Source organism: Intestinibacter sp. (genome assembly GCF_034113885.1).
Classification (GTDB): Bacteria; Bacillota; Clostridia; order Peptostreptococcales; family Peptostreptococcaceae; genus Intestinibacter.
The window spans coordinates 1-57,671 of record NZ_JAXEWM010000131.1 but is presented as its reverse complement, the minus strand read 5'-3'; the positions used below and the strand labels follow the sequence as shown (position 1 = coordinate 57,671).

The window sequence follows — 57,671 nt, the reverse complement described above, 5'->3', positions numbered from 1 at the left end:
TTTATAAAAGACAAAGAAGTAGTTCAAAATGGAATGAGAAAAGAAGTAGACAGATGCCAAGATGCTATCGACATAGCTAAAACTGGCAAAAAAGTTGCTGTAATAAGTAGTGGAGATGCTGGAATCTACGGAATGGCAGGTCTTATACTTGAATTAATAACTAAACAAAATTTAGATATACCAGTTAAAGTAGTACCAGGGGTTACTGCTAGTATAGGAGCAGCTGCTGTATTAGGAGCGCCTATAATGCACGACTTCTGTCATATAAGCTTAAGTGATTTAATGACACCATGGGAAGTAATAGAAAAAAGACTTAGATTAGCTGCAGAAGCTGATTTTGTAATCTGTCTATACAACCCAAGAAGTAAAGGTAGAAGTGAACATCTAGCAAAAGCATTTAAAATAATGGGAGAATTTAAAGATGGTTCAACTCCTGTAGGAATAGTAAAAGATGTAGGAAGAGCAGATCAAGAAAAATTCATATGCACTTTCGATACAATGGATTTTGAAAGAGTTGATATGACTACTATGGTTATAATAGGAAACAAATCTACATACATAAAAGATGATTTAATGATAACTCCTAGAGGATATACTGTATAGAGAGGATACATATCATGATTTTAGTATTAGGTGGAACATCTGATAGCATAAATATTTGCAATAAATTAAACGACATGAATTTAGAGTATATAGTTTCAGTAACAACAGAATACGGCAGAGATATTGCGAAAAAGGCTACAGATAATGTATTTTTAGGAAAGCTTACAATAGAGGATATGGTATCTTTAATAAAAGAAAAGAACATAACTCAAATAATAGACGCAACTCATCCTTATGCGACTGTTGTGTCTAGCAACGCGATAGAATGTTCTAAGATATCAAATGTAGATTATGTGAGATTCGAGAGAGAGTCTCTTATAAAGCAAATAGACTATGAAAATAAATATATAGTTGAGAATATAGAAGAAGCTTGTAAAATTGCCGGAGAAAAAGGCAATAACATATTTATCGGAACAGGAAGCAAGAATTTAGACAAATATATAGAGCTATTAAAAGGCAAAAATTTAATTGCGAGAGTATTGCCCACAAGTGAAGTTCTTACAAGCTGTGAAGCACTAGGACTTAATGCCGATAATATCATCGCTATGAAGGGACCTTTTTCTGAAGAGATGAATATTGCTACTTATAAACAATACAATATAGATTTATTGATTACTAAGGAAAGCGGAGTAGCAGGAGGATTTTTAGAAAAAGTAAACGCATGTAAAGCCTTAAATATACCAGTTGTAATAATAACTAGAAAGCAAATAGATTACCCAAAGGTTATAAATAAAGTAGAAGATATAGAAAGAGTAATATAGTTTTATGGGATATTTAATTTTCAAATTTGAGGAAAAATTAATATTAAGGAGAAATTAAAAATGAAAAAAGCAGTATTAGTAGTGAGTTTTGGTACAAGCTACCATGAAACTAGAAAGAAAACAATAGAGGTTTGTGAGAAAAAAATAAGCGAAAAATTAGAAGGATATGATTTTTACAGAGCATTTACTTCTAATATGATAATAAATAAATTAAAGAAAAGAGATAATATGTTCATAGATAATCCAGTTGAAGCTCTACAAAAATTAGCTGATGCGGGATATGAAGAGGTTGTAGTTCAAACTCTACATATAATCTGTGGAGAAGAATACAACAAATTAAAGGAACAAGTTGAAAGCTTTAAACCTAAATTCAAAAAGATAGCTTTAGGAAGACCACTTTTAACTACAATAGACGATTATAGAGAAACTGTTGAAGCTGTAAAAAAACAATTAGACATAATCCAACCAGATGAAGCAGTAGTATTTATGGGGCACGGAACTACACACGAAAGCCATTCGGCTTATCCAGCATTAGAATACATGTTTAGAGATAACGACATGAACGTATATATAGGTACAGTTGAAGGATATCCTGAATTAGATCAAGTAATCAAAAAATTAAAGTCTGACAACATAAAAACTGTAGACGTAATGCCTTTTATGCTAGTTGCAGGAGACCATGCTACTAATGATATGGCGAGTGACGAAGAGGATTCATGGAAATCTATATTAGAAAAAGAAGGATTTAAAGTAAATATACATTTACAAGGCTTAGGTGAATATCCAGCTATACAAGATAAATTTGTAAACCACGCATTAGATTGTGCAAAGGAATTAGAAGACTAATTAACATAATAAAAAACATACTATTGGAGGAAATATAATGGCGAAATTTTATGGAATAGGGACTGGACCAGGAGATAGCTCATTGGTAACAGTTAAAGCAGTAAATACATTAAAAATATTAGATATATTATATACACCAGAACCAAAAAAAGGAACAGATAGCTTAGCACTATCAATAGTAAAAGAATATATACCTGATACTGTTGAAATAAAACAAAGACACTTCCCAATGAATTCAGACAGCGTCGAAAAAATGGCTGCATGGGATCAAGTAGCTGAAGAAATTGTAACAGATGTAAAAGGCGGAAAAAATGTAGGATTTATAACTTTAGGAGATCCTATGATATACAGTACATACGTATATGTAATGGAGAGATTAATAGATGAAATAGAAGTTGAAACTATTCCTGGAATATCTTCATTTTCAAATATAGCATCAAATCAAAACTTCCCACTAGTTATGGATACAGATCCGCTTATAGTAATACCATGTACTATGGAGGAAGAAAAAATAGATGCAGCATTACAAACATACGATTGTATAGTACTTATGAAGGTGTACAAGAATTTCAAACAAATAATAGAAAAGCTAGAAAAATACGATTTAATAGACAATGCTATTTTAGTAAGTAATTCATCTCAAGACAGAGAAGTAGTCTATAAAGACTTAAGAGATGTTCATCTACAAGAAAAAATATCATATTTTTCTACAATATTAGTAAATAAAAACAACAAAATAAAATAATAATCTTAGAAAGATTTAAGGAGATATATTGATGAAAATAGTAGTAGGAACTAGAGGTAGTAATTTAGCTCTTGTTCAAACTAATTGGGTTGTAGATCAATTAAAAAAGGCAAACCCAGATGTTGAATTTGAGGTAAAAATAATAAAAACTAAAGGCGATTTAATAAAGGATCTACCACTAGATAAAATAGGAGATAAGGGCTTATTTGTAAAAGAAATCGAAAAAAGCCTTTTAAATAAAGAAATAGACATGGCAGTTCACAGCATGAAGGACATGCCATCATACCTTCCAGAAGGGCTTAAATTTGCAAGCTCTCCAAAGAGAGAGGATCCAAGAGATGTTCTTATATTTAAGGAAGGCTATAAAAGCATAGAAGATTTACCTAAGGGTGCAAAAATAGGTACAGGAAGCAAAAGAAGAAAATATCAATTATTAAAAAATAGACCTGACTTAGAAATAGTACCTATAAGAGGAAACATCGAAACAAGAATAAAGAAAATCGAAACAGAAAATCTTGACGGTGTAGTATTAGCAGCATCAGGATTAAAGAGAGCTGGTTTAGAAGGAAAAATAGATTACTATATACCAACTGACATTATGCTACCTGCTCCTGCACAAGGAATATTAGCTCTTGAAATTAGAGAAAATGACGAAGAAACTGAAAGCATAATAAATTCTATAAAGGACGACACTACAAAGGTTCAAATAGATGCAGAAAGAGGTTTCTTGATAGGTGTAAATGGAAGTTGTCATATACCTATGGGCGCTTACTGTGATATAAATGGAGATAAAATTAAATTAACTGGTCTTTACGGAGATGGAGATGGAAAGAAAATTATAATTCAATCTCAAGAAGGAATGATAGAGGATGCACCAAAAATAGGATATGAATTAGCGAAAAGTGTATTAAAGGAGTTTGAAAAATAATGAAGGGGAAAGTTTACTTAGTCGGAGCAGGACCTGGAGATTATAAATTAATAACATTAAAGGGATTAGAATGTATAAGAAAAGCAGATGTTATAGTTTACGACAGACTTGCCAATATAAATTATTTAAAAGAAGCTAAAAAAGGCTGTGAATTTATAAATGTTGGAAAAGCATCAAGCCATCATTTATTACCACAGGATCAAATAAATAGATTAATAGCAGACAAAGCTTTAGAAGGAAAAATAGTAACAAGACTTAAAGGTGGAGACCCTTATGTTTTTGGTAGAGGGGGAGAAGAAGGAGAGCTTCTTCAAGCAGAAAATATAGATTTTGAAGTAGTGCCAGGAGTAACCTCTGCAATAGGTGGACTTTGTTATGCTGGTATTCCGATAACTCATAGAGATCACGCATCATCATTCCATGTTATAACAGGGCATCTTAGAAAAGACGGCAAAGAAAACCCTGATATAAATTGGAATGCCCTTGCCAATATGAAGGGAACACTTGTATTTTTAATGGGAGTATCAAATCTAAAAAATATAAGTGATAATTTAATAAAAGAAGGAATGGCTAAAGACACTCCTGTTGCCTTTGTAAGCTGGGCAACTCGCTACAATCAAAGAGTAGTGACTGCAACTCTTGAAAATGCTTATGAAGTAGCTGTTAGAGAAGAAGTAAAGCCACCTACACTAATAGCAGTGGGAACAGTTGTAAATCTTAGAGAAAAATTAAACTTCTTTGAAAAGAAACCTCTATTTGGTAAAAATATAATGGTTACTAGATCAAGAAGCCAAAATAGTAAGTTAGTAGAGAGAATAATGGATTTAGGTGGAAATCCTATAGAAATACCTACAATAAAAATCGAAAAGGTTGAAAATAATATTGAATTAGAAAATGAAATAAAAAATTTTAAAGAGTACACATACTTAGTTTTAACTAGTAAAAATGGAGTCGATATATTCTTTGATAAACTGGATGAAATGGGATTAGACTGTAGAGCACTTGCAAATACAAAGGTATGTGCAATAGGTTCTGCAACATCAAAGGCTATAGCTAAAAAAGGTATCAAAGCAGATATAGTTCCATCAAAAGCTATAGGAGAATCTCTATACGACGAATTAAAAGATATCGTAACTAAAGAAGACAAAATTTTAATACCTAGAGCTAAAAACGCTAGAGATTTCTTAGTCGATAAATTAAATGAAATATCTAACGTGACAGAAGTAATAACATATGAAAGTGTGATGGACGATAGCAAAAAAGACGAAGCTATAAAAGCTTTAGAAGAAGGTAATTTAGATTATATAACATTTGCTAGCTCATCAACTGTTAAAAACTTTATAAACCTAATTGGAGAAGAAAATAAATCAAAATTATCTAATACAAAAATAATATCAATAGGAAAGATAACTACAAAAACTATATTAGATAATGGTTTAGAAGTATATAAAGAATCAGAAAAAGCATCTATTGAAAGTATGATAGAAGCTATGTGTGATTAATATGCCGATTTAAAAGGAGGGCAATGAAATAAAATGTTAAGAAGACCAAGAAGACTTAGAGCTACAAAGGCTATAAGAAATTTAGTAAGAGAAACAAAATTGCAAAAAGAAGATTTAATTTATCCTCTATTTATAGTAGATGGTGAAAATATAAAAAGAGAAATTCCTTCTATGGAGGGTGTTTATCATTTTTCTGTTGATAAACTAGAAGATGAAATTAAAGAATTAGTTGAATTAGGAATAGAACATGTAATATTATTCGGTGTTCCTGATGACAGCAAAAAAGATTGCTGTGGTAGTGAAGCATTCAACGACAATGGAGCTTTACAACAAGGTATAAGAAAAATAAAAGAAATCGCACCAGAAATGGATGTAATATGTGATGTATGCATGTGCGAATACACAAGCCATGGACACTGTGGAATACTTACAGAGGATGGATATGTAGATAATGACAAGACATTAGAATATTTATCAAAAATAGCAGTAAGCTATGCTAAAGCAGGTGCAGACATGGTAGCTCCTTCTGATATGATGGACGGAAGAATAGGTGCACTTAGAAATGCATTAGACGAAAATGGATTTGAAACTGTAGCTATAATGGCTTATAGTGCAAAATACGCATCAGCATTTTACGGACCATTTAGAGATGCTGCAAATTCAGCACCAGCATTCGGAGACAGAAAAACATATCAAATGGATCCAGCAAACTCTAATGAAGCTATGATAGAAGCAGATTTAGACATAGAAGAAGGTGCAGACATAATAATGGTAAAACCAGCACTTTCTTATCTTGATATAATAAGAAGATTTAAGGATAATTATGATCTACCAATAGCAGCTTACAATGTAAGTGGAGAATATTCTATGCTAAAGGAAGCAGTAAAGAAAGGTTTACTAAGTGAATCTGCTATTTACGAGGCTGTAATGTCTATAAAGAGAGCTGGAGCTACAATTATAATTACTTATTTTGCGAAGGATTTAGCTAAGATAATTGATTAGATAAATAAAATTTTATTTATAAATTTTTTATAAGAAAAAATATAAAAAAATTGATGAAACTCTTCCTGAAAATTTTTTCGAAAAGGAAGAGTTTTTTTATCGGTATTAACTGGCATTACTGGGATTTACAGCGATGAATTGGAAAAAAATTGATATAAAAAATATAAAAAAATTAATTAATTAAAAATTTTGAATAAATTAAAAATACATATATATGGGAAAATTAGAACTTTTTAGTTTGATATGGTAAATAAAGGTGAAATAATGTATAGTATTTGATAGATATGGAGAATGAGTATATAAAATAAGGGTTTTGAAAAGGTTTTCTTCATACTAAATGTGTATAAAAATATGCAAGGGGGATTAAAGGTATATGAAAGGTATTATAGAAAAATGGAATAGCATTAGTTTAGTAAAACGTATTCTTTGTGGTTTAGTAATTGGTGCTATATTAGGTGTAGTTGCTAAGCAAGCTACAGTTATAGGACTTTTAGGGGAATTATTTGTTGGAGCATTAAAGGCTGTAGCTCCAGTATTGGTATTTTTCTTAGTTATGGGATCATTAGCACAACATAAAGATGGTCAAAAAAGTAATATGGGTACAGTTATAGGTTTATATTTAATAGCTACTTTTGCAGCTGCTTTAGTAGCAGTTGTAGGAAGCTTCATATTCCCAGTTACAGTTAATTTAGGAGCAGCTGCAGCAGCAGAAGGAGCAACAGCACCTGGTGGAATAGGTGAAGTATTAAAAACTTTATTATTAAATGTAGTTAGTAACCCAGTTAAATCAATAGTAGAAGCTAACTATATAGGTATATTAGCTTGGGCTTGCATATTTGGTTTAGCTTTAAGAAAAGCTTCAGACAAAACTAAAGCATTATTATCAGATGTTTCAGAAGCAGTAACACAAGCAGTAAGATGGGTTATAAGCTTTGCTCCATTTGGTATAATGGGATTAATGTATACTTCTATATCAACAAGTGGTATGTCAATATTCGTAGACTATGGTAAACTACTTGCTTTATTATTAGGATGTATGGTATTCGTTGCATTAGTAGTAAATCCATTAATAGTATTCTTAAACATAAAACAAAATCCATATCCATTAGTATTTAAATGCTTAAAAGATAGTGGTATAACAGCATTTTGTACTCGTAGTTCAGCAGCAAATATACCAGTTAACATGGAATTATGTAAAAACTTAGGATTAAATGAAGATAACTATTCAGTATCAATTCCTTTAGGAGCTACTATAAACATGGGTGGTGCAGCAGTTACAATATCTGTATTATCTTTAGCAACTGTACATACTTTAGGAATACCAGTAGATATTCCAACAGCTTTAATTCTTAGTTTACTTTCAGCAGTTTCAGCATGCGGTGCTTCTGGGGTAGCTGGTGGATCTTTACTACTTATACCATTAGCTTGTAGTTTATTTGGTATATCAAGTGATGTAGCAATGCAAGTAGTAGGTATAGGATTCATAATAGGAGTTATCCAAGACTCTTGTGAAACAGGACTTAACTCTTCAACAGATGCTTTATTAACTGCAACAGCTGAGTTCAAACAATGGAAAAAAGAAGGAAGAAAACTTCCTATCTAGTAACAATTTAAGCTTGAAAAAAATTATTTAAATTTAGAATACTAAAAAGGCTATTACGAAGTAGATAACTATTTTGTAGTAGCCTTTATTATTTGATATAATATTTCTAAAATAAAAATTAAATTTTTCAAAGAAAGGTATTCAACATGCTTTATCCAATAAATTTAAATATAGATAAAATGAAAATAACAATAATCGGTGGAGGAAAGGTTGCGTATAGAAAGGCGGCTAATTTCTTAAACTTTAATAAAACAGTAACAGTAGTATCAAAAGAATTTATAGAAGAATTTGAAGAAATAAAAGAAAAAATAGATATGATTTATGATAAATACGATAAAAAATACATAGAGGATTCTTTCGTAGTAGTAGCAGCAACTAACGACAAGCAGATAAATCACGAAATTGGAGTTTATTGCAACCAAAAGGGAAAATTAGTCAATGTAGTAGACGACAAAGAGCTTTCTAATTTTACAGTTCCATCATATGTGAAGCGAGGAGAATTGCTTTTAAGTATATCTACAGGAGGTAACAGTCCTTCATTGTCAGCGAAAATAAAACGAGAACTAGAAGAAAAATATGACGAGTCCTATGGAGAGTACATAGAGCTTTTAGGATTAGCACGAAAAAAAATAATCGAAGAAAATAAAGATATAAAGGAAAGAAGAAAGAAAATTAAAGCATTAATCGATTTATCAATAGATGAACTTAAAGAAAAAATTTAATTCATAAAATAAAAATAATTTATTGACATAATTTTAAAAGTTCTATATTATTTTATATATATAACTTAGTAATATAACTATTTAAAATGTAAATAAGATAAATTCGATGATGAAGAGAGTAGCATAAGCTGAATTTATAGAGAGCTTGGGATGGTGGAAGCCAAGTAAGGATACTTATAGTGAAAAGAGCTTTGGAGAATGTCTCCAGAATTTTAGTAGGGAGACAGGTAATCTTGCCTTAAAAGAGTAGAGTGGATAAGTTTCTTATCAATAAGAGTGGTAACGCGGAATATTCGTCTCTTGGTTTTTTAACCAAGGGACTTTTTTAATATACTAAATTTGTGTATTGCTTTATTTTAAGAAATTTATTAATAAGAGTGGTACCGCGGAATTTCGCCTCTTGAATAGATTTCAAGGGGCTTTTTTGATAAAAATAATTTGCAAAAAATGATAAAGGGGATTTGAATAAAATGAGTAAAGTAAAAGTAGGAATAATAGGAGCAACAGGATATGTAGGGGTAGAATTAATAAGATTATTAAATGCACACCCACACGCAGAAGTATCTGCTATAGGATCAAACTCTTTTGTAGATAAAAGTATAACAGAGGTTTATCCAAGTGTAGGTATAGGAAATGATATGAAATGCATGAATAATGAAGATGTAATAAAAAACAGTGATTTTATATTTACAGCTTTACCACATGGAGTTAGCCAAGAATTTGTATTACAAGCAGTTAAAGAAGGAAAAAAAGTTGTAGATTTAGGTGCAGATTTTAGATTAAAGGATGAAGAAATCTATAAAGAATGGTATAATGTATCTTTCATAGATAAAAAATTACATGAAGAGGCTGCCTATGGTCTTTGTGAACATTATAAAGACGAAATAAAAAATGCAAGAGTTGTAGCTAATCCAGGATGCTATGTAACTAGTATATCATTACCTCTTATGCCATTATTAAAATCTAAATTAATAAAAAAAGAAGGTATAGTAGCAGATTCAAAATCAGGAGTAACTGGAGCTGGTAGAGGACTTTCATTACTTAGTCATTATCCAGAAATAAACGAAAATATGGCTCCTTATAAAATAGGAAACCACAGACATACTCCAGAAATAGAACAAAACTTAACTGATGCAGCTGGAGAATCAGTAGAAATAATATTTACTCCAATTCTATCACCAATGAATAGAGGAATATTATCAACTATTTACTGTGAAAAAGCTGAAGGCGTTACAGTAGAAAAGATACAAAGTGAATTGGCTGATTTTTACAAGGATAAACCATTTGTAGATGTGTTACCATTAGGACAAGTAGCAACAGTAAAACACGTTAGATTATCAAATAAATGTGCTATATCTGTGCATGAAAATAAATCAAAAATAATTATTTGTTCAACAATAGATAATATGGTTAAGGGTTCAGCTGGGCAAGCTATACAAAACATGAACTTAATGCTTGGATTCGATGAATGTGAAGGTCTAAGCACAATGGCAACAGCCTTTTAATAAATAAAAATTAAGGAGGAAAGGAACATTGATGGAAATCATTAAAGGTGGAGTTACAGCTGCAAAAGGATTTACAGCATCTGGAATGCATGTAGGTCTTAGAAGAAACGTAGAGAAAAAAGATATAGCACTTGTATATTCAGATACAATGTGTAACGCAGCTGCAGTATTCACACAAAATAAAATAAAGGCAAATCCAATATATGTTACAAGTGAACATATAAAAGACGGAAAGGCTCAAGCGATAATTATAAATAGTGCAAATGCAAATACTTTTAATGGAAAAGAAGGATTAAATCACGCCTTCAGAATGGCAAAGGCAACAGCAGAAGTATTGAACTTAAAGGAAGAGGATGTTTTAGTTGCATCTACAGGAGTTATAGGAGAGCCATTAAAAATAGATTTAATAGAAAATAATGTCGGTGAATTAGCTAGCCAGCTTAGCAAAAGAGGTCATATGGCAGCTAGAGAAGGTATAATGACAACTGACATGATCAAAAAGGAAATTACAGTATCTATTGATATAGATGGTAAAAAAGTTGTCGTAGGAGGAATGGCTAAGGGCTCAGGAATGATACATCCAAATATGGGAACAGTACTTGCCTTTATAACATCAGATATAGATATAGATCAAGGCTTATTACAAGAAGCATTGAGATATGCGACAAACAAAAGCTTCAATAGAATAAGTGTAGATGGTCAAACAAGTACAAACGACATGGCTATAGTTCTAGCAAATGGAAAAGCTGGAAATACTAAAATAACTGAAAAAGACAGAAATTACGATACATTTTTACAAGCACTAGTTTATATATGCACAGAGCTTGCTAAATTAGTCGCTAGAGATGGAGAAGGTGCTACAAAGCTTATAGAATGTGTTGTAGAAGGTGCTCAAACAGAAGAAATTGCAGCGAGATTATCAAAAGCAGTAATAACATCTACTATGGTCAAAGCAGCGGTATTTGGTGCAGATGCAAACTGGGGAAGAATTTTATGTGCTATAGGATGCGAAGGTTCTGAATTTGACCCTAACAAGATAGATATAATATTTGAAAGTAAAAAAGGATATATAGAAGTTTGTAAAGATGGTGAACCATTACAATTTAACGAAAAGAAAGCAAGAAGTATATTGGAAGATGATGAAGTAACTATAATAGTAGATCTTCAAATGGGGGACGAAAGAGCCAACGCTTGGGGATGTGATTTAACTTACGAATATGTTAGAATTAATGGTAGTTATAGAAGTTAGATAACTAAAAATATAAAGTTGAAATTGGGGATGAATAGTTATGAAATTTAATGATGACAAAGCGAAAATGTTAATCGAGATGCTTCCATATATTGAAAAGCATAGTGGTAAAACTATGGTAATAAAATATGGTGGAAATGCAATGAAAAACGAAAGATTAAAAGAATCTGTTATGGAAGATATAATTCTTATGAGTTATGTTGGGATAAACATAGTTGTGGTTCATGGTGGAGGACCAGAAATAAACAAAATGTTAGACAGATTAAAAATACAAAGTGAATTTATAAATGGATTAAGATACACAGACGAAGATACAATGGAAGTTGTACAAATGGTTCTTGCAGGAAAGGTTAACAAAGAACTAGTTTCAAAAATAAACCAAAGAGGTGGAAATGCGATAGGTCTTTGTGGTATAGATGGAAACATGTTAGTTTGTGAACCAACAAAAGAAGACTTAGGATATGTAGGAAAAATAGTTGAAGTAAACCCACAAATAATAAGAGATAACCTTGATGCTGGATATATTTCTATGATAGCTACAATAGGAGCTGATAGAGAAGGTCAAGTTTATAATATAAATGGAGATATAGCAGGTTCTGCAATAGCAGGGGCACTTAAAGCAGAAAAATACATTCTTTTAACAGATGTACCAGGTTTATTAGAAGAGCCTTCAATGGATGATAGCTTAATATCTCATGTATATAAAGAAGACCTACCAATACTATTTGAAAATGGAGTTATAACAGGTGGAATGATTCCAAAGATAAATAGTTGTATAGATGCCTTAAATCAAGGGGTTAAAAAAGTTCATATCTTAGATGGTCGAGTTAGACATTCACTTCTAACTGAATTATTTACAGATGCAGGGGTAGGAACTTTAATAGATTAATTTTTACAGTGTTTAATAGAAAGATATTTTAGAGAATTTAGGGATAATAATTAATATATTGAAAAAAGGGAGATGTTTTAAATGGAATTAACACCAAATACTCAAAAAATACAAGATAAATGGGATGCCAATTTTATGAAAACTTACGCTCAAGTACCTGTTGTTATAGATAAAGGTCAAGGAGCTACTGTAACAGATATAGATGGAAAAGAATATGTAGATTTTACTAGTGGAATAGGTGTTTCTGCTTTAGGATATGGTCATCCAGAGCTAACTAAAGCTATACAAGAACAAGCTGCAAAATTACTTCACAGCTCAAACATATTCTTCAATGAACCACATGTAAATGCAGGGGAAAAAATAATAAAATTAAGTGGATACGATAAAGCATTTTTCTGTAACTCAGGTACAGAAGCAAATGAAGGTGCTATGAAAATAGCTAGAAAATACAGTGATTTAAAATACGGTGGAGATAGAGGTACTGTTTTAAGTTTAAATAAATCTTTCCACGGTAGAACAATGGCATCATTAATGGCTACTGGTAAAGAAGCTTACCACAAATATTTCTATCCGCTACCAACTGGATATAAATATGTAGATAAAAACGATATAGAAGCATTTAAAGAAGCATTAAAAGATGAAACTATATGTGCATTCATATTTGAAGCAGTTCAAGGTGAAGGTGGAGTTTATCCAGTTGATAAAGAGTTCATAGAAGAAGCAGTTAAATTATGCCAAGAAAAAGATATCATAGTAATATGCGACGAAGTACAAGCTGGTATGGGTAGAACTGGTAAATTATTTGGATTCCAAAACTTCGATATAAAACCAGACCTAGTTACAATGGCTAAAGGATTAGCAGGTGGTATTCCAGTTGGTGGAATATTAGCAAATGAAAAAGTGTCAAATGTTTTAGTTCCTGGAGATCATGGTACAACATTTGGTGGAAATGCATTAGCTATGGCAGCTGCAAATGTGGTTTTAGATGAATTAGCTAAACCAGAATTTTTAGATGATGTAGCTAAAAAAGGTCAATATATAATGGATACTATAAAATCTTGGAACTTAGATGAAATAGTTGAAGTCAGAGGAAAAGGTCTAATGATAGGTGTTGAAATAAAAGGAAAATCTGCTGATGTTGAAAAAGCAGCTGCAGAAAAAGGATTATTAGTTTTAACAGCTGGAGAACATGTAGTTAGATTATTACCTCCACTTGTAATATCAATGGACGAAATAAGTAAAGGGTTAGAAGTGTTAAAGGCTTGCTTATAAGATTTTATATAGATAGCGCTGTGAAGTAGGTTAGAATCTATTTTACGCTGATTAATTTTGAAATTAAGATCCTATAAAATTAATATTATGACTTATAGAAACCTTGAGTTTGTACTTGGGGTTTCTATTTTTATATAAATTAATACTTGTTTATAGGTGATTTAAAACATATACTTTAACTAAATAATTGAGGAGGAGTGAGGAAATAGTGGAATATATATGGTTTGAATATGATAAACCAATTAAAAGTCAACTGCCAGAACCTTTTAAAGCAGCGGCTATAATTTTAAGCCCATTCATAAGTATGCCATTAAATTGGACTAAATCTAATAAAAAATATGAATATGAGCATGTATTTCCAACTTTAGATCAAATTAAGCAATATGGAAAGCCTGTTACTTGGCAAGAAATTATGAAAAAAAGTAAATTTAAAGATTACGGTGAACTTGCATGGGGATTAGTCACTTCTATATCTGCTTTAAAAGAAGAATATAGGATAAATACTAAAAAATGGGAAGGTTTTATATATGATGATAATACGAAGATATATTGGTTTTTATAATTAGAAACACAATATAGTTACAATATAAGAAAATAATTTTTCATATAAGGTAGGTGACAAAGTTTGAAATTTACAAGTACTTTAATTGCAGTTTCAGATTTAGAAAAATCTAAGAAATTTTATCACGATGTGTTGGGATTAGACATTATAGCTGATTTTGGAGCAAATGTAACTTTAACTGGTGGAGTTGTGTTACAAACACTTGAAACATGGAAAAAATTTATAAATAAAGATGAAGAACAAATTATTTTTAAAAATAACTCGATGGAACTGTATTTTGAAGAGGATGATATGGATAAATTTATTGAAAAACTAAATAAATTTAAAGATATTGTATTTGTTCATGAGTTGATTGAGCATAGTTGGGGACAGAGAGTTGTGCGTTTTTATGATCTTGATATGCATGTAATTGAAGTTGGAGAAAATATAAAGATGGTCGTAAAAAGATTTATTCAAAGTGGGCTTTCTATAGAAGAAACAGCAGTTAGAATGGATGTATCTGTTGAGTTTATAAATTCATGTTTAGAATAGAGGTATAGATATGTTAAATGTAAATCAATTACAGTATTTTGTAGTAAGTGCAGAGCAAGGTAGTTTGAGTAAGGCAGCAGAGGTATTATATACTTCTCAGCCATATGTAAGTAAAATGATAAAATCTTTAGAATCATATCTAGGTATGGAATTGTTTGAAAGGACTCCGAGGGGAGTTGCACTTTCAAAGGACGGTGAAAGAATATACGCATATGCGAAAAATATATTGAAAAACGTTGAATTAATAAATTACTCTAAGAAAAACAAGGGAGAATCGCTGTTTTCCATAGCAACAAATCCTAGCAGCAAGATGTCTGAGTTATTTTCAAAATTTTATAATGATAAAAAATTTGAAAATATCAAGTTTAAATATATAGAAGGGGGAGTAGAAAAAATTATAAATGCAGTAGATAATGAAGAAGTGCAAATTGGCTTTGTATTTGTTCCTAAGAACAAGACAAAAGCATTTAAACAATTACTAGAAAGAAAAAATCTACAGTTTGTTTTGTTAGCTAAAACAGATATAATTTTATCTGCAGGAAAAAATAGCCCTATATATAATTCAGAATATGTAGAAATAGATCAATTAAAACATCTGAAGTTTATTCAATTAGAGGAAGATTATTTTACCTTAAACGATATATTAAGCAGTTCAATATCTAGTGAAAAAAACAATACATATTTAGATTATCAAGTTATAACGAATAGTGATCATGCTATGATCAAGCTATTAAATTCTTCAGATTTATGCAATATAGGAGGATGTTGGTTTAAGGGATCATATAAAAACGAGGAAATAAGAATGATACCGATTAGAGGGTATGAGAAATATTTAAATTTTGGTTACATAAAGCATAAAAATAGATATTTAAATAAAGAGGGAGAAGAATTTGTTTCATACATAATGAATATCGTAAAAGATAACATATAATTTAATAACATTTTGTTATTGGGTTATATGTTTTTTGTTATACCTTTGACATGAATTTTTGACAATACTTCATATTATATAATAATGATATTCTTTATCTAGAATAAAATTATTAGGTAATATGAGGTGATATACATGCAAGCAAAGTGCGAAATAGATATGACTTGTGGAAATATTTCAAAGCAATTATTAATATTTACTTTACCAATTCTTCTGTCTCAGATTCTGCAACAGTTTTATAATATAGCAGATACATCGATTATAGGACATTATATTGGAACAGATGCATTGGCTGCTATTGGTTCTACTGGACTTTTAATATCTGTTATAGTGAATTTTTTTATAGGATTATCTACAGGTGTAAGTTCAGTTATAGCAAATCAGTTTGGAGCACATACATATGATAAGCTCAAAAAAAGTATATCCACATCTCTTGCAGTTAGCACTATTTTAGGAGTGGTATTTACTATTTTAGGTTTTATATTTATGAAACCTATGATAATTTGGCTTCAAACTCCAAAAAATGTATATTATCTAGCAGTAGATTATTTAAATATATGTTTTTTAGGAATAACATTTCAATTATTGTATAATATAGGAACTGCAATATTGAGGGCACTTGGTAATACGAAGGATCCACTTTACTTTTTAGCGTTTTCGTGTGTGTTGAACCTAGTATTAGATATTTTATTTGTTGTAAGCTTTAGATGGGGCGTAAAGGGTACAGCTATTGCTACCTTGTTCTCTCAAATTTTAGCCACTATTTTGGTTTTATGGAAATTAACTTGTTTAGATCAAAAATTTAAAATGGAATTAAAAGGGCTTAAAATTTATAAAGGATATACAAAAGATATATTTTTGGTAGGAATACCAGCCGGATTACAAGCAATTTTTATGAGTATATCATCTTTGATTATACAATCTAGTATAAATTCTTTCGGAGCTGAAGCTATGGCTGGAATGACTGTATTTGCGAAGATTGAAGGATTTTTATATTTCCCATTGTTTTCTTTAGGATTGGCAGTGACTGGATTTGTAGGACAGAATTTTGGTGCTAAAGAATATGAAAGAGTAAAAGATGGTATAGGTATAAGTTTAAAATTGAGCGTTTTTATATCACTTATCTTTATAATAGTTTTAAATATATTTGCACCGTATATATTGAAGCTATTCACTACAGACAGTGAAGTTATAAAGGTGGGACTTGATAGTATAAGGATAGTTTTTCCTTCATACGTGTTTTATGCTATGAATCAAATTTATATAGGAAGCTTACGTGGCGTCGAAAAAACTTTTGAGCCTATGGTAATATCTTTATTTGCCCATTGTATTTTTAGAATAATTTGGTGTTCTGTATTGCTTAATTATTTTTATGATATGAAGGTTATTTACACTAGCTATTCTGTAAGCATTGTTTTGATGTTATTTTTACTTTATAGATCTTATAAAAAGCATATTTACAATAGATACTTTGTATAAATTTATTTGAAAATAAAACCATAGATATGATTTTTTTATTAATCTATGGTTTTTATAATTCATAGAAAATTATATTTATTTAAAGATTATGAATAAGTCAATATTAATTATGCATTTTTATGAAGTTATCGAACTTATTGTATCGATTGATAAAAAATCGATATTATGAATTTTTATGATAACATTTTCTTTATTTATATTAAAAAAAGGAAATAATGCAGTATAAAAAAAGTATTTATATTACGATACATCATAAACAATCTATATTTCCAAATTAATAATTACATCTAAATTTGATTTTACATAAAACAAAAAGATGAAATATTAAAAAATAAAAATGAAATAATTTTTTAAAAAATTGCATTTTTCTGAAAACTTCATTATAATATATACTACATTATCAAATTGAGAGATAGATTTATTTATATAAATGTATGCAATATACTTAGAGGAGGAGCTATTATGGAAGTAAAACAAAGCGTACCAAATATCGGGTTACCAGAAAAACAGGGATTGTACGATCCAAGATTTGAAAAAGATAATTGTGGTATAGGTTTTATTGCCAGCATAAAGGGCGAAAAATCACACGAGATAGTAGAGAAGGGATTATTAATTTTACAAAATTTATCACATAGAGGAGCAACAGGGTGTGATGAAACTACTGGAGACGGTGCAGGTATAATGATTCAAATACCTCATGAGTTTTTTAATAAAAAATGCAATGAAAACAAGATAGATTTACCAGATGAAGGAAAATATGCAGTAGGTATGGTATTTTTACCTCGTGAATCTGATGAAGATTTAGAGTGTGAAGGTATTTTTGAAACTATATTAGCAAAAGAAGGATTAAAGCTTCTAGGATGGAGAGATGTTGAAGTAGACCGTAATGCCATCGGTGAAATCGCAAAAGGTAGTGAACCTTTGATAAAACAAGTTTTTGTAGATAAGGGAAGCTATACTACAGAGGAATTTGAAAGAAAATTATTTATAGTAAGAAAAAAATCTGAAATAGCAGTAAGAAATTCTACTATGCACAATAAAGGATACTTTTATTTACCGAGTTTATCAAGTAGAACAATAATATACAAAGGATTGCTTTTAGCAAGACAAATAGGAAGCTTTTATAAAGATTTAGGAGATCCAGATTTTAAATCTGCATTAGCTTTAATACATCAACGTTATTCAACAAATACATTCCCAACATGGGACTTAGCACAACCATTTAGATATTTAGCTCACAATGGTGAAATAAATACTATCATGGGTAACAGAAACTGGATGCATGCTAGAGAAGGTGTGTTGAAATCAGATAAATTTAAAGATGGTTTAGAAGAGTTATTCCCAATATTAACTCCGAACTGCTCTGACTCAGCTACTTTAGATAATGCATTTGAGCTTTTAATATCTACAGGAAAATCATTAACTGAAGCTATGACAATGCTTATCCCACAAGCTTGGAAAGGAAATAATTTAATGGATCCAAAGGAAAAGGCATATTATAACTATCATGCTACAATAATGGAGCCTTGGGATGGACCAGCAGCTATAGCATTTACAAATGGAGTTCAGCTTGGAGCTTTATTAGATAGAAATGGATTAAGACCATCAAGATATACAATAACTAAAGACGGATTTGTAATATTAGCATCAGAAACTGGAGTATTAGAAACAGATCCTGCTAACGTTGAATATAGTGGACGTCTAGAACCAGGAAAAATATTCATGCTAGACTTAGAACAAGGAAGAATAATTCCAGATGAAGAGGTTAAAAAGGAATTATTTGAAGCATATGATTATGAAGCTTGGCTTGAAAGAAATAAATTGACTATGGATATGATTCCAAAGCCTTCATATATACCAAAAGGTGATGAAGATACTTTACTACAAAGACAACAAGCATTTGGATATACATATGAAGACATAAAAATAGTTTTAGCACAAATGGCTAAGGATGGAAAAGAACCACAAGGCTCTATGGGTGACGATACACCACTTGCTGTTTTATCTAAGAGACCACAACTGCTTTACAACTATTTTAAACAATTATTTGCCCAAGTAACAAATCCACCGATAGATCCAATAAGAGAAGAATCTATAATGAGTTTAGTTACTATAATTGGACAAAAGGCTAATTTATTAGACAATAACAAGAAGGATTACACATTTATACAATTAGATAATCCAATATTATCTGATGTTGACTTGGAAAAAATAAGTAAAATAAACAATCAAAGCTTAAGAGCTGTTAAAATACCTATGTTATTTAGATCACCAGGTACTGGTAAGGATTTAGTTGAAGCACTTGACTTATTATGTCAAAGAGCTAAAGATGCAATAATGGAGGGATATAATGTAATAATTTTATCTGATAGAAATATAAATAAACAACAAGCTCCAATACCTGCATTATTAGCAACTAGTGCTCTACAACATTATCTAATAAAAAATAAATTGAGAACTAATGTAAATATAATTCTAGAAACAGGGGAAGCGAAGGAAGTAATGCATTTTGCTCTATTAATAGGATATGGTGCTACTGCAATCAACCCTTACTTAGCTTATGAAACTATAGATCAATTAGCTAAAAAGAAATTATATGTAGGCGACAAATCAAAAGAAGATTTAAAAGCAAATTACAATAAAGCAATATGCAAAGGATTATTAAAGATAATATCTAAAATGGGTATATCTACTATACAAAGCTACAGAAGTGCACAAATATTTGAATGTATAGGTATAAACAAGGATGTAATAGAAAAATACTTCACAGGAACTCCTACAAGAATAGAAGGTATAGGTCTTGATGTAATAGCTAAAGAAACTTTAACAAGACATGAAAGAGCTTATAACAAGCTTAGAAATCCAATAGACACACTAGAGCTTGGTGGAAAATACAACTACAGAAGAAATGAAGAAAAACATATGTTTAACCCTTACACAATAACTACTCTACAAAAGAGTGTTAGAGAAAATGACTATAAGCTATTTAAGGATTTCTCAAAAGCTATAGATGATCAAGCAGAGGAATTATGTACTATTCGTGGACTTCTTAAATTTAAGGATTCAGAAAGTATACCAATAGAAGAGGTTGAACCAGTTTCAGAAATAGTAAAAAGATTTGTAAGTGGTGCTATGAGTTTCGGTTCACTTAGTAAAGAAGCTCATGAAACACTAGCAACAGCTATGAATACTCTAGGAGGTCGTTCAAATACTGGTGAAGGTGGAGAAGATTCTAAGAGATTTAAAAATATAACAATGAGTGCAACAAAACAAGTTGCATCAGGTAGATTTGGTGTTACTACTGAATATCTAGTAAATGCCAAAGAACTACAAATAAAAATGGCTCAAGGTGCAAAACCTGGTGAAGGTGGACGTCTTCCAGGACCAAAGGTAAATGAAACTATAGGTAAGGTTCGTCATGCTATACCTGGAATAGACTTAATATCACCACCACCACACCACGATATATACTCAATAGAAGACTTAGAGCAATTAATACACGACTTAAAGAGTGTAAATCCAGAAGCTAATATATCAGTAAAATTAGTTTCAGAAGTAGGTGTCGGTACAGTTGCAGCAGGTGTTGCAAAGGCTAAAGCTGATTTAATATTAATATCAGGATATGATGGAGGTACAGGAGCTGCTCCTCATACTTCAATAAGATATACAGGCGGTCCTTGGGAGCTTGGACTTTCAGAAGCTCACCAAGTTCTATTATTAAACAACTTGAGAAGTAGAGTTACATTGCAAACAGACGGTCAAATGAGAACTGGTAAGGACGTAGTAGTAGCTGCTTTACTTGGAGCTGAAGAATTTGGATTTGCAACTACTCCACTTGTAGTTATGGGATGTATGATGATGAGAAAATGTCACTCTAATACTTGTCCAATGGGTGTTGCTACACAAAATCCAGAGCTTAGAAAGAAATTCAAAGGTAAAGTAGAACACGTTATAAACTACTTCACATTTGTAGCTACAGAAGTAAGAGAATTAATGGCTCAGCTTGGATTTAGAACTATGGATGAAATGATAGGTAGAGTCGATAAATTAGAAATAAATGAACTTCTAAAAAATGAAAAAACTAAAGATCTAGATTTCTCTTCTATACTTTATAGACCAAACCTACCACAAAGAATAGTTGGTAGAAAAATAATGGATCAAGATCATAGTATGGATAAGGCTTATGACTTAAAATTAATAGAATTTGCTAAAGATGCTTTAGAAAACAGAACTAAAGTAACTGGCGACTTCAAGATTAAGAATATAAACCGTACAGTAGGAACTATGCTAAGTGGTGAAGTAGCTAAACGTTATGGAGCAGAAGGATTACCAGACGATACTATAACTTTAAACTTAACAGGTAGTACAGGACAAAGCTTCATGGCATTTGGTATGAAGGGTATAACAATAAACTTAACTGGAGACTGCAACGACTACGTTGGTAAAGGTCTTTCAGGAGCAAAAATAAAAGTGAAATTACCTAAAGAATGTACTATAAAATCTGATGAAAACATAATAGTTGGAAATACAGTTTTATATGGAGCAACTAGTGGAGAGTTCTACGCTAATGGTAAAGCCGGCGAAAGATTTGCAGTTAGAAATTCAGGTGCAACAGCTGTAGTAGAAGGTGTTGGAGACCATGGATGTGAATATATGACTGGTGGAACAGTAGTTATATTAGGAGATACAGGTAGAAACTTTGCAGCAGGTATGAGTGGTGGAACAGTTTACGTATACGATAACAAGAAACAATTAGAGTCAAAATTAAATCCTGGAATAGTTAAAAATGCAGATATAGAAGCATTAATAGATACAGAAGACGAAGCAATAGTAAAAGATTTAATCCAAAAACACTACGAATATACTGAAAGCGAAAAAGCAAAAATGATATTAGATAATTGGAATGAAGAAAAATTAAATATAGTAAGAGTTATACCAAAAATGTACAAAAAACTAATAAGCGAGTATAAAGCAGTGTAAGGGGGGACAAAAATGGGAAAAGAAACTGGTTTTATAGAATATGAACGTGAGAATCAGAGCAAACGTCCTGTAGAAGAACGTATAAAGGACTTTAATCAAATATATATACCTATGGACTATGACAAGGTAAAAATTCAAGCAGCTAGATGCATGGATTGCGGAGTACCATTTTGTACATCTGAATATGGATGTCCGCTTGGAAATGCAGCTCCAGAAATAAATGACTTAGTTTATAGAGGTCAATGGAAGGATGCTTTAGATAGATTACTTCAAACAAATAATTTCCCTGAATTTACAGGGACTGTATGTCCAGGCTTATGTGAAAAGGCATGTGTACTAGGCGCCATAAAGGAACCGGTTGGATGTAAAAATATGGAATTAAGTATAATAAATAAAGCATTTGAAGAAGGTTGGATAACTGCAAAACCACCTCTAGTAAAAGTAGGTAAGACAGTTGCAGTAATAGGTTCTGGACCAGCAGGACTTGCATGTGCAGACCAATTAAATAAAGCAGGCTACGATGTAACTGTATTTGAAAGAGATGATGTAATAGGTGGACTATTAGTCTATGGTATACCAGATTTCAAATTAGAAAAATGGGTTGTAGATAGACGTGTAGATTTATTAAAAGAAGAAGGAATAAAATTCAAGACAAATATATGGGTAGGAAGAGATTACCCAGCAAAAATACTTAAAAAAGAATACGATATAGTAGTTTTAACAGGAGGAGCAACTCAAGCAAGAGATTTACCTATTCCAGGAAGATCTTTAAAAGGACTTAATTTTGCTGTAGATTATCTAAAACAACAAAATAAGAGAAATAGAGGACTTGAAGTTGAAGAGGAAGAAATTTTAGCAACTGACAAGAACGTAATAGTAATAGGTGGTGGAGATACTGCCAACGACTGTGTCGGTACAGCGATTAGACAAGGCGCTAAAAATGTATATCAACTACAAAGATCTTCTGAAAGTGAAAGAGATTCAAAAGGAGCAAGCTTCTGGGGCAAAATATCTGCAATGACTAAAAACCCAGTATTTGAAGAAGGTGGAATCAGAGAGTACTCTGTAAAACCAACTGCATTTAGTGGAGAAGGCGGAGTAGTTAAGAAGCTTCACGCAATTAAATTAGATGAAAATAGACAGGAAATACCTGATTCTGATTTTGAAATAGAATGTGATTTAGCACTATTTGCATTAGGATTTTTACATCCAGAACATGAGACTTTACTTGGAGATTTAGGAGTAGAGCTTGATGAAAGAGGTAATGTAAAAACTGATGAATTCAAGAGAACTTCTGTTGAAGGCATATATGCAGCTGGTGATATGAGATCAGGTCAATCATTAGTATGTAAGGCAATTGCTGATGGAAGAAAAGCAGCTAGAACAATAGACTTGGATGTTATGGGACAAACTAATTTAAGATAGTATTTTTATATAATATAATTGCAACCAACAAAGCAAAGGCTATAGATGACTTAGTTATCTATGGCTTTTGTTTATTTTTTGAAACTTTCTCACAGTATAAAATCTAATACAATATAAATATAGGGAAAAGGGAGGAAATCCGTATAAAAAAATATAAAAATAAGAATATTGGTTATTAAAAACAAAAAAAGTGATATAAATTATAAATACAGTTTTTAAATAAAAGAGGAGGTTGAAAAGTGAGAAATTTTATTATTTCAACAGATTCAACAGGGGATTTACCAAATTCTTATTTAGAAGAGAATAATATATTAATTCATCCATTATATTATATTGTGGATGGAGAAGAATATATACCCGGGGTAAAAGATATGCCTGTTAAAGATTTTTATCAAGCATTAAAAAATGGCAAAATGCCTACAACAAGTGCAGCTAATCCTGAAAATGTAATGGAAAAAATGAAGGAACAAGTAGAAAAAGGCTATGATATACTTCATATAAGCTTTTCATCAAGATTGAGTTCAAGCTATAATACTACTGAAATATGTGCAGAAAGCGTAATGGAAGAATTTCCAGAGTCCAAAATAATAGTAGTTGATTCTCTATCAGGTACAGTTGGGCAAGGATTTCTAGTTATGAAGGCAGTTGAGATGAAAAATCAAGGCAAAACTATAGATGAGATATCTACATGGTTAAATGAAAATAAAAAGCATATAATACATGAATTTATAGTATCAGACTTAAATCATTTATTCCGTGGGGGCAGACTTTCAAAATCTCAAGCTGTTATAGGAACTGTGCTAAATATAAATCCTATACTTCATATGGATGACCAAGGAAAATTAGCTAATATATCAAAGGTAAGAGGGCGTAAGAAGGCATTAAATGTATTAGCTGATAACATAGAGAAAAATGCAGATATAAAAAAATTGAAAGAGGTATTTATATCCCATGGAGATTGTATAGATGATGCTGAATATCTAGCAGATAGAATAAAAAATAAATATGGAATAAAAAATATAATGATTCAAGATATTTGTCCGACTATAGGAGCTCATACTGCACAGGGTACGGTTGTAGTTGCTTATTTTGGAGAAAAAAGATAAAAAAATAAAATTTTTTTAAAAAAAGTACCCAAAATTTATGCTCTAGATGTATTTAATAGTAAAAGAAAACAAAGCAAAAATTTAGGAGGTAAGAAATATGAAAAATATAATAACAATGTTAGGAATAGTAGTAATAGCAGGTATGTGTATGGTAGGTTGTTCTAATTCATCGGCGGATAGTAGTAGTGTAAAAACAGAGACACAAAGTACATCAGTAGCATCTGCATCACAAGAAAATTCAACTAAGGATTATATAGGAGAAGATAAGGCTAAAGAAATAATGCAAAAAGAAGTGCCTGAAGGCGCTGAATTTGTAAATTTCCAACTAGATGAAGATAAAGATGATAATACAGCGGAATATGAAGGAGAATTAGTAAAAGACGACACAGAATACGATATAACTGTAGACGCTGTAACAGGTGAAGTTTTAGAATCAGAACAAGAAAAATATGATGGAAGATATGAAAATAATACTTCTAAAGCAAATGATTCAAGTGAACAATATATAACTAGAGAGAAAGCAAAACAAATAATGAAAAAAGAAGTTCCAGATGCTAAAATAGTAGCACTTGAATTCGATAAAAATGATGATGATAATGAACCAGCAACATACGAAGGCGAATTAGTAAAAGACAACACAGAATACGATGTAACAGTAGATGCTATAACAGGCGAAGTTTTACATGTAGAAAAAGAAGCTATTAAATAAGAAATTATAGAAATGCAAATTTAAGAGGGATATAGGATTAATTTTCTATATCTCTTTTTTTGAGCGAATTTGTATTAGTTATAAAATCATAATATGTCAAAAAAATAATGGAAATGTAACAGTATGTAATTATATATCATATTAAATAATAAGAATGTAATTAAAGGAGTAATACAAGTGGATAGTAAAATTAGAAAATTCAATGTTACAGTATTATCAATTCCGATTGTATATGATTTTTTTGGCGATCATGATCCAAATGGATTAATGTATATATTAAGTGAAGATAAAGAAAAAGTAAAAGAAAAAGCTATGCGTAACTTTAATAATAAGGATGAAAATGAAGACCCACTACCAATACCTACAGATGAAGTTCAGCCTCTTACAATAAGGGTAAATGTTGGAGAAACAATAATAATTGAATTTGAGCACGATGAAGACAGAAGATTATCGATTAATATGCATGGACTCAAATATAAAAATATAAAATCAGACGGAGCTAATGTAGGCTACAATGAAGATTCTACAGTTGGCAAAGGTGAAAAAATAACTTACGAATGGTATGCTGATAGAGAAGGAATATTTTATTTCAGCGATATGGGAGATACACGCTTTAGTGAAGAAGGAACAAATATACACGGGTTATTTGGAGCGCTTATAGTACAAGCATAAGGCTCTACATGGGCAGATCCTGTAGATGGAAGTGAATTGAAAAGCGGTGCATTTGCAGATATACACAATCCAGATAAACCGAGCTTTAGAGAATATGCAGTATATTTTCACGATGAACTTGAAATGAAAAATAGATTTGGAGGACAAATAATTGATCCGCATACTGGTCAACCGATGGGAGTAACTGCAATTAGCTATAGATCAGAGCCGATGGTAAATAGAGCTCATTTTTTACCAGATAAAGATAGAGGTTTTAAATACTGCAATCCTTGTGATGAAAGAGATAGCGGTGGAGTTGTAGATATAATAAAACCAGATCATACTTTAGTAGATGGAGAAGATGTTTCTATGAGTTCATGGACTTATGGTGATCCAGCGACTTTTATACCGAGAGCCTATGTAGGAGATCCATCGAGATTTAGACTTATACATGGTGGGGTTAAAGAAACTCATGTATTTCACCTCCATACACATCAGTGGAAGCTAGAACCTGATGACCCAGATTCGACTATAATAGATTCAATATCTATAGCTCCACAAGAAACATATGATATAGATATACTACATGGTGCAGGAAGCCTTGCCGGATCTATAGGAGATCATATATGGCACTGCCATTTATATCCACATTTTCATGAAGGAATGTGGTCCTTGTGGAGAGTATTCGATAGATTAGAAACTGGAAAAGATACAGTAGTTGAGAATGGCGAAATTATACCTCCATTATACCCAAATGGAACTTATGTAAAGGCTTTAAATCCTCTACCTGATAGAAAAAAACCACCTAAAAAAAGTTTACGTCACCCAGGATTTTACAACTTTATAAATGGAGAATTTAGAGAAAGACCTAAACAACCACCTTTAGGAATTTTAAATCAAATAGTAGAAAGATATTATGCTAATGAAGAATTAAACGCTTGCTTCTTCCATGACCATCTAAATCCAAATTCACATCAACAGCATGGATTGTTTGGAGGACTTATAATAGAACCTAAGGGGTTAACTTATCATGATCCACAAACAGGTAAACGAATAAAATATGGTACAAAAGCTGTTATAAAAACACCTTCAGGTAGAGCATTTAGAGAATTTGGATTATTTGTTCATGATTTTGTATTGTTATTCGATAGACATAAAAAGGCATTAAATCCTCCTCCATTTCCAGGTTCGCATGATGACCCAGGTGTCATGGGTATAAATTATAAATGTGAACCACTTAGAGAACGATTAAATGACAAATACGATGACCCATCAGATGTATTTAATTCAAATATTCATGGAGATCCAGTTACACCAATTCTTGAAACATATCCAGGAGAAGAAATAGTTATAAGATTATTAGACGGTGCACAAGAGGAACAGCATATTTTTAATATACACGGAATGAAGTGGAGAAAAGAAATAACAGACAGAAAATCACCATTAGTTCAAGCTCAAACCCTAGGAATATCAGAAGCATTTAATATAAGAATAACTGACGATTACAAACCAGGCGATTATATATATTATTTCGGAGGTCAAGATGACTTATGGCTAGGATTATGGGGAATAATAAGAGTATACAAAAATAAAAACAATAAATTAATTCCTATTGATGGCTGTAAAAAATGTTCATTTGATAAAGTTAAATCCTATAAAGACGAAATTAAGGATTGTATGATTAAGAGTAAATATTGCCCATATAAAAAGATAAGAGAGTTCCATATTGCCGCTATACAAAAGGACTTAATATACAATAAATACAAAGACCACGATCCGTATGGTCTATTATTTGTACCATATGAAATTAAAGATGATGTAATAAGCGGAAAAATAGAACCTAAGCCTTTAATATTGAGAGCAAATAAAAGTGAATATATAAAAATAACTTTAACTAATTGCTTCAATGAGCAAATACCATTTTTAAAATATCCAGGTGTACCAGTAGATAAAAAAATAATCCCATCTATGAGAGTGGGAATTAGCACACAATTTTTAAGATTCGATCCAGTAAAAGACAGTGGCGTAAATATAGGATATAATGGCGAAGAACAAACTGTAGCACCAGGAGAAAGTAAAACATATCTATGGTATGCAGATGAAGAGTATGGAGCTTGTCTATTGTCATCTTTTACAGATATAAGAAACCATAGATATCACGGGTTATTCGGAGCAATAATAATAGAGCCTGAAGGCGCCAAAATATACAGTTCTTATGACAATGGATATAAAGCCGATTATCAAGAACAGGTATTAGTATCTGCAGGTAAAAATGAGAAGTTTAGAGAATTTGTTTTATTTATGCAAAATGGTATAAGACTTGTGGATGAAAAAGGAAATTTAATACAAACTGCTGTAGAAGAGGAGGAAACTGAAGAACCTGTAGAGCATGGAGAGTCAAAAATCTCTACAGAAAATACTTTGAAGGATGAATTAGCTATTGAACCTGTTGATTTTGAAGATAGAGGAGAAAAAGGATTTAACTATAAATCAGAGAGATTTTTCAATAGATTACAACATAATCCTGATATATCTAAGGTATTTAGCTCTAAAGAACATGAAGACCCATCAACACCTGTATTAGAAGCATATCCAGGTGAAAAAGTTATAATAAGACTTCTAATGCCAGCAGATAAACCTAGAAATACAAGCTTTACAGTTCACGGTCATGAATGGATGGCTCGACCAGAGGATCCGTTCACAAGAATTATATCAACTCAAGGTGCTATCAGTGTAGGAAATGTATTTAATATAGAACTATTAAATGGAGCATCTATGGTATCTGGTGACTATTTATATAGATCGAGCATAATAAAATGGGATATAGAATCAGGAATGTGGGGCATTTTAAGAATTAAAGATGATAAAGATTGTAAATAGTAATAAAGGTAATATAGACGATGTAAATTTGATAAAAAAAGAGCTAGAGCAAGCTCTTTTTTTATCAAAAAATATTCCATTCAAAGTAAATATATTTTTTACAAATCCAATATTTTCTCTCTAAGATAAAATTAATTTAATTCGCAATAATTTTTAAGCCCACATTTAATAAAATTATCAATAGTATTTTGTATTTCACACCATTTTTCATTATTTTTATACATATGTTTGTTTATTGCAAGGCATCCATTTATTTGAAAAATTAGAATGGCCTCAGCTTGTGTATATGAGAGCTTATATAGACTTATAAGATTTGATATATACTCATCTTTTTGTAAAGAAATCATTTTGTCAATTATATAGTTACTTAATGAATCATTAAGTAGCAAATCTGAGTACTTGGGATTTTCTTGTATCATCTTACAAAGTGGATAAGTGCATTGCTTACTTTCTTTATTATTAATAAGATCTAAATGAGAAAAAATACTGCTAGTTTCCTGAAACATTTCATCTAATAAATCATCGAGTACATCATATAAATCACAATAATGTATATAAAAAGTACCTCTATTAATTTCACACATTTTACATATTTCAGTAACCGTTATTTTTTCAAAGGGTTTCTTTTTAACCATTTTTAATAAAGATTTTTTAATTATATCTTTAGTATATTTTGTTCTACGATCTAATTTTTTCTCTTTTTTAAAATTTTCCATTATGTTTCTCCTAATTCAAAAGTTAAATTTAATATGTTATTAATTATAATTAAAATACTAAAAATTCAATAATACTTATATTTATCTTAATTATAACAAATATATAGTTAACTATTTAATGAACAATTTATAAAATGTGTTGATAAACGAACAAATTGGCCAAATGTGATTATTGAATGAAAGCTCTTAAAATAATAATATAATTTATGAACATATGTTTATAAATTAGGAGGGATTTAAATGGCACATGTAGTTGCAGTAGCAGGAAAAGGTGGAGTAGGGAAAACAACTTTAACATCTTTAATAATTAAGTATTTATGTGAGAATAATAAAACACCTATTTTAGCAGTTGATGCAGATGCGAATGCTAATTTAGATGAGGTTCTTGGAGTAAAAAGTGATATTACATTAGGTCAAATTAGAGAAGAAATGGGAAAGACAGGAATAGATACAAATATTCCTAAAAATGTGACAAAAAGAGAATTCTTTGAAATGAAATTAAATGATGCAATTATTGAAGAGGATGATTTTGATTTAATGGTTATGGGTCGTTCTCAAGGTGAAGGATGTTATTGTTTTGTTAATAGTGTTTTACAATCTCAAATAAAAAAATTACAAAATAATTATAAATATATAATAGTGGATAATGAAGCAGGTATGGAGCATATTAGTAGAGGTATTTTACCTAAAATAGATACAATGATTCTTGTTAGTGATTGTTCTAGAAGAGGTGTTCAAGCTACTGGAAGAATATCAGAACTAATTAAAGAGTGTAATATAAACCCAGGTAGAATAGGATTAATAGTAAATAGAGCACCAAATGGAGAACTTTCTGAAGGAACAAAAGAGGAAATTGATAAACAGGGATTAGAATTATTAGGAGTTATTCCTCATGATAATGCAGTTTATGAATATGATTGTGATGGAAAGCCGATGATAAGTTTACCAGAGGATTCACCAGTTAAAAAATCATTACAAAAAATAATATCAGAAATAAATTTATAAAAATATATAGTAAAGTAATGATAGCTATATTTATAAAAGATATCTTTTAAGTGTTAATTAAGAAAGAAACTGGAATATAATTCAGTTTCTTTTTTTGAATATGAATTGTTATTAATAATGAAAGAGTGAATTTTATAGATATATTTATGTCAGATAGAGAACAATAATAAATAATGAAATTAGTGATATTTGTTACATAATATGTAAAAAAATCATGATATAATTAACAATATGTGGTTAAAATAAGTATATACGTTATAATTATCCAAAAGATGGGTAATTATATAAAAAATAAATAATCGTGAAAATAAAAGGAGATAATAAAAGGAGATAATAAATGGATATATTAGATAACTTAAGAGAACAAGGAATAAGAGAATCACTAATCAAGGATATTGAACACTTTAGAAAAGAATACGATGTAAAAGAAGAATTAAAGCAAAGAGTAACAAAATCACCGGCCTTCTTTATAGGAAAAGACATTCTAGAAATGTGTATAAGTGCAATTTTAGAGGAAGAAAATATACTATTATCTGGACCAAAGGCAACAGGTAAGAACCTACTATCTGACAACTTATCAGAAATATTTGGAAGACCACAATGGAATACTTCTTTCCACATAAATACAGACAGTGCATCTTTAATAGGTACAGACACATTTATAGACAATGAAGTAAGACTTAGACGAGGTTCTGTTTACGAATGTGCTGTAAACGGTGGATTTGGTATATTCGATGAAATAAATATGGCAAAAAACGATGCTATAGTAGTACTTCACTCTGCACTTGACTACAGAAGGGTTATCGATGTGCCAGGATACGAAAGAATTAACCTTCATCCAGCGACTAGATTTATAGGTACTATGAACTACGAATACGCAGGTACTAAGGAATTAAATGAAGCATTAGTTTCAAGATTTTTAGTAATAGATATTCCAGCTGTAGATGAAGAAAAATTAATGATGATTTTAAAAAGAGAATTCCCTACAGTAGACAGTGAAAAGCTACTTCAATTCATAGGAATATTCCTAGATTTACAGCTTAAAGCAGAAAACGGTGAAATATCAACAAAAGCAATAGACCTAAGAGGTATGATAGGTGCTTTAAAAACTATAAAAAGAGGTCTAAAACCAACTCTTGCAATTAATATGGGAATTACAGGTAAGACTTTTGATGTTTATGAAAAAGAAATGGTATCAGATATCATAAGAACTAGAATTCCTGAAGGATGGGAAAGCTCTGACATATTCCCAAATGATTAGTTAAAAGGGTGATCGATATGGCGAAAGGTTTAAATTGGATATTTAACGAATATGAGTTTGACAATAGAGTAAACAATTTGGCTTGGACAGTTTCAGGAAAATACGACGAAGAGATAGACTCTGCAGAAAAGGACTACAGCTCAAAGGATGCGTCTATGTATTACGCGATAATTGCAGGTGCTAGAAGAAAATACGTCGATTGGGAGACTGTCAAAAAGTTTTTAGTGAATAGAATAAAATCTGGATACAACAAAGACATATTGCTGACAATAATACAAATTGTACTAAATGATGTCGCTGAAAAAAAGGTAATAGAAGAAAGACCTGGAGTAGTAGACATCAGAAATAAGGCGTATTCAGATATTTTAAAGAGTTATTCAAAAATACATAAAGAAGATATTCTACAGCTTCTAAAATATACCTATGTACTTCAACAAATGGATAGACATCCAGTTATGGATAGATTAGTTAGAAAAATACTTAGAGAAATTAATTCAATCGATTCTAATGACGATATAATGAATATTTTAAAAAGGGTAGATGAAATATATCTTACATATTTTCAGCATATATTAGATAGTCAAAGTGAAAATGTAGAATTTGCAGAAGATGATGTAAAAAATGTCGAAGTAAATTTCGATACATTTTCTGACTTTATGTTAGAGGAATTATACAACGACCAAGAAACACAAACTGTCGAGACAGAAATTAAAAACCTAAACAGCGGAATGTTAGTAGACAGCATAGGTGAAGAAAGAGGTGATATAGATCTAGAATCAACACCAAATAGAGTTATATATGTCGACGAAGAAATGCTTAACAAGATATACAAAAGAGTAGAATATTATTACGGACAATCTTATTTAAATGAAAGTGATAGAAGAAAAATAGAAGCAAGAAACTGTAGAAACGTGCATGAAGGCTGTAGACTTCATTTTACTGATGGAGTTTTAAGATCTCACTGCGAAAATGCGTTTCAATTAAAATATGTAACTAGACAGAAGGACAACAATATATTTGAGTTTCAGTTTAAAATAAAAACATTCAGAAGACAAATAAATAAGCTAAAGGAAAGTTTTTCTAGATTATTAATAGAAGAAAGCTCTTCTGATAGAGTTTATTCTGATTGTGGAACTATATATGCAAACAAAGCATGGCGTATAGGAAGAAGTAGTAACAACAAGGTGTTTTACAAGGATGTTGATAATGGAAAGGGTAGATACGTTATAGATATATTACTCGATTCAAGTGGTTCACAAACTTCGAAACAATTTATGGTAGCTATCCAGGCGTATATACTTTCTGCAGCGCTTACATTAGTTGGTATACCTAATAGAGTTATGGGATTTCAAAGCTTCTTAGACTACACTATTTTGAAAAGATTTAGAGATTACAACGACAATGTAAGAAAATGCGAAGACATATTTGAATATTACTGCGCTGGAAACAATAGAGATGGCTTGGCGATAAAGGCTACATGTGATGGGCTTTTAGAGCGCGACGAAGAAAATAAAATTCTAATCGTACTTAGCGACGGTAAACCAAACGATGTAAAAATAGGTAAGGATACTTCTCGAAGTATAAGAGGCGAAACTGCTTACAAAGGTGTAGTCGGTATTAACGACACTGCTATGGAGGTAAGAAAGGCTAGAAAAAGAGGAATAATGGTATTAGGAGTTTTCACAGGTAAAGAAACTGACTTAGAGGCAGAAAAGAAAATCTACGGGAAGGATTTTATTTATATAAAAGACATACAAAGATTTTCTGATATAGTTTCTACATATTTGAAAAAAGTAATAAGAAATTAAATTCTATATGGTTTAAATCGTTATCGCAGGCTATTTATAGATAACTAAATGGAATTATTAATTCCATAAAAAAATAATTTTAAAATACTATTGCAAAATTATGTAATAGTTATTACAATTAAAGCTAGGTAATAATTTACAGTTTTTGCATATTTAATTACAATGTAATGATAATTTGCACAATGTATAAATTTACCAACGATAACAAAATGGAATTACGAAAAACATCACAATTTGTCTATCTATGCTATAATGTAAATGTATTTAGATACAATATGTGAGTATTAATAATTATAAATAATATATTTTAGGTTCTAATATTTGATTAATAGGGAAAGAGGTGTAATTCCTCTACAGCCCCCGCTACTGTAATGTTGACGAATCTCTCTAAAATAACCACTGTGATATAAAGTATCATGGGAAGGTGAGAGATAGGATGATGCTAAGTCAGGAGACCTGCCTAGGATATAATAGAGAAGTTTCTTCGGGGTTGGAGAGAATATCTTATTAAGAATAATATAAAACTTATTAAGTATATCTACCTAACCTATCAAATGGTTAGGTTTTTTATTTTATTAATACGAATTATTTAAAATATATTATTACTTTAAGGAGCGTAGAGATATGAGATTACAAAAAACAAATATTAAGTGGTGTTTATTAGCAGCATTCATGTTAGTATTAGCACCTACAGTTTCAGGGGCTATGCATATCATGGAAGGCTTCTTGCCTGTTAAATGGGCAGTAATTTGGTATGTATTATTTATACCATTCTTTGTTATAGGTTTAAAAAACATAACAAAAGTAGTAAAAGAACAACCAAAGAAGAAATTATTATTAGCTTTATGTGGTGCTTTTGTGTTTGTTCTTTCTGCACTTAAGATACCTTCAGTAACAGGTAGTTGTTCGCATCCAACAGGTGTAGGACTTGCTTCAATATTATTTGGACCAAGTGTAACAGTTGTTTTAGGAACAATAGTATTATTATTCCAAGCTTTATTATTAGCTCATGGTGGAATAACAACTTTAGGAGCAAATGCATTTTCAATGGCAATATTTGGACCAATAGTATCATATGTCATTTGGAAATTATTAAAAGATAAAGTAAATAGAAATGTAGTTGTATTTTTAGCTGCAGCTATAGGGGATTTAGCTACATATACATTGACTTCACTACAATTAGGGTTAGCGTTCCCTGATCCAGTTGGTGGATTTGCGGTATCTGCTGCTAAATTCTTAGGAATATTCTTTATAACACAAATTCCTATAGCAATAGCAGAAGGATTATTAACAACAATAATCTACAACTTTATAACAGAAAATGAAGATAAGGAGGTACTAGCATAATGGATACTCAAGCAAAAACAAAAAAAGGAAGTAGTGCTAAGTTAACAATCGTATTATTGCTATTAGTTTTAGCTATAGTTATCGTACCTCAAGTTATAAAAAGTGGTGCAGAATTTGGTGGAGCTGACGGTGAAGCTGAGGCTGCTATCACAGAAATTAATCCTGATTACCAACCTTGGTTTAGTAGTATATTTGAACCAGCTAGTGGCGAAATAGAAAGCTTACTATTTGCATCTCAAGCAGCATTAGGTGCTGGAATAGTTGGATACTATATAGGTGCTACTAGAACTAAGAAAAAAATGAAAGAAGATAAATAATTCTAGAAAGAAGATAAAATTAATGATAATAGATGATTATGCTTATAGAAATAAATTATTTAAAGTTAATCCAAATATAAAATTTAGCATAGGTATGTTATTTTTAATAATATCATTAATTAGTCCTTACAATATATTATCTGTATTGATAATATTAGGTATGAGTATCACAATAGTTGGAATTGCAAAGATAGAATTTAAAGACTATGTACATTTTATAAAAATACCATTTTCTTTTTTAGTAATAAGTATTATCATGATTTTGATAAATTTTTCAGGTGATAAATCTGTTTTACTTCATTACATAAAAATAGGAGGTTTATATATAGGAGTTTCTCAAACATCTATAGATACATCTATGCACTTGTTTTTTAGAGCATTGTCGTGTCTAACATGTATATATTTTATAATGTTGACGACACCTTTTAACCAGCTTATATTTATATTTAAGAAATTACATCTACCAGATATAGTGTTGGAATTATCAATGCTTATGTATAGATTTATATTTATATTCATGGAGGAGGTTTCTGATATAAGAACCTCACAGGAGCTTAGATTTGGATATATAAATTTAAAAAATGGATATCACTCATTTGGACTTTTAGTAAATATGCTGTTTAAGAGAATGATGATAAGATATGATGAAATGAGTATAGCTTTAGATATGAAACTATTTGACGGCACATTTCATATAGTAGAGGATAGTAAAGATGTTTAAAATAAATAATTTAACATATCAATATGATAAAACTAGAAAGGCTCTCGATAATGTAAGTATGGACTTTGATAAAGGGGAGGTAATCGGAATCATAGGATCAAATGGTTCTGGGAAGTCTACTTTATTCAATAATCTTATGGGAATTTTGAAATCAACAGAAGGAGAAATACTATACAAGGGAGAACAAATAAAGTATGACAAAAAAAGCTTATACAATCTAAGAAAAGAAGTTGGAATAGTATTCCAAGATCCAGAAAAGCAGATATTCTACTCAATGGTATATGACGATATTGCTTTTGCACTTAGAAATATAGGCATAGATGAAAAAACAATTAAAAAGAGAATCACCAACGCTTTAGAAGCAGTAAATGGTTTAGAATTTATAGATAGACCAGTTCATAATTTGAGCTTTGGTCAGAAAAAAAGAGTCGCAATAGCATCTGTAGTCGCTATGGAAAACAAATTGGTATTATTAGATGAGCCTACAGCAGGCTTAGATCCAATAAGCACTAGAGCTATTGTAGACATAATAAAGGGTCTTAATAAAAGAGGTGTTAAAATCGTAATATCCAGCCACGATATGAATTTAATCTATGAAATATGTGACTATGTATATGTTTTAAATCAAGGACACCTTATAAATGAAGGTACTAGAGAAGAGGTTTTCGTCAATGAAGAAAAAATCGACGAAGCTAGACTTGAGTTACCATGGCTTGTGAAGCTTCACAAACATATGGGATTGCCTTTGTTTACAAAAGAAGAAGACCTATACAGCTACTGGAATCATAGAGAACAGAAGACTGTATAAACGAAATCGCCCTCAACCTATTTTATAATAAAATAGTTTGAAAATAAAATAACCCTTAACCTATAATAGGTACCCCAGGATTACTCCAAAAGTTCTGGGGATTTTTTTTATGCAAAAATTTAAGGCTGTAGACGAAATTATTTGCCTACAGCCTTTAGTATATAGAAAATTTATGAGAATTAAAGTAAACCTACTTTAGTTAATGCTTGTTCAAGATCTCCGATGATATCTTCAACATCTTCTATTCCGACAGAAAATCTGAAAAATCCGTTTGAGAATTCATCAGGATATAAGTATTGTCTTTCGTCGTCTTCACCTAAGAATACGATTAAGCTTTCGTCATGTCCTAGTGAAACAGCAGAAGTAATCACCTTAAGATAGCTTACAAATTTATTATGAGTGTCGTGATCTGCTTTTAATCCAAATGATAATACGCCACCAAATCCGTTTAGCATTTGTTTTTTAGCAACTTCATGGCCTTTGAAGCTTTCAAGTCCAGGATAAGCTACAAAGCTTACACAATCTAAGTCTTCAAGCCATTTAGCGACTGCTAGGGCATTTTCGTTGTGTTGTCTCATTCTAAGAGGTAGAGTAACTGAACCACGCATGATTAACCATGCATTGAAAGGACTTATAGCGCCTCCTAGATTTACTTGAGATTGTGCACGTATAATATCTAAGTATTTAGTTTTTCCTATTATAGCACCACCCATTGAGTCTCCGTGACCGTTTATGTATTTAGTCAAACTTTCTATAGTGAAGTCAGCTCCTAAATCAATAGGTCTTTGGTTGTATGGTGATGCGAATGTATTATCTACTGAAAGCAATGCACCGTTTTCGTGTGCAATTTTGGCGATTTCTTCTATATCTGAAATCATTAAAGTAGGGTTTCCTGGTGTTTCTATGTGGATTAATTTTGTATTAGGGCGAATTGCCTTTCTAACATTTTCTGGGTCAGTAGTATCCACAAGAGTTGTTTCAACACCGAACTTGTTATTTAATAATTCATTTAATAAACGATATACAGCTATATAAGTAACACTAGAGAATATAACGTGATCTCCTTTTTCTAATAAAGCGAAGAATAAACCTGAAAGTGCTGCAACTCCAGATGCTAGAACTACACAGTCTTCACCATTTTATAAGCTCGCTATTTTTTCTTGTAAATATTGTTGGTTGGAACCACCATTTCTTGTATATAAGTTACCACCTGAACTACTCCAGTTTATATCTGAAGGATCGTAAGGTAATTCATAACTATTTGCCATTGTTATAGGTCTTTTGATAGCACCTGTTTCTGCATCTACATCATTTCCTGTGTGTACTGCTCTTGTTTGAAATCCATATTCTTTTCCATAAGTACGTTTTGCCATGTTTTCACCTCTAAAAATAATAGTTTAATTTCATAGTATGCCTATAGGAAATATATGTCAATAATTATTTGATTAATTTTTAAATAACTTGACAAATATAAAAATTGATTGTACTATTGTACTATAGTATTAATACAGTAAAGGAGGTGTTAATATGGAATGGCAGATTGATAATAATAAACCTGTTTATATACAGCTTGTTGAGCAATTGAAGATGAAGATAATTTCAGGGGAAATCGAGTTAGATTCTAAATTAGATTCTGTCAGAAACCTAGCTGCAGAGGCTATGGTAAATCCAAATACTATGCAAAAGGCACTAGCAGAATTAGAGAGACAGGGCTTTGTATATTCTAAGAGAACAAGTGGAAGATTTGTAACAGATGACAAAGCTTTGATAGATAGAGAACGAAAAAATTTAGTAAAGGAAAGCGTGAAATCATCCTTAGAAACTCTGATAAATTTAGGATATACAGATGAAGAAATAATGAGATTAATTGAAGAAATTTTAAAGGAGGGTAAACATGAGTAATATAGTGGAATTTAAAAATGTTTACAAGAAATACGGTAAACTAGAAGCTTTAAAAGGAATCGATATCGAGATTCCTAGGGGAAAAATAGTCGGACTTTTAGGTCCAAATGGAAGCGGAAAGACAACTATGATAAAGATGATGAATGGATTACTTACTGCTACTGAAGGGGAAGTACTTATAAACGGTATGAAGCCTGGAGTAGAAACTAAAAAAATAGTTTCATATCTACCAGAAAAGACTTACTTAAATGAATGGATGAAGGTCAAGGATATAATAGAGTTTTTCAAGGATTTTTATCCTGATTTTGACGAAATGAGAGCTCTTCAAATGCTAAAAAGTCTAGATATCGATGAAAATAGAAAATTAAAAACTCTATCAAAGGGTACAAAAGAAAAGGTTCAGTTGATTTTAGTTATGGCTAGAAATGCTGATTTATATATACTAGACGAACCTATAGGCGGTGTCGATCCAGCGGCCAGAAGCTTTATATTAGACACTATACTTAAAAACTTCAACGAGAATTCTACTTTATTGATTGCAACTCATTTGATAAGTGAGATAGAAAATATATGTGATGAGGTTATATTTTTAGCTTATGGGGAGGTCGTTTTACAAGGGGATGTAGACGAAATAAGAGCTGAAAAACAAAAATCAATAGATGCTATTTTTAGGGAGGAATTTAGATGCTAGGAAAATTAATGAAATACGAAATTAGATCTTGTGGAAGAATATTTTTTCCATTTTATATAATTGTATTGGTATTTTCTATATTAGGTGGATTATTTATAAATTTTGACAATGGCATACATGATTTCACATTTGTATATTTAATAGGTATGTTAGCAGCATTTGCTTTGTTTGTAGCTGCCATTGTGTTGACTATAGTTCTTATAGTTCAAAGATTTAACAAGAGTCTTTTAGGTGATGAAGGATATTTGATGTTTACGCTGCCAGTTAGCAAGGAATCTTTAGTATTATCTAAGTTTTTAACTTCATTGATATTTATAATATTAACTGTGATAGTTTCTTTTGTTTCTATTACTTTAGTTTCTGTTATGGTTAGCTATAAGGTCGATGAAGTTTTAGATATGGGTTATTTATTTAGAAGTGTGAAAGACGTATTTTCACAAAATATAGGAGCTATGGCTTTCTATAGCTTGAATTATATAGCTGATTATTCAACATTTATATTTACAATATATTTAGCAAGTGCAATATGTCATTTAAATGTATTTTCTAAGTATAAAGTATTATCAGCTTTTGGCTCATTCATAATTTTATCTTTGATTCAATCAGGGATAGGAGGAGCAATTGCTTTACTTGTTACTGATGATAAAGCTATAGCTATAAGTGAAAATATGTCAAGCTTTGATATAGGTGGAACTTTTAATGCAGTATTTTCAATTGGAACTTATGATATTATAATATTTATAGCAAATGTAGCAATTGCAGTAGCTTTGTTCTTTGCTACAACTACTTTATTAAATAAGAAGCTTAATTTAGAATAAAAAATAGAGATTAGATTAAAAAATATACCTTTTGATAATAGTCTTAAGTTATTATCAGAAGAGTATATTTTTTTTGTAAACATCTTTCATTTATTTATTAGATAGTCTAAAATATGTCTATACTCTAAATAATATATTTATTAGAAACGGAGGAAAATCATGATTTTAGATACAATTGAGATGCTGAATCCTGCCCAAAGGGAAGCCGTTGAACAGACAGAAGGACCGATACTAATTCTGGCTGGTGCAGGTTCAGGAAAAACTAGAGTTCTAACTACTAGAATAGGATATCTTATGGAAGTAAAAAAGGTAAAGGCTGAAAATATTTTGGCGATAACCTTTACTAATAAAGCAGCAAATGAGATGAGAGAAAGGGTAGATGAAACTCTAAAGGACGAAGATACTAGTGCGATGTGGATAACTACATTCCACTCTTGCTGTGTAAGAATACTTAGAAAAGCAATAAACAAAATCGGCTACAACAGAAGCTTCGTTATATACGATAGTGCAGACCAAATTACTCTTATCAAGGACTGTATGAGAGAGTTAAATTACAGCGAAAAGGCTATAGAACCTAAATATGTGATTAGCGTAATATCAAATGCAAAGGATAAGCTTATAAGTCCTAAGCAATTTAGAGAGATACATAAGGGTGATTTTTCGAAAATGAAAATCGCCGATATCTATGCACTTTATCAGGATCGTTTAAAGAGAAATAGTGCACTTGATTTCGATGATTTAATAGCAAAGACTGTAGAACTATTTAAAGAGCATGAAGACGTTTTAGAATTTTACAGAAATAGATTTAGATATATAATGGTGGATGAGTACCAAGATACGAGTAGAGCTCAATATGAGCTTATTAAAATGCTTGCTAAGGGACATCAGAATATATGCGTAGTTGGTGACGACGACCAAAGTATATACGGTTGGAGAGGCGCAGATATTAGAAATATACTTGAATTTGAGAAGGACTATGACAACGTACATGTAATAAAATTAGAGCAAAACTACAGATCTACTCAAATTATACTAGATGCGGCAAATTTACTAATTCAAAACAACATAGAAAGAAAGAGAAAGAAGCTTTGGAGTGAAAAGAAGGAAGGAGAATTGATAAAAATTCAACTTGCCGAGGATGAAGTAAGTGAAGCTGAATTTATCGCAAATACTATTGCTACTATGGTTAGGGCAGAAGGTAGAGAATATAGAGATTTTGCTGTTTTATATAGAGCAAATGCACAAGCTAGACCTGTGGAGGATGCTTTAAATAGAAGTCAAATTCCATATAACATATACGGCGGTACTAAGTTCTATGAAAGAAAAGAAATAAAGGATATGGTAGCGTATTTAAGAGTAATACAAAACCCACAGGATGATATATCTCTAAAAAGAATTATAAACGTTCCTAGAAGAGGTATAGGCCTTAGAACTATAGAAAAAATAGAAGATAGAGCCAGCTTAAAGGAAGAAAGCTTATATTCAGTGCTAATAGATATAGACGGAAATTCAGATATATCTAGAAAGGCAAAAGCGAGCATAAACGGCTTTGTAGATATGATGTCTACATTTAGAAGCTTAAAGGAAATATATCCTGCAAGCAAGATGATTGAAAAGGTCATGGATATTACAGGATATTTAGATGAATTAGAAAAGGATAAGAGTGAAGAATCACAGGACAGAATAGAAAACCTAAAGGAATTTATATCTGTAGCTATGGAGTTCGAAAGTAAAAATGAAGATACTAGCTTAGAATCATTTTTAACTAATGTAGCGCTGACATCAGAGCCTAGCGATGAGGAAGAGCATGCAGATAGAGTTTCCTTAATGACTATACATTCAGCCAAAGGTCTAGAGTTTCCAGTAGTATTTTTAAGTGGTATGGAGGAAAAATTATTCCCTATAGCAAGAGCCATATCATCTATGCAGGATACTCAAATTGAAGAGGAAAGAAGGCTTTGCTACGTTGGTATAACTAGAGCTAAGGAAGAGCTATTTATGACTATGACAAACAAGAGAACTTTATACGGTAGAACTAATCATTCTGTTGCATCTAGATTTATAGAAGAGCTTCCAGAAGATAGAGTGGAAAGACTAAATAAGGTTCAAAAAGAAGTTTCATATTCGAAGGCTAGCTACAACATGCTTGATAAATACACTAAAAAATACATGAATAGTGTGAATAAAGCACAGATGGCTAAAAAAGCAAATGCCACAATAAAGCAAAAAACAGATGTAGTAGATGTAGATAACATAAAATTAGGAAGCAAGGTTCATCATCCAAAATTTGGAACAGGCACAGTAGTTGCTCTAAAGGGATCAGATGTAACTATAGCTTTTGATAATCAAGGAATTAAGACTATAAATAAAGAATACACTACGATAGATTTAATTAAATAGATATGTTTGTAAGGGATGATTAAAATAGCTTTATCATCCCTTAAATTTATGAAATAAGGAGTGATAAAAATGAGTATCGGAGTTTGCCTTCCAGGTGGAGGATCAAAAGGAGCATTTCAAGCAGGAGTGTTGGAATCGCTATATGATAGGGGTATAAAAAAATACGATTCATACGCGTGTACATCTATAGGTGCAATCAATGGCTACTACTTATACACAGAAAATGTGGATAAAATGAAAAATATGTGGATAACTAATCAAAAATTAGCCGGAAAACGATTCAAATCTGTTGATAACATTATAGATAACAGCGAAGATTTAGATCCATTATACGAACTAAAAGACAATAATATACAAAATAATTCGAAATTTTATGTGAATTATCTACAAGTAAGGGAAAAAAACGGCAAAGAAATGATTGTGGATATATCAAAATTTGACCACAAAACTAGAGTTGATTACATAAAATACAGCTGTTCTTTACCCTATCATCAAGAAGAGAGGCTGTTTTCAGCTGGGGAGCTACGAGAATATATCGAAGCAGGAAAATTTGATGGGTTTAATCTAGATGGAGGCATGGCACGAAATACATATATAGATCCATTAATTGAGGATAATGTGGATAAAATATTAATAATATCCACAAGACATAATTTCAAATTGCCAGATAGAGTTGAGGAAAAAATAGATAACAGCAAAGTTATTATAATCTCACCAGAAACTCAAATAGACAATAAACAAATGCTAAATTTCTCAAAGGAAATCTGCTCAAAGCTTTATGAAGAGGGATATAAAATAGGACAAAACGTTGATTTAAGCTTATTAGAAAAATAAACGCTATTTGTCAAAATTAGGATTTATTTTTAGATAAAATGGTATATAATAAAATATGAAAACTCAAAAAAGAAAGGAAAGAATCGATATGGAAAATAAAAACCCTATAGTTACTATAGAAATGGAAAATGGAGACAAAATGGTAGCAGAATTATACCCACATATAGCTCCTAACACAGTAAACAACTTTATAAGCTTAGTAAAAAGCGGATTTTATGATGGAATAATATTCCATAGAGTTATAAAAGGATTTATGATACAAGGTGGATGCCCTAATGGAAACGGTATGGGTGGCCCAGGATACTCTATAGCTGGAGAATTCTCAAGCAATGGATTCACAAACAATTTAAAACACGAAAAAGGTGTATTATCAATGGCTAGAACTATGCAACCAAACAGTGCAGGTTCTCAATTCTTTATAATGCATCAAAGAGCTCCTCATCTAGACGGAGAATACGCTGCATTTGGTAGAGTAATAGAAGGATTAGATGTTGTTGATAAAATAGCTTCAGTTAAAGTAAATAGAATGGATAAACCACTTGAAGACCAAAGAATAAAAGCTATGACAGTAGAAACTTTCGGAGTTGAATATCCAGAAGTTGAAAAAATGTAATTAGTTTGGCAATAAAATACTATTTACATTTGTATAAACATCATTTAAAATAGTTTAAGAAGTCTTAAAAACACAAAAAATATACACCTGAGTGACAAGGCAAAATATAAACTGTAGATATTAAGAGAAGTTATTGTGAATTAGTAAATTTGCAATAGCTTTTCTTGCTTTTTTGGAAAAATAAAACCCATCCTCAATTTTTATGAGAACAGGCTTTTATTAAATTACATATTTTTTACAGCATTGGTTAATTTTGGTACTAATTGTTTCTTTCTAGAAACTACACCGTCAGCAAATACACCTTGATCTGCATCTACACCGAATGCTTCAGCTATTACTGAATCATTAGCTTTGTATAGTAAGTAAGAACCTTCTTTGATTATATCAGTTATAGCTAATACTAACATATCGTATTCAGTAGAATTTATATATGATAAGTATTCATCTTTTTTATTTAATATAGAATCTATATCTAAAGTCATAACTTGTCCTATACCAACTTTGTTTCCACTCATATTGAATTCTTTGAAGTCCATGTTAACTATTTCTTCTATAGAGTATTCGTCTAAAGAAGTACCAGCTTTGAACATATCCATTCCATAAGCTTCGTAGTCAACACCTGCTATTTTAGCTAATTCTAAAACAGCTTCTTTATCTAATTCAGTAGTAGTTGGTGATTTGAATATTAATGTATCTGATAATATTGCAGATAATAATAATCCAGCTATGTGTTTAGGAACTTCTACTTTGTTTTCTTTGTATAAATTGTATATAATAGTTGAACAGCATCCAACTGGAGAAACCTTAACTGATATTGGTAAATCAGTAGATATACCACCTATTTTGTGGTGGTCGATTATTTCAACTATATTAGCTTGTTCTATACCATCTGCACTTTGAGCAAATTCGTTGTGGTCAACTAATATAACATTTTTCTTAGATGGACTTAATAAATGTTTTCTAGAAACTAATCCTAAGAATTTACCTTCATCGTCAACAACTGGATAAGCTCTGAAGTTTGTGCTAAGCATAGTTTCTTTTACATCGTCAACGTAGTCGTTTTCGTTGAATAAAACTAAATTATCTCTTGTTATGATGTCTTCTATTTCTGCACATTGATTTATTAAGTTTGAAGCAGTGTATGTATCAACATCAACAGATATAACTGTAACGTTGTTAGCTTTTGCAAGTGCAGTTAATTCATCGTTAAGAGTTGTTTTTCCTGTTAATATTAATAATGCAACTTTAGTATCTATAGCGTATTCGATTATATCGTATCTATTACCAACTATAGCTATATCACCTTCATTTAGAAGATTCATTATTTCTTCTATTCCATAAGATAGAGTAGTTACTCTACCATCGAAAGTTTCGTTGCATTTTACCAATACTTCACCTTTTAAGTTATAACAAACATTTTCTAGAGGTATGTTAACTTTTCTAAAATGTTGGTACATTAAGCTTTTAGCTATTTCTACCATAGTGATTATACCTTCGAATTTTCCATCTACTGATACTACTGGTAAAGTTTTAGTTCCTTTTTCTATCATTGTATTATAAGCGTTTAATACTGAATCGCTAGGTTTTAAAGATTTTACTTTGTCGTAGCTTAAATCCTTAACTTGTATTTTTACATCTTCAAGAACTTCAGGAGCTTCAACATTAAAGTAATTTAAAGCATATTGAGCTTCCTTTCTTACTTCTCCTAAAGCATAAGGAGTAGCTTCAACTCCTAATTGATTTTTTAAATATGCTAATGAAATAGCAGAACATATGGAATCTGTATCTGGACTCTTATGTCCAAAAACTAATAAACTCATATAAATAACTCCTTTCAACTATCTAAAAAATAATCAAAATATATTCTTTTTAAATGAGGATTGAACCAATCCATAAAGATATATTAATTAATAAATTTATTATAACAAATAGGAAACAATATTTGACCATATAAAAAAAATAATGTATAAATTAAGTTTGATATTTGTTATAGAAATCTATTTAGTATTATACAATAAATAAGCATATTAATATAGATAGTATGACAATTATAAATTTAAATCGTATTATAAAATAAAATTATAGAATTTTCGGAAAATATTGACTAAAAACAAAAAAGATGCTATATTTTAAGTAATACATTTTTACACGGGGGCCTATTAAGGCCCCCAATTTATTTTAAAAATCTTTTATTTCTACTTTAGAAAGTATTACTTTTTCGTATTGATTTTTTATAGAGAGAATATGCTTAGATAAATCTAATTCAAAGTTTGCAAATGCAGAGAAAAGGTCTATATCTCTCATTAGATGAACTGTTATAGTTTCCATATTTTTATTTATTCTAAGTAATATAGATCTTACATATGGAAATTGAATCCTAGAGTTAAAAAAGCTAGACTCTCCTATCTCTATATCTAAGCATCTATAATTTACATCTACATATATATCTAAATCATCATCTTCTTCTCTAATTGTTCTATATTCAAAATCACAATCTAAATTTATCTTACCTATTTTAATCATAAATTCCTCCAAGTTTATATCTAATAATATTTAAATTAACATATAAAGATAAGTTTTATCAAGTATGCTAAGTATTATAAGTAGAACTATTTAAGTAAGTTGTATTAAAAAATAAGAGCTTTCATTTGGGGGAATGAAAGCTCAATTAAATTGGGGGAGATTGAGTTAAATATTTAAATTACACTAGTATTATTGGTCAAATTTATAAATTATATACAAATAAAATAAAAAAATTTGAAAAAAGATAAAACTTACAATGTTGACATAAATTGTTATTTAATATATTATAAAAGTAACAAAAAAGTTACAAAATTTACAAAGACAGAAAATAATTGTAACAAATTTATATAAAATCGGGAGGAATCGGAAAAGTGAAAGATATAGTGAAGAGGCTTGTGTGTACGATATTAATAGCTTGTACTATAGTTTGTCAGGTTGCAGTTCCAACTACAGTTGATGCATATACAGCATCGAGTATTTCAACAGGATCATATCGTATAAAAAATGTATATAGTGGAAAATATTTAAATGTTTCAGGTAGCAGAAGTAGCAACGGAACAAATGTAAATATATATACTAAGGATGGAACATCAGGACAAACATTTAAAATAAGCAAATTATCAGGACAATATTGGTTATCACCAAAATGCGCTTCAACTAAAGTAATCAATGTTAAAGGAAGTAGTGTAGTATCTGGTTCTAATGTAAACATATACTCTAAGGATTCAGATGGCGATGGAACTCAATTATGGATATTACAAAAAGTATCAAAAGGATATGTTATCCGCTCAGCAGGAAATGACAATTGTGTTTTAGCAGCTACTGGAAGTAGTAATGGTTCTAATGTATGTGTTAAAACTTATTCAAGTGGAAGTACTAAACAAATATGGACATTAGAAAAAGTATCAACTACAACAACTGAAGAAAGTACTTCAACAACAACTAATAAAACTGTAAGCCAAATAAAAAGCCAAATAGCTTCTACATATGCAAAGGCTAAGTCAATAGCAGGAAGAAGTAATTTTGCTCATCAATGTTCTTTATATGTTTATTCTCAACTTAGAGCATTAAAGATATACCAAGTACCAGATACATATTGGAATGGTAGTGGATGGTATTATAACTTAAAAGCAAATGCTACAACTAGTACAGGATATGTTCAAAAGAAATATTCTGGAAGAAGCTGTCTTACAAAGATAATAAATGCAAACGGTGGGAAAAATGTATATAACATCGTTGTAAGCTTCCCAAAAAGCTATAGATCTTCAAGCTCTGTAGGACATGTTTTATTTATACATGCGATAATAGATGGAAAAGTATACTATTCTGATAATTATAGATATAACGGAATGCCAGAAGGTAGCGTAATAGTAAAATCAGTAAGTGAATTTACTAATTATTTCGCAAGTAACTACGGTGGAATAAATGGAGCAGTTCATTTCGTAAAATAAAAATATTTTAGATATAAAAGATGTACAATTTAAGATTGTGCATCTTTTTTTACAAAAGAAGAGAGTATATACAATTTGTATATACTCCCTTGCTTAAGTATTAGTGTGACTTTTTTATGTAAAAATTAATTATATTTTGCTTCTAGAAGTTCCGTCTAATTTTATTCTATAAACATTTATAGCTGCACTGTAAGCGCCTTCACTTGTAATTCCCATTTCTAATGACATATAGTATATTCTACTATTTCCTGTACATATTCCAACGTTTGCTAATGTAAGCTTTGTAGATGTATCTGTAGCTTTTCTAAGAGTAGTTCTGTTCTTTCCATTTAAATCCATACGACAAATACTGTTATTAGCGTTTACATAGTAGATTTTACCATTGTATAGATTCATTGAAGTAGTTGTTAAAGAAGTTATTTTAGTTTCATTTTTGCCATCAGCAGTCATTTTATAAACTTCTGTACCATCATAATCTGAAACTATGTAATAAATATATCCTTGATAGTAAATCATTTGATCTATAGAGTATTCTTCGTCATCATAATCTTCGAAATCATCCCAATCAAAATCTTCATCAAAGTCTTCATCAAAATCTATATCTGAATCGTCGTAATCATCATCATAATCTTCATCGTCAAATGTGTAAGTAACTAACTTTTTAAGTGTAGTTCTTGATTTAGTATTTGTGTCTATTTTGTAGATTAATTGATTTTCATATCCTGTTGCAAGTACATACGCATAGTTTCCAGAAATAGATAAAGCATCTATAGTTCTTGTAGTTGTAGTGTAAAGAGTTTTAGTTGTCTTTTTAGATGAAATACTATAGTAGCATAGCTTGTCATAGTCATAAGTTGATTTTATATAGTATATACCACTGTCTTTTACTATAAAAGGACTTTCAACATTACCTATTAATCTAGTTTTTCCAGTACCATCAGTTTTAACTCTGTAGATACCAACACTTTCGCCACTATTGTATGTACCTAAATAATAAACATAGTTTCCAACTACATTTATAGAAGGCATTAAGTAAGCATTATTTGCAATAATTTTTTTAGTAGAACTAGTTCCTTTTATTTTGTAGATATTGTAAGATGTCATAAGAACATTAGTTGGTTTAGATGATCTTACATAATTATAACCACTTTTATAAGCAGCTACTCCACCATTGTTTATATTGGAATTAGAGTTTCCGTATACACTAGCAGCATCTACATTTTGGAATAATCCAGTTGTAGATATCATCATACAAACTACTACTGCAATACTTAGAATTTTTTTAAACGTTTTCATAGTAATTCCTCCTATTGTTTGTTTTTACTAACTTAATATTTATTTTTTATAGACACTTTCTAATATTGTATCACAGTAAATGGATTAATTTGGAAACAAAAAAGAAACAGAATAGTATGAATTGATAACATTTTGTTTTTGCTATAGAAAAATTGTAATTAACTATAGCAAAAACATTAAACTTATGGATTCATATTTTATATTTAGAAATGTACTATCTCTTTGGATTTATAAAAGATGCACCTAAGTATTTTTTTATATCTTCATCAGAAGAAAAATCGTCTAGTAATATCTCTCTATCAGAATCTTCAAGTATTACTAAAACCTCGCAATTTCCTTTTAAAAATGCCTTTCTAACAGTTTCTTCTTTGACTTCTCTTACTTTAGTAAATCCTTTTTTAGTTTTTTCAAAATCCTTAGTAAAATAACTTTCCATCATGTTAATAATTTTAGTATATCTATTCATTTCGTTACCTCCTGATATTTATAGTCAAAAATATGTTATAATAAGTTTTTGTATTAACGAAATAATTATAACAAGAGGAGAATATTATGGCTAGTATAAAAAAATCTCAAATACTAGAAAGTATAGAGTTTTGTGAGCAAAAAGGATACTTTAAGAAATTAAATGATATATATTCTAAGCTGCCAAAGGGCGATTGCAGTGGATGTGGAAATTGCTGTATGGAATCTGTAGGAATAAATTTAATAGAGTTTTTAAATATATACAAGCATTTAATATATAGAGAGGAGCTTAGGAGAGCTTCTATTGATAGAATAATCGATTATTATTTTTTAGAGCTATTAAAGAAGAATTCATGCCCTTTTAAGGATGATAACAATAGATGCTTGATATACGAGGTTAGACCGCTTAATTGTAGGTTATTTGGGCATTGGAAGAAGGATGATTATAATAACAACTTACAGAGAGTAATAAAGCAAAATATGGAATATAAAGATGTTTTGAAAGAGATGTATGGTATAGATATAAGTGAAGATGTTCTTAATTTTTCTATAAAATACTGTGAAAAGTTTAAGCCGGAGTTAGATTATTTATCTAAGCAAAGTAGGCTGAGTTTTTCTGATGAAGTAATGAGTTTGGATTCTAGGATTTTAGGTAGCGGACTTATCGATATTGATTATAGAGATAGAGGAATAGTTGAGTATTTTATAGAGTATCTGATGGATTCTGATTTTGCGTATAAGATAAAAATTAGGTTAACTAAAGAGAATAATAGAAAAGTAGTAGATAGAATCAAAAAAATTTACATGTTATAATAGGAAAAGAGCCTTAAAAAGACTGAAATTTTACAAGGAGTGTAGTTTTTATGAAATTACAAGAGGTTTTTGGAAATACATATTTTGTAAAGGGTGGAACTAATACAGGTGTGTATTTATTTGAAAATAACGATGCATTGTTAATAGACCCTGGACTTAGCGGTCTAAGACCTAAAAAAATGCTCGAGATGTTTGAAAATGAGAAAATAAGATTAAAATATATTATAAATACGCATGAGCATGAGGATCACTACGGCGGATGTGCTCAGTTAAAATCTAACAATGGAGACATTGAGATTTTTGCTTCAGATGATGCAAAGTTATTTATAGAAAGACCAGAGCTATTTTCGAATTTTATTTTAGGTGGAAGAAGCAATAAATTTCTTATTGCAAAGCTTTCACATAGAAAAAACGAAAGAGTACTGATTGATAAAACGATAAGTGAAGGTAATCTAAATATAGCAGGAGAAGATTTTGAGGTTATTAGCTTAAAGGGACATACTCCTGGAAGTTTAGGAATACTAACGAAGGACAGAGTTTTATTCGCAGGAGATTTGTTGATAGGTGAAGAAACCTTAAGTAAATACGACTTTTTATTTTTACAGGATGTAAATGAATATTTAAATTCTCTAAATACGGTTCAATTATTGGATTTTGATTATTTAGTATTAGCTCACGGCAAATATGTTTTAGATAAGCATGATGCGATTATTTCGATAAGAAAACATCGAGAAGCTGTACATAAATATCTAAATCAGATAAGAGAAAATATTAAAACTCCTATGAATATAGAAGTTTTACTTAAGAAAATAATAAAAGAAAATAATTTAACCTACAATTATAAAGAATACTACTTCTTTAGAACATCATTAGTATCTTTTATTAGCTATTTAGCAGATTTAGATGAAATAGATTATGAATTAAAGGATTCAGATTTGCTTTACTATACAAAAACAAAATAAATTATGGTAAAATAGTTTTGATTGTTAAATTATTGGACGAAGGGTGAATAATATGAATTACGAAAAATGGGATGAAATATTAGCTCCTTACCAGCATGCAGTTGAAGAACTTAAAGTAAAATTTAAAAATATAAGAAAAGAATTTTTAACTAAGGGTGAGTATTCTCCTATTGAATTTGTTACGGGGAGAACTAAAAAGATTTCTTCTATAATATCTAAAGCAAATAGATTAGATGTCAATGATATAGAAGGGAATATAGATGATATCGCTGGCATAAGAATTATGTGCCAGTTTGTTGAAGATATATATACTATTGTAGACTTAATCAAAAATAGAACAGATATGACTGTTATAAATGAAAAGGACTATATCACTAATTTCAAGGAAAGTGGATATAGAAGCTATCATTTAATAATAAAATATCCTATAAATTCAATTGCAGGGTCAAAGGAGATACATTGTGAAATACAAATAAGAACTCTTGCTATGAATTTCTGGGCGACTATTGAGCATTCTCTAAAATATAAGTACGAGCATTATATACCAGAAAATGTTGCATTGAGACTTAGAAAAGCAGCAGATGCGGCGTTTTTATTAGATGAAGAAATGAGTGAAATAAGAGAGGATATAATGAAGGCTCAAGTAATGTATCAAGCGAAGTCTGTTACATTAAAGGATGTGCTTAAGAAGATACAAGAGCTTTATAATCTAGGAGAGATAAGCAGTGCTCTTAAATATCAAAGACGATTGGACAAGATAGATAGTGAGAGAGATATAGATGAAATAGTTGCTTTAAAGGAAGAAATAGATTATATTTTAGAAGATTTTAAAACGCATAGAATAGAAAAATAACAGGAGGGGGCTGTCTTAAATTTTGAGACAGCTTTTAAATTATAAAAAGCTTTATTTTTATGAAAGGAGATCGATTTATGAGTTTATATGCAATAGGCGATTTGCATTTTTCTACGGAAAATCCTAAACCTATGAATATATTTGGCGATAACTGGGATAATCACGAAGAAAAGATAATTACAAATTGGAGAGAAGTAGTCGGCGATGAGGACACAGTATTAGTTCTTGGAGATACTTCTTGGGCTATGAATTTACAAGAGGCAAAGGCTGATTTAGATATAGTTAAGGCGCTTCCAGGCAAGAAAATTTTTATAAAAGGAAACCACGACTATTGGTGGGCTTCACTTTCTAAGGTAAACGCCATGTATCAAGATGAGGATATGAATTTTATACAAAATGGTTACTTTACATACAAGGATTACGCTATATGTGGAAGTAGAGGTTGGCTTTGTCCAAATGAAGTTAAGTTTGATGAAAATGATATGAAGATATATAAAAGAGAGGTTTTGAGATTAGAAATGTCTATAAAAGCAGCTGTAAATGCTGGACATCAAAATCTAATAGCTATAACTCATTATCCACCTACAAATGATGAGCTAGAGGATTCAGAATTTACTAAGCTATATGAAAAGTACGGCGTGAAAAAAGTGATATACGGTCATTTGCATGGCAAAGAATCATTTGATATGGGACTTAAAGGGATTAGAAATGGAATAGAATATATTCTTGCATCTAGTGATTATCTAGATTTTAAATTAGTTAAGGTATTGGATTAATAAAAATTTAAAAATAATGGATTAATATTAATAAAAATTGTAAATACTAAAATATGCATTGTATTATTTTAAGTTTAATTTTGAAAATGGGAACTTAATATATTTGTAACGATAGACAAGGAGAAGAGTTTATGAGATGGATATTAGTATTTATAATTTTGTATTTGATACCTTTGACGATACTTTTTAAGAATTATAAGAAATTTAGTAGAGCTTGTATTTATGGTTGTATGTATGTCGTTTTGGCGACGACTTTAGTTATAAGTAATATGTATATAAGCGGTCTTAAGAGACTTGAACAAGATATAGAGAGCTCTTTTGTTATGAATTGCAATAATTCCAATTTATCTTTAGATACAAGAGAAGATGATTTATTAAAGATAAAGCATTTTAAAAGAGATGTCAGGGATATAGAGGATATTGCTTTAAATCCAATAAAGGAATGCGTATCCTGTACCAAAGATATACAAACATATCTAAAGGACTTAGACCGTGTAAAGAAAAAAGTAGAAAAGGCTATGTATATGTGTGAAAGAGTCATCGAGATTTACGATGATATGGAGGTTCCTCAACTATCACAAGAGCAAGATACCGAGGTTTTAAAGGAATGTTTACAATGTGTAAAGGAAGCATACGAGATGAAATATAAAGCAGTAGAACAAGTGAGTTTAATACTAAATGAAAAAAATACTAGCTATATACCAAAAGTAAAACAATATATAAATAACTCAGATCAAAAATTAAATCAATATAAGAGTAAAATTTCTAATTTAGAGAAAAAAATCGAAAATAGTTAAAAATAAAAAATTTGAACATCGATAACTATAAAGGTTTGACGATGTTCAATTTTTTTATCCGAATTTATTACAAATTAATAAAATTTTTTTAAAGTATGGAGATATATGTTTTTTTGAATTATACTAAAGTATATGGTATAATGAATTCTTAGAAAAATAGGAGATAAAATATGAAAAATTTAAATATATGTATTGATATTGATGGAACAGTTACTAGTCCATATCACTATATGCCTTACTTAAACAGTATTTACAATAGAAATCTAACTGAAGAAGATTTCACGACTGTGTTTTGGGCAGAGCTATATGGAGATACTTTAGAAGGCATGTTAGACAAACTTCATTCAAATTATTTAAATTCTTATTCAGAAGCAAAGGTTGTTGAAGGAGCTAAGGAAGTAATTGATGAACTATATAAAGAGAATAATTTATCTTTTGTAACAGCAAGAAGTGCTGATTTAGAAGAAATAACGAGAAATTGGCTCAAAAAACAACAACTATCTCATGTACCTCTTTATTTACTTGGAACAGATAAAAAACTTGATAAGGCAAAAGAGCTAAAGTGTGATATATTTATAGAAGACCATCCAAAAAATGCTTTACATCTTGCAGAAGGTGGTATAAAAGTAATATTAATTGATTGTAACTACAATAAAAATGTAGAGCATGAAAATATTATTAGAGTTTCTTGCTGGAAAGAAATAAAAGGTGTTATTGATAAACTATAATTAAGTTAGCTTACTCAAAGGAGGCGAAGTTTAATGATAGAATTAAAATTAAAAAATCGAAAAGGTAGCTTTCACGTAAATAGTAAAGAGGTAAAAGACATTCTTGCAGAACGTCAAGATATTGGTTATTTACAAGATATATCTAATTCAATAAATCAAGAAAACATAATGGTTTTTGATTGTGAATTATCAGAAAAAGTATTTTCTAGAGCAGAAATACTTGAAGCTATTGAAGAATTAGGAGAATCAGTTGACGAGTCATTCTTTGAAATTATGTTTGATGATGTTAGACGTTTCTTAAAGGACACAACAGATGAAATAGAAGCAGAACTTCAAGATGTTTATAGCATGGATAATATAAAATGTTATTTTGAAGTATATAATATAAATGAAGAATTTACTGATTTTAAATTTGTATTTTTAGTAAGCTTTGAAGATATTAAAATCGCTTCTTTAAAAAATCTTGCCAAAATTGTTTCTAAGAGACAATTAATAGGTGCGTCTAAATTCTATAGCTAGACAATTGATAAATTTATTAGATTTAAATCTATAGTTTTTTAATAGTGGCTATAGTTTATAGATTTTGTAAATATGAGAAAATAAAATTGCGGGCCTTTAATTTGTAGTAATTAAAATTTATAATTATTACAAATTAGAGGCTCGCTTTTTTGTAAAGCATTTTTATATAAATTTTTTGATTTATGTTTAATTATGTAAAAAAATGTTATAATTTATAATAATTTTATTTTTTTTTAAGGTGGTAAATAATTATGAGAAAATTTTTAACTGGGAACGAATCTGTTGCTAGAGGGATTTACGAGGCAGGAGTAGATGTCGTATGTGCATATCCTTCTATTTTGAAGACGAGCTTATTTGCATCGATAAAGGATTTTAAAAGTGACCTAGAAGTAGAGATGTCTATAAGTGAAAATGTAAATATAGAGCAGGCTATAAGAATTTCTAATACTGGAAAGAAAACTCTGACATTCTGTAGCACGATGGATTCTAATTTATTAAATATAGGCACAAAAACTGAGGGCGGATTAGTAGTTGTATTAACTGATGATTCAGGGATGGTTTCAAAGGAGGGTATAAACGACAATAGAGAAAAAGCAAAATCATCTAATCTACTAGTTATGGAGCCGGGCTCTAGTAGGGACACAAAAAATATGCTTATAAAAGCATTTGAAATTAGCAAAACCTATAAAATGCCTGTCCTTTTTAGAATTACAGCTAGAGTTGGGTGTTCTTCAGGTATAGTTGTGTGTGAGGATCCAAAGGCTTCCAATGTTCAGCAGATGGAAATGAGCATAAAGGATAAGATAGAAGCTTGTAGAAATATTTCAGAGGCTGATGATTTAAATAAAATTGAGCATAATAGCGACAAAGTAGGATTTATCTGTTCGGGAATATGCACTTTCTACACAAAAGAAGTGCTTGCCGAGACAGTTTCTTATTTAGACTTAAAGGTAGTAAATCCTATACCAGAGGAAAAGGTGATAGAGTTTGCTACTAGTGTAGATAAATTATATGTTGTAGAGGAAAATAATCCTTATATAGAAAATCACTTAAGGGAATGGGATATTGAGTGTATAGGAAAAGATTTATTTGATGAAGAGGGAGAATTTTCTGCTAGCGTAGTAAGAAAATCAATTTTTGGAAAACACTTAAATCATGTTAAATCAGAGAAGGAATTAGTTATTTCTGAGGAGCCTTTTGTGGATTTAGAGTATATATTGAGTTTATATAATATTTAATATTGAAGAGAGTGTTGTAGAATAGGATTTCCTCTATTTTTCAACACTCTTTTTATTTAAAATATTTTGTGATAATTTACTTCATTAAATAAGTTCCTCTTTATTATTTTTTATAAAATTTGGCAACTAATTTTCTACTAGTTCCATAAACATCAATCCATACAGCATCATCTGAAACCTTTTTATTATTTTCATACCATCCTTCAAATTCATATCCATCTATTGGATAAGCGTAATAGCTTTGTTGCCATTCACCAGTTTTTTTAGTTCATGTTCTTTCATTTTACCTTTCCACCTTTTTATAATTATTTGTTTTAAAAGTATTTATAAATAATCTTTCTTATATTTTAATATTATTTTATAGTATGTGTATAATTTTTTATCTAAATTAAAAAGGAAGTATATACAAAATAGATTTTACTCTATTTTGTATTACTTCCTTTATACGCTTGCTTTATTTTTAACTTTTTATAATTAAGCTTGTCCTATAGAACCGAATAATTCCATTTTTTCTTTAACACAAACTTTTATAGCTTCAAATCCTGGAGCTAATAATTTACGAGGGTCATATCCTTTACCTTGTTGGTCTTTTCCTTCTTCGATGTATTTTCTAGTTGCATCAGCGAATACTAATTGGCATTCAGTGTTAACATTTATTTTAGCAACACCTAGAGATATAGCTTCTTTTATCATTTCATCAGGTATACCACTACCACCGTGTAATACTAATGGCATATCTCCTGTAGCTTCATTTATTTTTCCTAAAACTTCAAAGTTTAATCCAGCCCAGTTTGCAGGGTATTTACCATGTATATTACCTATACCAGCAGCTAAGAAGTCTATTCCTAAATCAGCTATTTGTTTACATTCAGCTGGATCAGCAACTTCACCGCTTCCTACAACACCGTCTTCTTCTCCACCTATAGCACCAACTTCAGCTTCAACTGATATTCCTTTAGAATGAGCTAATTCAACTATTTCTTTAGTTTTTTCTATATTTTCTTCGATTGGATAATGAGATCCGTCGAACATTACTGAAGAGAATCCAGCAGCTATAGTTTTTTTAGCACCTTCATAAGAACCGTGATCTAAGTGAAGAGCAACTGGAACAGTTATGTTTAATTCTTC

52 protein-coding genes, 1 pseudogene, 1 riboswitch and 1 other annotated feature (1 of these 55 running past the window's edge) are annotated in these 57,671 nt (G+C 30.3%); of the genes and pseudogenes, 45 read left to right on the top strand and 8 right to left on the bottom strand.

Going from position 1 to position 57,671, the window contains the following annotated elements:
- The 23 genes from cobJ to SPD90_RS08110 form a co-directional block, all read left to right on the top strand.
- A protein-coding gene (gene cobJ, locus SPD90_RS08220) for a precorrin-3B C(17)-methyltransferase (protein WP_320924902.1) crosses the window boundary here: on the top strand, window positions 1-603 show its 3' portion. Its footprint begins 123 nt before the window's first position; only the last 603 of its 726 coding nucleotides appear in the window; its start codon lies off the left edge, out of view; it ends in the stop codon at window positions 601-603.
- 14 nt (window positions 604-617) lie between these two features.
- Window positions 618-1,364: a precorrin-6A reductase gene (gene cobK, locus SPD90_RS08215; RefSeq protein ID WP_320924901.1), complete on the top strand. Its 747-nt coding sequence runs from the start codon at window positions 618-620 to the stop codon at window positions 1,362-1,364.
- A 60-nt stretch (window positions 1,365-1,424) separates the two neighbouring features.
- Complete coding sequence (locus tag SPD90_RS08210; RefSeq protein ID WP_320924900.1) at window positions 1,425-2,210, top strand: sirohydrochlorin cobaltochelatase; 786 nt, start codon at window positions 1,425-1,427, stop codon at window positions 2,208-2,210.
- Between the two features lie 37 nt (window positions 2,211-2,247).
- A complete protein-coding gene (locus tag SPD90_RS08205; protein WP_320623990.1) occupies window positions 2,248-2,955 on the top strand; it encodes a cobalt-factor II C(20)-methyltransferase in 708 nt (235 codons plus the stop codon).
- 31 nt (window positions 2,956-2,986) lie between these two features.
- Window positions 2,987-3,883 (top strand): hydroxymethylbilane synthase, encoded by an 897-nt coding sequence (gene hemC, locus SPD90_RS08200; protein WP_320924899.1) that lies wholly within the window; start codon window positions 2,987-2,989, stop codon window positions 3,881-3,883.
- Window positions 3,883-5,385 carry a uroporphyrinogen-III C-methyltransferase gene (gene cobA / locus SPD90_RS08195; protein WP_320924898.1) on the top strand — a complete coding sequence of 501 codons (1,503 nt, stop codon included), beginning with the start codon at window positions 3,883-3,885 and terminating at the stop codon, window positions 5,383-5,385. The genes hemC and cobA overlap by 1 nt, the downstream gene beginning before the upstream one ends.
- 33 nt (window positions 5,386-5,418) lie before the next feature.
- Window positions 5,419-6,387, top strand: a complete 969-nt coding sequence (gene hemB, locus SPD90_RS08190; protein ID WP_320623987.1) for a porphobilinogen synthase — start codon at window positions 5,419-5,421, stop codon at window positions 6,385-6,387.
- Window positions 6,388-6,760: 373 nt separating this feature from the next.
- Window positions 6,761-7,990 carry a serine/threonine transporter SstT gene (gene sstT, locus SPD90_RS08185; RefSeq protein ID WP_320924897.1) on the top strand — a complete coding sequence of 410 codons (1,230 nt, stop codon included), beginning with the start codon at window positions 6,761-6,763 and terminating at the stop codon, window positions 7,988-7,990.
- 146 nt (window positions 7,991-8,136) lie between these two features.
- Complete coding sequence (locus SPD90_RS08180; RefSeq protein ID WP_320623985.1) at window positions 8,137-8,712, top strand: precorrin-2 dehydrogenase/sirohydrochlorin ferrochelatase family protein; 576 nt, start codon at window positions 8,137-8,139, stop codon at window positions 8,710-8,712.
- 97 nt (window positions 8,713-8,809) lie between these two features.
- Window positions 8,810-9,016: a binding site (T-box leader), on the top strand.
- A gap of 166 nt (window positions 9,017-9,182) precedes the next feature.
- The gene (argC, locus tag SPD90_RS08175) at window positions 9,183-10,217 is read left to right on the top strand and encodes an N-acetyl-gamma-glutamyl-phosphate reductase (protein WP_320623984.1); all 1,035 of its coding nucleotides are present in this window, start codon (window positions 9,183-9,185) and stop codon (window positions 10,215-10,217) included.
- Between the two features lie 31 nt (window positions 10,218-10,248).
- Complete coding sequence (argJ, locus tag SPD90_RS08170; RefSeq protein WP_320623983.1) at window positions 10,249-11,466, top strand: bifunctional ornithine acetyltransferase/N-acetylglutamate synthase; 1,218 nt, start codon at window positions 10,249-10,251, stop codon at window positions 11,464-11,466.
- Between the two features lie 40 nt (window positions 11,467-11,506).
- Complete coding sequence (argB, locus tag SPD90_RS08165) at window positions 11,507-12,355, top strand: acetylglutamate kinase (protein ID WP_320623982.1); 849 nt, start codon at window positions 11,507-11,509, stop codon at window positions 12,353-12,355.
- Between the two features lie 81 nt (window positions 12,356-12,436).
- Window positions 12,437-13,627 (top strand): aspartate aminotransferase family protein, encoded by a 1,191-nt coding sequence (locus tag SPD90_RS08160; protein WP_320924896.1) that lies wholly within the window; start codon window positions 12,437-12,439, stop codon window positions 13,625-13,627.
- 208 nt (window positions 13,628-13,835) lie between these two features.
- Entirely contained in the window at window positions 13,836-14,189 is a 354-nt protein-coding gene (locus SPD90_RS08155) for a DUF2711 family protein (protein WP_320623980.1), read from the top strand.
- Between the two features lie 63 nt (window positions 14,190-14,252).
- Window positions 14,253-14,720 carry a VOC family protein gene (locus tag SPD90_RS08150; protein ID WP_320623979.1) on the top strand — a complete coding sequence of 156 codons (468 nt, stop codon included), beginning with the start codon at window positions 14,253-14,255 and terminating at the stop codon, window positions 14,718-14,720.
- Window positions 14,721-14,730: 10 nt separating this feature from the next.
- Window positions 14,731-15,651, top strand: coding sequence for a LysR family transcriptional regulator (locus SPD90_RS08145; RefSeq protein WP_290690889.1), 921 nt, complete (start codon window positions 14,731-14,733; stop codon window positions 15,649-15,651).
- Window positions 15,652-15,786: 135 nt separating this feature from the next.
- The gene (locus tag SPD90_RS08140; RefSeq protein WP_290690890.1) at window positions 15,787-17,130 is read left to right on the top strand and encodes an MATE family efflux transporter; all 1,344 of its coding nucleotides are present in this window, start codon (window positions 15,787-15,789) and stop codon (window positions 17,128-17,130) included.
- A 462-nt stretch (window positions 17,131-17,592) separates the two neighbouring features.
- A complete protein-coding gene (gltB, locus tag SPD90_RS08135; RefSeq protein WP_320924895.1) occupies window positions 17,593-22,110 on the top strand; it encodes a glutamate synthase large subunit in 4,518 nt (1,505 codons plus the stop codon).
- Window positions 22,111-22,122: 12 nt separating this feature from the next.
- Window positions 22,123-23,535, top strand: coding sequence for a glutamate synthase subunit beta (locus SPD90_RS08130; RefSeq protein ID WP_320924894.1), 1,413 nt, complete (start codon window positions 22,123-22,125; stop codon window positions 23,533-23,535).
- A 239-nt stretch (window positions 23,536-23,774) separates the two neighbouring features.
- Window positions 23,775-24,641, top strand: coding sequence for a DegV family protein (locus SPD90_RS08125; RefSeq protein ID WP_320924893.1), 867 nt, complete (start codon window positions 23,775-23,777; stop codon window positions 24,639-24,641).
- 97 nt (window positions 24,642-24,738) lie between these two features.
- Window positions 24,739-25,350 (top strand): PepSY domain-containing protein, encoded by a 612-nt coding sequence (locus tag SPD90_RS08120; RefSeq protein WP_320924892.1) that lies wholly within the window; start codon window positions 24,739-24,741, stop codon window positions 25,348-25,350.
- Between the two features lie 177 nt (window positions 25,351-25,527).
- Window positions 25,528-26,022: a multicopper oxidase domain-containing protein gene (locus SPD90_RS08115; RefSeq protein WP_320624527.1), complete on the top strand. Its 495-nt coding sequence runs from the start codon at window positions 25,528-25,530 to the stop codon at window positions 26,020-26,022.
- A gap of 36 nt (window positions 26,023-26,058) precedes the next feature.
- Window positions 26,059-28,881 (top strand): hypothetical protein, encoded by a 2,823-nt coding sequence (locus SPD90_RS08110; RefSeq protein WP_320924891.1) that lies wholly within the window; start codon window positions 26,059-26,061, stop codon window positions 28,879-28,881.
- A gap of 131 nt (window positions 28,882-29,012) precedes the next feature.
- Here SPD90_RS08110 and SPD90_RS08105 read toward each other — a convergent pair whose 3' ends face one another.
- Window positions 29,013-29,597, bottom strand: coding sequence for a TetR/AcrR family transcriptional regulator (locus SPD90_RS08105; RefSeq protein ID WP_320924890.1), 585 nt, complete (start codon window positions 29,595-29,597; stop codon window positions 29,013-29,015).
- A gap of 240 nt (window positions 29,598-29,837) precedes the next feature.
- On the opposite strand from SPD90_RS08105, the gene SPD90_RS08100 reads away from it, so the two are divergent.
- From SPD90_RS08100 to SPD90_RS08070, 7 genes are all read left to right on the top strand, one after another.
- Window positions 29,838-30,602, top strand: coding sequence for an ATP-binding protein (locus tag SPD90_RS08100; protein ID WP_320924889.1), 765 nt, complete (start codon window positions 29,838-29,840; stop codon window positions 30,600-30,602).
- Window positions 30,603-30,939: 337 nt separating this feature from the next.
- Window positions 30,940-31,863 carry a MoxR family ATPase gene (locus SPD90_RS08095; protein ID WP_320924888.1) on the top strand — a complete coding sequence of 308 codons (924 nt, stop codon included), beginning with the start codon at window positions 30,940-30,942 and terminating at the stop codon, window positions 31,861-31,863.
- 17 nt (window positions 31,864-31,880) lie between these two features.
- On the top strand, window positions 31,881-33,671 hold the full coding sequence (locus SPD90_RS08090) for a nitric oxide reductase activation-like protein (protein WP_320924887.1): 1,791 nt from the start codon (window positions 31,881-31,883) through the stop codon (window positions 33,669-33,671).
- Window positions 33,672-33,963: 292 nt separating this feature from the next.
- Window positions 33,964-34,149: riboswitch (cobalamin riboswitch) on the top strand.
- 146 nt (window positions 34,150-34,295) lie between these two features.
- Window positions 34,296-35,018, top strand: coding sequence for an energy-coupling factor ABC transporter permease (locus SPD90_RS08085; protein ID WP_320924886.1), 723 nt, complete (start codon window positions 34,296-34,298; stop codon window positions 35,016-35,018).
- Window positions 35,018-35,335: an energy-coupling factor ABC transporter substrate-binding protein gene (locus tag SPD90_RS08080; protein ID WP_320924885.1), complete on the top strand. Its 318-nt coding sequence runs from the start codon at window positions 35,018-35,020 to the stop codon at window positions 35,333-35,335. Before SPD90_RS08085 ends, SPD90_RS08080 begins: the two co-directional genes overlap by 1 nt.
- Before the next feature lie 22 nt (window positions 35,336-35,357).
- The gene (gene cbiQ, locus SPD90_RS08075) at window positions 35,358-36,056 is read left to right on the top strand and encodes a cobalt ECF transporter T component CbiQ (protein WP_320924884.1); all 699 of its coding nucleotides are present in this window, start codon (window positions 35,358-35,360) and stop codon (window positions 36,054-36,056) included.
- Window positions 36,049-36,864 carry an energy-coupling factor ABC transporter ATP-binding protein gene (locus tag SPD90_RS08070; RefSeq protein WP_320924883.1) on the top strand — a complete coding sequence of 272 codons (816 nt, stop codon included), beginning with the start codon at window positions 36,049-36,051 and terminating at the stop codon, window positions 36,862-36,864. The genes cbiQ and SPD90_RS08070 overlap by 8 nt, the downstream gene beginning before the upstream one ends.
- Window positions 36,865-37,043: 179 nt before the next feature.
- Here the strand turns inward: SPD90_RS08070 and SPD90_RS08065 are convergent.
- A pseudogene (locus SPD90_RS08065) lies at window positions 37,044-37,991 on the bottom strand (trans-sulfuration enzyme family protein); the annotation flags it as partial.
- 12 nt (window positions 37,992-38,003) lie between these two features.
- A complete protein-coding gene (locus tag SPD90_RS15225; RefSeq protein WP_331680541.1) occupies window positions 38,004-38,237 on the bottom strand; it encodes a hypothetical protein in 234 nt (77 codons plus the stop codon).
- Between the two features lie 154 nt (window positions 38,238-38,391).
- On the opposite strand from SPD90_RS15225, the gene SPD90_RS08060 reads away from it, so the two are divergent.
- The 6 genes from SPD90_RS08060 (at window position 38,392) to SPD90_RS08035 (ending at window position 44,122) form a co-directional block, all read left to right on the top strand.
- A complete protein-coding gene (locus SPD90_RS08060) occupies window positions 38,392-38,766 on the top strand; it encodes a GntR family transcriptional regulator (protein ID WP_320924882.1) in 375 nt (124 codons plus the stop codon).
- The gene (locus tag SPD90_RS08055; protein WP_290692045.1) at window positions 38,759-39,457 is read left to right on the top strand and encodes an ABC transporter ATP-binding protein; all 699 of its coding nucleotides are present in this window, start codon (window positions 38,759-38,761) and stop codon (window positions 39,455-39,457) included. The genes SPD90_RS08060 and SPD90_RS08055 overlap by 8 nt, the downstream gene beginning before the upstream one ends.
- Complete coding sequence (locus SPD90_RS08050; protein ID WP_320924881.1) at window positions 39,451-40,275, top strand: hypothetical protein; 825 nt, start codon at window positions 39,451-39,453, stop codon at window positions 40,273-40,275. The genes SPD90_RS08055 and SPD90_RS08050 overlap by 7 nt, the downstream gene beginning before the upstream one ends.
- A gap of 159 nt (window positions 40,276-40,434) precedes the next feature.
- Entirely contained in the window at window positions 40,435-42,675 is a 2,241-nt protein-coding gene (locus SPD90_RS08045; protein ID WP_320924880.1) for a DUF3553 domain-containing protein, read from the top strand.
- A gap of 69 nt (window positions 42,676-42,744) precedes the next feature.
- A complete protein-coding gene (locus SPD90_RS08040; RefSeq protein ID WP_320924879.1) occupies window positions 42,745-43,509 on the top strand; it encodes a patatin-like phospholipase family protein in 765 nt (254 codons plus the stop codon).
- Between the two features lie 88 nt (window positions 43,510-43,597).
- A complete protein-coding gene (locus tag SPD90_RS08035) occupies window positions 43,598-44,122 on the top strand; it encodes a peptidylprolyl isomerase (RefSeq protein ID WP_320624451.1) in 525 nt (174 codons plus the stop codon).
- A gap of 224 nt (window positions 44,123-44,346) precedes the next feature.
- Here SPD90_RS08035 and SPD90_RS08030 read toward each other — a convergent pair whose 3' ends face one another.
- Window positions 44,347-45,942 (bottom strand): putative manganese-dependent inorganic diphosphatase, encoded by a 1,596-nt coding sequence (locus SPD90_RS08030; protein WP_320624446.1) that lies wholly within the window; start codon window positions 45,940-45,942, stop codon window positions 44,347-44,349.
- A gap of 358 nt (window positions 45,943-46,300) precedes the next feature.
- On the bottom strand, window positions 46,301-46,645 hold the full coding sequence (locus SPD90_RS08025; protein ID WP_320624447.1) for a hypothetical protein: 345 nt from the start codon (window positions 46,643-46,645) through the stop codon (window positions 46,301-46,303).
- 371 nt (window positions 46,646-47,016) lie between these two features.
- On the opposite strand from SPD90_RS08025, the gene SPD90_RS08020 reads away from it, so the two are divergent.
- Window positions 47,017-48,096 (top strand): RICIN domain-containing protein, encoded by a 1,080-nt coding sequence (locus tag SPD90_RS08020; protein ID WP_320924878.1) that lies wholly within the window; start codon window positions 47,017-47,019, stop codon window positions 48,094-48,096.
- Between the two features lie 129 nt (window positions 48,097-48,225).
- On the opposite strand, the gene SPD90_RS08015 is transcribed toward SPD90_RS08020, so the two are convergent.
- Both SPD90_RS08015 and SPD90_RS08010 read right to left on the bottom strand, forming a co-directional pair.
- Window positions 48,226-49,392: a DUF5050 domain-containing protein gene (locus tag SPD90_RS08015; protein WP_320924877.1), complete on the bottom strand. Its 1,167-nt coding sequence runs from the start codon at window positions 49,390-49,392 to the stop codon at window positions 48,226-48,228.
- A 214-nt stretch (window positions 49,393-49,606) separates the two neighbouring features.
- Window positions 49,607-49,858 (bottom strand): hypothetical protein, encoded by a 252-nt coding sequence (locus SPD90_RS08010; RefSeq protein WP_290686917.1) that lies wholly within the window; start codon window positions 49,856-49,858, stop codon window positions 49,607-49,609.
- An 86-nt stretch (window positions 49,859-49,944) separates the two neighbouring features.
- Here SPD90_RS08010 and SPD90_RS08005 point away from each other — a divergent pair, with 86 nt between their 5' ends.
- From SPD90_RS08005 to SPD90_RS07970, 8 genes are all read left to right on the top strand, one after another.
- Window positions 49,945-50,670 (top strand): YkgJ family cysteine cluster protein, encoded by a 726-nt coding sequence (locus SPD90_RS08005; protein ID WP_320924876.1) that lies wholly within the window; start codon window positions 49,945-49,947, stop codon window positions 50,668-50,670.
- Window positions 50,671-50,720: 50 nt separating this feature from the next.
- Window positions 50,721-51,632: an MBL fold metallo-hydrolase gene (locus SPD90_RS08000; RefSeq protein ID WP_320924875.1), complete on the top strand. Its 912-nt coding sequence runs from the start codon at window positions 50,721-50,723 to the stop codon at window positions 51,630-51,632.
- 52 nt (window positions 51,633-51,684) lie between these two features.
- On the top strand, window positions 51,685-52,485 hold the full coding sequence (locus tag SPD90_RS07995; protein WP_320924874.1) for a GTP pyrophosphokinase: 801 nt from the start codon (window positions 51,685-51,687) through the stop codon (window positions 52,483-52,485).
- Window positions 52,486-52,562: 77 nt separating this feature from the next.
- Window positions 52,563-53,261 (top strand): metallophosphoesterase, encoded by a 699-nt coding sequence (locus tag SPD90_RS07990; protein WP_320924873.1) that lies wholly within the window; start codon window positions 52,563-52,565, stop codon window positions 53,259-53,261.
- 131 nt (window positions 53,262-53,392) lie between these two features.
- The gene (locus tag SPD90_RS07985; RefSeq protein ID WP_320627354.1) at window positions 53,393-54,058 is read left to right on the top strand and encodes a hypothetical protein; all 666 of its coding nucleotides are present in this window, start codon (window positions 53,393-53,395) and stop codon (window positions 54,056-54,058) included.
- Between the two features lie 170 nt (window positions 54,059-54,228).
- Window positions 54,229-54,786 carry a 5' nucleotidase, NT5C type gene (locus tag SPD90_RS07980; RefSeq protein ID WP_320627353.1) on the top strand — a complete coding sequence of 186 codons (558 nt, stop codon included), beginning with the start codon at window positions 54,229-54,231 and terminating at the stop codon, window positions 54,784-54,786.
- Window positions 54,787-54,819: 33 nt separating this feature from the next.
- Window positions 54,820-55,305, top strand: a complete 486-nt coding sequence (locus SPD90_RS07975; RefSeq protein WP_320627352.1) for a hypothetical protein — start codon at window positions 54,820-54,822, stop codon at window positions 55,303-55,305.
- Between the two features lie 251 nt (window positions 55,306-55,556).
- Window positions 55,557-56,543 (top strand): hypothetical protein, encoded by a 987-nt coding sequence (locus tag SPD90_RS07970; RefSeq protein ID WP_320627351.1) that lies wholly within the window; start codon window positions 55,557-55,559, stop codon window positions 56,541-56,543.
- A 474-nt stretch (window positions 56,544-57,017) separates the two neighbouring features.
- Here SPD90_RS07970 and SPD90_RS07965 read toward each other — a convergent pair.
- The coding region (locus SPD90_RS07965; RefSeq protein WP_320924872.1) for a class II fructose-bisphosphate aldolase at window positions 57,018-57,671 on the bottom strand (654 nt) is incomplete at its 5' end.

Bases quoted from the DNA above. Each gene is read 5' to 3' on its own strand.
- cobK (WP_320924901.1), top strand. From the start codon at position 618: ATGATTTTAGTATTAGGTGGAACATCTGATAGCATAAATATTTGCAAT.
- SPD90_RS08210 (WP_320924900.1), top strand. From the start codon at position 1,425: ATGAAAAAAGCAGTATTAGTAGTGAGTTTTGGTACAAGCTACCATGAA.
- SPD90_RS08205 (WP_320623990.1), top strand. From the start codon at position 2,248: ATGGCGAAATTTTATGGAATAGGGACTGGACCAGGAGATAGCTCATTG.
- hemC (WP_320924899.1), top strand. From the start codon at position 2,987: ATGAAAATAGTAGTAGGAACTAGAGGTAGTAATTTAGCTCTTGTTCAA.
- cobA (WP_320924898.1), top strand. From the start codon at position 3,883: ATGAAGGGGAAAGTTTACTTAGTCGGAGCAGGACCTGGAGATTATAAA.
- hemB (WP_320623987.1), top strand. From the start codon at position 5,419: ATGTTAAGAAGACCAAGAAGACTTAGAGCTACAAAGGCTATAAGAAAT.
- sstT (WP_320924897.1), top strand. From the start codon at position 6,761: ATGAAAGGTATTATAGAAAAATGGAATAGCATTAGTTTAGTAAAACGT.
- SPD90_RS08180 (WP_320623985.1), top strand. From the start codon at position 8,137: ATGCTTTATCCAATAAATTTAAATATAGATAAAATGAAAATAACAATA.
- argC (WP_320623984.1), top strand. From the start codon at position 9,183: ATGAGTAAAGTAAAAGTAGGAATAATAGGAGCAACAGGATATGTAGGG.
- argJ (WP_320623983.1), top strand. From the start codon at position 10,249: ATGGAAATCATTAAAGGTGGAGTTACAGCTGCAAAAGGATTTACAGCA.
- argB (WP_320623982.1), top strand. From the start codon at position 11,507: ATGAAATTTAATGATGACAAAGCGAAAATGTTAATCGAGATGCTTCCA.
- SPD90_RS08160 (WP_320924896.1), top strand. From the start codon at position 12,437: ATGGAATTAACACCAAATACTCAAAAAATACAAGATAAATGGGATGCC.
- SPD90_RS08145 (WP_290690889.1), top strand. From the start codon at position 14,731: ATGTTAAATGTAAATCAATTACAGTATTTTGTAGTAAGTGCAGAGCAA.
- SPD90_RS08140 (WP_290690890.1), top strand. From the start codon at position 15,787: ATGCAAGCAAAGTGCGAAATAGATATGACTTGTGGAAATATTTCAAAG.
- gltB (WP_320924895.1), top strand. From the start codon at position 17,593: ATGGAAGTAAAACAAAGCGTACCAAATATCGGGTTACCAGAAAAACAG.
- SPD90_RS08130 (WP_320924894.1), top strand. From the start codon at position 22,123: ATGGGAAAAGAAACTGGTTTTATAGAATATGAACGTGAGAATCAGAGC.
- SPD90_RS08120 (WP_320924892.1), top strand. From the start codon at position 24,739: ATGAAAAATATAATAACAATGTTAGGAATAGTAGTAATAGCAGGTATG.
- SPD90_RS08105 (WP_320924890.1), bottom strand. From the start codon at position 29,597: ATGGAAAATTTTAAAAAAGAGAAAAAATTAGATCGTAGAACAAAATAT.
- SPD90_RS08100 (WP_320924889.1), top strand. From the start codon at position 29,838: ATGGCACATGTAGTTGCAGTAGCAGGAAAAGGTGGAGTAGGGAAAACA.
- SPD90_RS08095 (WP_320924888.1), top strand. From the start codon at position 30,940: ATGGATATATTAGATAACTTAAGAGAACAAGGAATAAGAGAATCACTA.
- SPD90_RS08090 (WP_320924887.1), top strand. From the start codon at position 31,881: ATGGCGAAAGGTTTAAATTGGATATTTAACGAATATGAGTTTGACAAT.
- SPD90_RS08085 (WP_320924886.1), top strand. From the start codon at position 34,296: ATGAGATTACAAAAAACAAATATTAAGTGGTGTTTATTAGCAGCATTC.
- SPD90_RS08080 (WP_320924885.1), top strand. From the start codon at position 35,018: ATGGATACTCAAGCAAAAACAAAAAAAGGAAGTAGTGCTAAGTTAACA.
- cbiQ (WP_320924884.1), top strand. From the start codon at position 35,358: ATGATAATAGATGATTATGCTTATAGAAATAAATTATTTAAAGTTAAT.
- SPD90_RS08070 (WP_320924883.1), top strand. From the start codon at position 36,049: ATGTTTAAAATAAATAATTTAACATATCAATATGATAAAACTAGAAAG.
- SPD90_RS15225 (WP_331680541.1), bottom strand. From the start codon at position 38,237: ATGGCAAAACGTACTTATGGAAAAGAATATGGATTTCAAACAAGAGCA.
- SPD90_RS08060 (WP_320924882.1), top strand. From the start codon at position 38,392: ATGGAATGGCAGATTGATAATAATAAACCTGTTTATATACAGCTTGTT.
- SPD90_RS08055 (WP_290692045.1), top strand. From the start codon at position 38,759: ATGAGTAATATAGTGGAATTTAAAAATGTTTACAAGAAATACGGTAAA.
- SPD90_RS08050 (WP_320924881.1), top strand. From the start codon at position 39,451: ATGCTAGGAAAATTAATGAAATACGAAATTAGATCTTGTGGAAGAATA.
- SPD90_RS08045 (WP_320924880.1), top strand. From the start codon at position 40,435: ATGATTTTAGATACAATTGAGATGCTGAATCCTGCCCAAAGGGAAGCC.
- SPD90_RS08040 (WP_320924879.1), top strand. From the start codon at position 42,745: ATGAGTATCGGAGTTTGCCTTCCAGGTGGAGGATCAAAAGGAGCATTT.
- SPD90_RS08035 (WP_320624451.1), top strand. From the start codon at position 43,598: ATGGAAAATAAAAACCCTATAGTTACTATAGAAATGGAAAATGGAGAC.
- SPD90_RS08030 (WP_320624446.1), bottom strand. From the start codon at position 45,942: ATGAGTTTATTAGTTTTTGGACATAAGAGTCCAGATACAGATTCCATA.
- SPD90_RS08025 (WP_320624447.1), bottom strand. From the start codon at position 46,645: ATGATTAAAATAGGTAAGATAAATTTAGATTGTGATTTTGAATATAGA.
- SPD90_RS08015 (WP_320924877.1), bottom strand. From the start codon at position 49,392: ATGAAAACGTTTAAAAAAATTCTAAGTATTGCAGTAGTAGTTTGTATG.
- SPD90_RS08010 (WP_290686917.1), bottom strand. From the start codon at position 49,858: ATGAATAGATATACTAAAATTATTAACATGATGGAAAGTTATTTTACT.
- SPD90_RS08005 (WP_320924876.1), top strand. From the start codon at position 49,945: ATGGCTAGTATAAAAAAATCTCAAATACTAGAAAGTATAGAGTTTTGT.
- SPD90_RS08000 (WP_320924875.1), top strand. From the start codon at position 50,721: ATGAAATTACAAGAGGTTTTTGGAAATACATATTTTGTAAAGGGTGGA.
- SPD90_RS07995 (WP_320924874.1), top strand. From the start codon at position 51,685: ATGAATTACGAAAAATGGGATGAAATATTAGCTCCTTACCAGCATGCA.
- SPD90_RS07990 (WP_320924873.1), top strand. From the start codon at position 52,563: ATGAGTTTATATGCAATAGGCGATTTGCATTTTTCTACGGAAAATCCT.
- SPD90_RS07985 (WP_320627354.1), top strand. From the start codon at position 53,393: ATGAGATGGATATTAGTATTTATAATTTTGTATTTGATACCTTTGACG.
- SPD90_RS07980 (WP_320627353.1), top strand. From the start codon at position 54,229: ATGAAAAATTTAAATATATGTATTGATATTGATGGAACAGTTACTAGT.
- SPD90_RS07975 (WP_320627352.1), top strand. From the start codon at position 54,820: ATGATAGAATTAAAATTAAAAAATCGAAAAGGTAGCTTTCACGTAAAT.
- SPD90_RS07970 (WP_320627351.1), top strand. From the start codon at position 55,557: ATGAGAAAATTTTTAACTGGGAACGAATCTGTTGCTAGAGGGATTTAC.